We start from the raw sequence: 57671 nt of genomic DNA on the forward strand, positions 1-57671 counted from the left end.
TGCTTTAAAGAAGGTTACACTTGAAACTAATTTTGTAATTGAAACTCCTTTATTTATTAAAGAAGGTGAAAAAGTTTTAGTTTCAACTGAAACTGGTAAATATGTAGGAAGAGCATAATTATGAATAATTCCATTATTGTAAATACCAAACTAAATTTTGATTTTAAAGTTGATATTGATGCTATTTATCAAACTGTAAATGATTTTTTTAGTAAACAAAATTCAATTATTTTAGTTAAAAAACCTGAATTAAATATTAATAAAAATGGTTTAGATTTGATTATTAATTGCACTTTACAAGAAAATGCAAGTCTTTCTTTTGAAACTAACAAGATGATTTTTTTATTAGAACAAAGAATATATTCATTAATCAACAGTAAACCTAACAATATTAAAATAATTTTTGAAAGTATTTAATATGTTTAAAAATCGCCAAATTAATAATATTGCAATTGACAATCTCAAGATTAATTCATTGGCTCAAATCGCAAATGCTAAAACAAGCAACATTCCAATTAATATAAGTGCAGCAAAAATTTTTCATGCACTTTTTGGTTTTCATTACAAATTTGATTTAAAAAATCCAAATTGGATATCGAGAGATAGATTTATTCTAAGTGATGCCGATGCTATTCCTACATATTATTCAATGTTATATTTGCTTGGATTAATTGAAAAAAACGATATTGAAAATATTGGTAAATCAAACTCAAAATTGCAAAACCATCTTGAAAAAACTTCAAATTTAGGAATAGAAACTTCTTCAACAAAACCAGGTTATGGCATTGCAAAAGCAGTCGGAATTGCAATATCTGAAGCCCATTTATCTAAAGAATTTAAAGAAATTTCCCATTATACATATGTTTTTGTTTCTAATAAAGACCTAGACACAGGAATTTCACACGAAGCTTTAAGATATGCAGGAGCTATTAATTTAAATAAATTAATAATTCTTTATGATTCAAACTCATTTTTAAGCAATGGAACAAATAAAAAGAATCTTATTAATACAAAAAAAATGTATCAGTCGTATGGTTTTAAATACTTAAAAATTAATGACGCATCATACAAATCAATAATCAAAGCTATAGCAAAAGCCAAAAGATCATCAAAGCCTACAATCATTGAAATTAAAACTTCTTTGCAAGAGATGGGAATAAACAATTTTGAAAGTTTTCAAGCACCAAATTATGCTTTAACATTTGAACAAATTGATGATATTAGAGATAATACATATTTTAAAAAAAGTGATCCATTTGATACATATTCTGATGTTGTTAATGAGTACAAAAAAGTTTATGAAAAAAACAATCTACTTTTTAAAAAATGAATGCAAACTAATAAATTAAATGATTATTTATCTGAAGAAATTAAAGAAAATGTTAATGATAATTATTTAAAAGACCGCAATGACTTATCATCAAAATTGATGACAATAATTGACAATATTTTAGATAAATACAAAAACACAATTGCCCTATCTTCTTCATTAGATTTACTTAAGAAAATCAAAAATTCAAATGGTGTTTTTGATTATAACAATACAATTGGAAGAAGTTTATTTCTAAATACGAAGAAAATTGCTATGGGTCTAATTGCCAATGGAATTAGTTTACATTCTAACTTAGTTCCAATTGCATTTGATAATCTTTCTGATGCTAACTTTTTCATTCCAAGTATCAGTCAAGCAATTACTTATAACAAAAAGATTTTATATATCTTTAATAACAATTTAAACTCGATAAAAAATTCTCACATTAAATACCAAGAAGAAGAACAAATTGCTCTCCTAAACCAAATTCAAGACCTAAAAATTTTATATCCTGCTGATATAACTGAACTAAAGGGAGCGATTGAATACTTTTTTAACAAAAGTAGTGGACCGGTTGTCATTATTTCAAAATTAGATAGTAATTGAATTTGTGAAGAAACATCCAAATACAATTTTATTTCTGGAGCATATTTCCTTATAAATAACAACACAAGCCACACTTTATTAGCAAGAGGCAATGATTTACAATTAGCACACAAAATTGCCCTAAAGCATAATTTCAATTTAATTTCAATTTCAAATGAAGATAATTTAGAAAAACTAGAATACGATAGAACTAAAGCTACTATATTTGAAAAAGATACAAAAGAATACTATAAAAAATATGCTAAGTTCAATTTAAATATCAATAATTCCAATGATAAATTAAAATCAGATTTTAATTACATCGAAAAAACTATTAAAGAATTTTTTAAAAAACCAAGTTCAAACTAAGAACTTGATTTTTTTATTATTTCTTGAAATTTTGTAACTTCTTCTTCTTTTAAATTCCGAAATTGGCCTACTTCTAAATTACTATCATCTAAAAAACCATATCTTTTGCGATGTAGCTTAACTACATAATTATTAACTAATAAAAACAAATTTTTAATATGATGATTTCTTCCTTCATTTAAAGTTATTGAATATGTTTTATTAGCAATTTTTTTAACAGTTTGTTTGGAGAATTTGCCATTTAATCTCACAAAATTGGAATTAAGGAAACTTAATTCTTTTTGGCTTAATTCTTTTTCTAAAAGCGCTATATATTCCCTTTCAATACCAAAAGAAGGATGCGCTAGAGCATTGGCAAATTCACCATCATTAGTAATAATAATTACCCCTGTTGTATTAAAATCAAGTCTACCAATTGAATAACAAAAACTATCTAGTTGCATCCACTGATAAATAGTTTGGCGTTTCTTAGGATCTTTAAGAGTACAAATTGTATTCTTTGGCTTATTTAAAAGAATATAGAATCTCTTAGTTTCATTATTAATTATTTGATTGTCAATTTTTATTTCATCGTCTATTGTTACTCTTTGACCTATGTATGCAATTTGATTATTAACTAAAACTCTTTTATTAACAATCAAATTTTCAGCTTCTCTTCTTGAACACACTCCCAAACTTGAGATTCTTTTTTGTAGTTTTTCAGTTTCTAGCATACTTTTTAACTTTCTTATTTTAATTTATTTTTTAGTTTTACTTAGCACTAAGAAAAATAATATTTATATTATAAATACTTTTATTCAAAGTTTCATTTTATTAATTTTGCATCCTTTTTCTTTTAGTCTTAAGGTGGAGAAAATAAAAATGTTAGAAAGCAAAATTGAAAGTATTAAAAGCATGAGTTTGCAGAAAAAAAGAGCATTCATTGTTGACTTTTGCTTAAATCAAAAATTAAAGAAATACAAATCAGAAATCAGTTCGCATATTAAAAGCATTTCATTGCTTGATTTCTTTATAAATTCTTTAAGTGAAGATTACAAAAAGATTTTTATTGAAAATTTCATTAAAAAAGAAAGTAATCCTTATTGGTATTTAGATAATTGATCCAAAAACGCATATTATAAAAAACTCAATTATTTAGTTAACTTATTTATTGAATATGTTTATTGCGCATAATCAAATACAAAGGCAACTTGAAGAATCAAATAATGTTTGAACTGAAGAATTTATCATTAATGCTGAGCAAAGTAGCTATTTAAATAATTGATCGAGTTTGAATGAATTAACAAAATTACGAATCAGACGCATTATTCAAAATGACAAATTTATTTTGGCATTTGAACATCATAATAACCTAGAAGAAGTAAAAGAAATCAAAATTGAAGCAACTATTAATAATCAAAAAATTGAAATGACACCCATTTATATAGATTTCAAAAAGCAATTTCTTTTGAAATATAATAGCGACTTAGATACAAAAAGTAAACTGGAGTTTAAGGATATAACAAACATAAATTTTGAAATCTATTACAAGATTGGATGAGAATGATATCAAACTAAAAGGTATACATACTGAATTAAAAGAAATGAAAAATCTAAGAATATTCTTATAAAAAATAAAACAGATATTCAGATTCTTTCAGAAATTGAAGTAGCTTCCAATCCTGATCGCATGCATAAAGAACAAATAAACCACAAGTTCAAAACTAAATATTTAAATTTTGGTTTGAAGCCTAACCCATTAAGGGTTGCTTATTACAATACAAAATTATATGATTTGCATATTTCAAAAATTGGCAAAGAAGATAATTTGCAATACACATTAAATGAATCGGATACATATAATCTTTCTTTTAGTGATGCTCAAATATTTAACCCATATAAAGAAAAATATGAAACAAAGCTAAATTACAAATCATTTAATAATCTAGAAATTAATATTGATTCATATAGTTATTATGACAAACAAACTGAAAGCATAATAGTCGGACAACAAAATCCAGATGCAAAAAACGGACTACTTATTCCTTTAAAACACAGCGGCATCTTTGGATATCAAATTAATTTAGATTTAGGTAAAAACCTTAAAGACTTTAAACTTAATTATTCTCAAGAATTTCCTAAAGCTTTTTTTAATCTTGATGATGGCCTTATAAAAATGTCAACCAAGATAGTAAAAGGTTGACTAACTGATGAAAAATGGCACAAAATAAAATACGAAAACTTTGACAAAGTTATTAAACATGCTGACTCTTTAGATTTTATTGAAAATATAGAAAGGAAATAATGAAAGACAAAACAAAAAAAGCTGTACTTTGAACTAGTATTGTTTTAATTGTAGGAGGTGCAGCTGCCGCAACTGCTACAATGGTGACATTGCAACAAAAAAATAAGAAGCAAAACAATCTAATAACTAATAAAAAACTAGGTTCAAAAAACGAATCTAAAAAAAATGATGCTAAAAAAATTGATATTGAAAATACAAATCCTAAAAAAGATAAAGAAAAAGAAGATGAATTTCATAAGGAAAATACCAAACCAAAAGAAGAAAATAAAAACGAAAATATAGAAGAAAAAAACGAAGAAGAAACAATCATTGAAAAAAATAATGAAGATATCCCAAAAGAAAATAGCCTGCCAAAAAAAGAAGAAATAAAAGATATCCCATGAGAAGAAGTGTTTCCTAAAATTAAAAATGAAGATTATTATGACCAACTAAATTATTCAAATGGTCAAGCAGTTATTGATGATAATATGATTTTATATATTATTAAAGATATTTTAAATCGTATGTTAGTTACAGATGGAGTGGTTGAATATGCACACAAAAAAATCGACGACCAAACCTTAATCATTTCATTCAGATGAAAAAACGAAAAACAAAAAAGTGTAGTAAGTTATAAAATAAGCACAAACAAGTTATAATTAATACATTATGGATTTTAAAGAATTAGTGTTTAAAAAAATTAGAAAACTTACAAAAAAGGATTTTGATATTGATACTCCTATCAGAGGATTAAACATTGATAGTTTAGATCTAGTTATCCTAATCTCAGAATTAGAAACTAATTTCAATATTGAAATAACTGATGATGAGTTAATGAAAATTAAAACTATTGGCGACGTTTTAGAAATTATTGAACAAAAAAAATCCAAGTAATAAAGAAAAATGTAAATGAAATAATGTAAAATGTTATTAAAACATTTTTTATTATTACGGGTATAGTTCAATGGTAGAACAACGGGCTTCAACCCCGTGTGTTGTGAGTTCGAGTCTTGCTACCCGTGCCATATCATTAGTAAATGAAATTATAAAAGCAGTTTTGGCTGCTTTTTTTATTTCTTTTTTTATTCAATAAATAAAAAAATCCTTCAATCCTAATATCAATATAAATTGAATAATTTTTTAATCTTTAAACTTTGTTATTTTTAAGGATTTTTTTAACCAATTTTTATTTATAAAAGATTGAAAAGAGATTGATTATGATTAATTAAAGATTGATTTACTGTTCATTATTAGCTTTTTTTAATTATTATTTTTTTGAATGTTGCTATTGTTGTTATAATAGAATTGTTATTTAAAAATTTTAAGGAGTAAAAATTAATGAACAAAAAGCTTATGTTTTTGAGTGCTCCAGCATTCATGCTAGGTTTTCCATTGATAGCTGCATCATGCAATTTAACTAACAAAACAGAACAAGAAGCTAAATATAACGAAGATAAAACTGAATTACTACAAATTGGTTTCAAAGACGGAAAAATTGAAGCTATTGCAAGTACAGTTAAAAAAGTTCCAACAGTATTACCAAAAGAAATTACTAGTTTAGAAAATGCATTTAAAGATAATACTAATGCAACTATTGAAGGTTTAGACCAATGAGATACAAGTAATATTGAAAATATGAATGCTGTATTCTTTGGAGCTAAAAAATTCAATCAAGATCTTTCTAAATGAACAACTTCTAAAGTAAAAACTATGAAAAGCATGTTTGATACTGCTAATGAATTTAATCAAGATATTTCAGGTTGAGATGTATCACAAGTAGAAAACATGGACTTCTTATTCATTCGTGCTTCAAAATTTGACCAAGATCTTTCAAAATGAAAAACAGATAGCCTAACTTCAATGCGTGGTATCTTCAAAGAAGCTTCTTCATTTAATAAAGATATTTCAGGCTGAAAAGTAGACAAAGTTACAGATATGGCTTCCGCATTCAATGGTGCAAAAAAATTCAACCAAAAAATTGGTAAATGAAATGTTGAAAAAGTCACAGATATGAGCAATATGTTCCAAAACACTGATGTATTTAATGCTGATATTAAAAACTGAAAAGTTACAGCAGTAACAAAAATGAACAATATGTTTGAAAAAGCATTAAAATTCAACCAAGATATTAAGAGTTGAGATACATCAAATGTAACTACAATGAAATCAATGTTTGCAGGTGCAGCTGAATTCAACCAAGATTTAAAAGGCTGAAAAGTTGATAAAGTTACAGATCACAAATACTTCAATAAAAATGGAAAAAGTGAATGATCCCAAATTCCATCTAAATTCCAACCTTCTAAACCTGCTGCTACCCCTAAAGCAAAATAACTTATCTTTTTATACCCATCTTTTAATAAGCCCCCACTTATAATAAACTTATAAAATTCTAAAAACCCCTTAAAACGAATAAATAAAAGCAAACCCTAAAAACTATTAGAAGGTTTGCTTTTATTTTAATTTATTCGGACAAGAATATATGGTGCCGTCAACTGGAATTGAACCAGCGACCCCTTCCTTACCATGGAAGTGCTCTGCCCCTGAGCTATGACGGCTTATATAAAAAATTCAATGATTATTATATAAGAAAATCTTTATTATTTTACTAAATTTATATTATTTAAAATATACTTATAATACTATGGAAAAAACAATGTATGAATCCTTAACTTCGATAAAAAATCAATATCTAGAATTAGAAAAAAAACTCAATACTCCTGAAGTTTATAATGACATTAAAAAATACACCAAACTCTCAAAAGAAAAGGCAGATTTAGAAGATATTTATTTAACTTTCAAGAAATATCAAGATGTGGAAGATCTTTATTTATTATCCAAAGATATTATTGAACATGAAAAAGATGCTGAATTGATTGAGTTAGCAAGACATGATATTGATAATCAACAAGATGAATTGATTAATCTTGAAGAAAAACTAAAAGAACTCCTACTTCCAGTTGATGAAAATGATAAAAGAGATGTTATTGTCGAAATTAGAGGCGCTGCCGGGGGAGATGAGGCAAACATTTTTTCTGGAGATCTATTTAAGATGTACCAAAAATATGCTGAAGAAGTAGATTTTAAAATCAAGATTATTGATTATACATATGGATCTGCTGGGGGATTTAGCCAAATTGTTTTTAGCATTAAGGGAAACAAAGTTTTTTCAAAAATGAAATTTGAACGTGGTGTACATCGTGTTCAAAGAGTACCAGCTACTGAAACGCAAGGAAGAGTTCATACATCGACTGCAACTGTAACTGTTTTACCTGAAGTTGATGATGATGTTAATATTATAATAAAACCTGAAGATATTGAAGTTGATGTATTTAGATCCTCAGGAGCAGGTGGCCAATCTGTTAATACAACTGATTCAGCGGTAAGAATTACCCACAAACCATCAGGCATTGTTGTTACTTCGCAAGATGAAAGAAGCCAAATTCAAAATAAAGAAACAGCTCTAAAAGTTTTAAAAAGTCGCTTATTTGAACTTGAAATGCAAAAACGCGAAGAAGAAGAAAGTGGTCTAAGAAAACTAGCTGGTACAGGTGATAGAAGTGAAAAAATTCGCACCTATAATTATCCTCAAGACCGCGTTACTGATCACCGCATTGGCTTTTCAACTTCCCTAAAAACAGTTATGGAAGGTTCACTAGACAAAATTATTAATGCCTTAATTGCTGATGAAAAAGCAAAGAAAATTAAAGAAGTAGGTTTATAAAAATGATTAAAAAAGAGGTTTTGCTACAAGAAAAAAGAAGGTATGAGCAACCTCTTTTTATTTCAAAAAAAGAAGAAAAACTTCTAAAAAAAGATTATCCAGTTCAAAAAATTATTGGTTATCAAGAAATGCAAAAAGTCCATATTGATATTCGATACAATGTCTTAATTCCAAGATATGAAACTGAAGAAGTAATTATTAGAAGCTATGCTTATTTAAATAAAAATTCAAATGTTTTAGATTTATGTTGTGGCTCGGGTTTTATTGGGTTAGCAATTGCTAAAAATATAGGTTGCAATGTAACTTTAAGTGATATATCATTAGCTGCCATCAAACAAACAAAATTGAACATGAAAATAAATAATTTAAAAAGTTGCAAAGTAATTAAAAGTAACTTATTTAAAAAAATTAAAGAAAAATATGACTTGATTATTTCAAATCCACCTTATTTAAATAAAAAAGATAGCTTTCCTAATTCTTTACGTTTTGAGCCAAAAAAAGCATTATATGCAAAAAATGACGGTTTATTTTTTTACAAAAAAATAATTGCAAATGCAATTAATTTTCTTAATGAAAAGGGGCATTTAATTTTTGAAATTGATTTGAATGCCAAAAATTGGCTTGAAAAAAATTATCCCAATGCAATTTTTGAAAAAGATATTAATAAAAAATACCGAATAGCAATCCTAAGTTACGATGATTTAAAAAAATAGCACTCTAAATAAAAATGTGCTAAAATTTTTTATCATGAAAAATAAAAGAGACTATTATGAAGTATTAGGCATTAGTAAAAATGCATCTGAAAAAGAAATTAAAACTGCATATCGCAAATTAGCTATGCAATATCACCCAGATAAAAATAGTGCTCCTGATGCTGAAGAAAAATTTAAGGAAATTTCTGAGGCATATGAGATCCTATCTGATGCCCAAAAAAGAGCTAAATATGATAAGTTTGGACATAGTGCTTTTGATTCAAACTCATATTCATTTGGTGATTCAGAAGATATCTTTAGCAGTTTTTTCCAAGGCTTTAATTCCAGTTTTTCTGGAGGTAGTTTTTTTGATGACATTTTTTCTTCATTTGGTGGTTTTGATGTTGAAACAAACAAAAGAGGTCAAGATTTACAATTAATTCTTAATATTAGTTTTGAAGATGCTATTTTTGGCAAAGAAGTGGAAGTTGAATTAGATAAATATGACCGCTGTGATTTTTGCAATGGAAGTGGCGCTGAGAGTCCCAATGACATTGTAACTTGTTCTGAGTGTCATGGTAGCGGTCAAATAAAACAAAGAATTGCTATCTTTTCAACCATCAAACCATGTCCAAAATGTAACGGAACTGGTAAAAAAATTAATCATGTTTGTCATAAATGTAAAGGCAAGAAAATCCTAAAAAATACAATTAGACAAAAAATTAAAATTACTCCCGGAGTTGATAATGGCGATTCAATTAGACTAAAAGGTTTAGGTAAGCCATCTGCTAATGGTAGCAATAATGGGGATTTATATGTTGTATTCTCGATTGCTCCAAGCAAAATGTATAAGAAACTAAATAATGATCTTTATTTAACAATGCCACTTTCTATTAAAAGTATTCTAGCTGAAGAAGTAATTATTATTCCAACTCCTTATGGTAAAAAAGAAGTTAAATTAGATACTAAAATTAATTTAAATGAACCAATTAAAATAAAAAATCATGGTTATCCTTATAAAAACTCAAACTCAAAAGGTGATTTATATATTAATTTAGATTTATATATTCCTACCCTTAGTGGCGATGAAAGTAAACAGATTAAAAAAATACTTGAAAACAAAAGTGATACAAAACGTGAAGAATGATTAAAAAAATTCTAAACGTTTTTTTATTTCCAAATTACAAAATTATTTTATGTTAATATTGTGCTATTATTATTCATTGTAACTTCTAACAATAAAGAAAAGAGGATTTATGCCCGAAAAAATAATGATTGTCGAATCGCCAAATAAAGTTAATACAATACAAAAAATTGTTGGAGATGAAATTTCAGTTATAGCCAGTGTTGGACATATTCTTAAATTAGCAACTGGTGGAATTAATAATTTAGGAATTGATTTTGATAATTGAGAACCTAAAATGATTCCTGACCCCTTAAAAAAATCAGTCATTTCAAATCTTAAAAAAGCAACAAAAAATGCACAAGAAGTTTTAATTGCCACTGACCCTGATAGAGAAGGTGAAGCAATTGCAAATAATCTAATTACAACACTGAAATTAGAAAATAAATATAAAAGAATTAAATACAATGAGATAACTGATGAAGCTATTAACTTTGCAATTAAAAACCCGTTAGAAATTGATAAAGACTTAGTTAATGCCCAAAAAGTAAGAAGAATGTTGGATCGAATTATTGGTTTTCGTTTATCTGAATTAATGAAGAAAAAAGTTAGAAACGCTCCAACTAATCCTTCTGCTGGAAGAGTCCAATCAATTGCCCTTAAACTAGTTTGCGATAAAGAAAAAGAAATTGAAACTTTCATTCCCATCGAATATTCAAAAATTAATGCAAAAATCCAAAATGAATTAGAAGCAATCTTATATTTAGAAAACAAAGAATTTGAAGATAACACATGAATTTCTCCTCAAAAAGCTAACGATATTTATAGTGAACTGCTAAATAGCGATTACAAATTAAGTGTTACAGAGATTAATAAATCAAAAAGAACTGAGCCAGCTTATGTTCCTTTTAAACAATCAGTTTTGTATAAGGAAGCAAAATATAGCTCAAAAGTTGTGCAATCTTCTGCCCAAAAACTTTTTGAAACTGGGCTTATTTCATACCCAAGAACTGATTCAACAAGATTAAGTGCAGGCTTTTTAGAAAAAGCTCGTAATTATATTAAAAAACAATTTGGCGATGCATATATAGCTAAAGAAATTAAAGGTTTTTCAGGTGCGCAAGATGCCCACGAGGCAATCAGACCAACTAAAATTGAACTGACTCCAAGTCTGGCAACTGAGCAATACCAATTAAATGAAATTGATGCATATATTTATAAATTAATTTATGATAAAACAATAATTTCTTTAATGGCTCCCCCAAAAAAAGAAATTTATAGATTTAATTTAAAAAATAAAGAAAATAATTTTCGAATGTCATTTTCAAAAGTTATTTTTGATGGTTACTATACTTACTTAGGAAAAGAAAATACTATTGAAATTCCTAGCCTAAAAGTAGGAGATCTTCTCAATGTGAATGAATTTATTAAAGAAGATAAAAAAACAACTCCACCAAGTCGTTATAATGAAGGGTCTTTAATTAAAAAACTTGATGATATAAAAGTAGGGAGACCTTCCACTTTTGCTTCCACAATTTCAGTAATTAAACAAAGATTATTTGTCGAATTAGTTGATGGTTACTTAATTCCTACGGAATTTGGCAAAATTGTTTTAGAAAAACTTTTAAGTAGTTTTCCTAAAACAATTAATGAAACATATACAGCAAAAGTTGAAGCTGAACTGGATTTAATTTCCGAAGGAAAAAAAGACTACAAAGTTTTAATGCAGGATTTCTGAGAAAAATTCAGTGCAAGATATGATGATATCAAAGAAAAGATTGATATTACAACACTTGAGATGAATAAATTAGATGAAAAATGCCCTTTGTGCAACTCTGATTTAGTTTATCGATACACAAAAATAAGAAAACAAAAATTTATTGGTTGTTCTGCATTTCCAAAATGTAACTACATTCGGAACATTGAAGATAATAAAAGAAAATTTTATTTCAAAAAAAAGAGTACCAAATAGCAAAAATTCAAGTTTAATCTTATATAGTTTAAGCTTGAATTTTTTTAAGATATTTTTCTTAGTGAAAATATATTTTTTCCTTTCTTTAAAATACTTTTGTATTTTATGTTTTGTTTATTTTTGTATTTTATTAATTTTGCTATAGTAAAATAGTAGCATGAAATTTCAAAAATCTAAGCTTAGAAAATTTTTCGAAGTCGCAACATGAATTACAATTCCCACTGTAACTGCAGCATCCATTGGTGGGGCAATTTATTATGTTGTAAAAAACAGTCGAAGCATTCAAAAAGAGTTTTTTTCAGTTTCTCAATTTAAAGAAGAAGCTAAAAAAATTAGATTAAATCCCGAAGTTTTTGGTTCTTTAGAAGCTTCGGATTTATACGAAGATTTTAAAAATCGCCAAGCAAAGGCTAAACAAATAGTTGATGATTATATAAAGAAATATCCTCAAATTGACTGAAACAAAATTATTAAACAAAATATTCCAAAACATGCAAGAGTTTTAAACTTTGGAAACAAAAAAGAAAGTCATAAAAAAATCATTAATAATCTTCCTAAGTCTTTTGATACACACGAATATCTCAAATCCAAAATTCAAGTCGAGCTAGATTTTCAAAAAACTAAATACTTAGATTTTCGATTTACAAATATAGAAAAAATAGAAAATGATAAAACGAAGCTTAGAATCGAATACAAAGTTTTCTTAAATTATGAATATGCATCTGGAGATTTTGAACCTAAATCTAAAAGATACACAAAAGCCTCTAAATACTACTATACAAATTCTGAAGTTGTTACTTTTTATTCAAATGATCTAAAAATTTACAATGGTTCAAAATTTGCAACTCAATGACAAGAGAATAAGACTGAAGTTGAAACCATTATAAGAAAATTAAATGAAAATAATAAAAGTATTGATAAACAAATTCAACAACTAGAAGAAAAAATTAAAGAAGAAAATACAAATCAAGAACAACTAAGAAAAAAAATTGAGCAGCTAAAAGAAAACAAGAAAAAAGTATTTATTAGTTCTGATTTCTATAACCAAATTTTTGAATGATTTAAAAAAACAATAGACAAAACTGATGCTTATTCTGATAATTATAAAAAAGAAGATGGTTTTGTTATTGAGCCTTATACTACTACTTATTCAAATAATAATTTGCCATATATTCTATGAAATCCAACAAAAGGCTTAAATGAATTAACAATTAAATTTATTTTTGTTAAAAAAGATGCTCCTAAAAAAGATGAAATTAAAAGTTATCCAAAAGCAATTATTTTTACTTTGGATAATGTTTAATTTAAATTAATTCACTGCTTGTAAAAAATCAATAAATAAAGGATAAAGATATGAAAAAAAATAAGATAAATATTGCAATTGATGGCCCATCTGGTGTGGGCAAAACAATTATGGCTAAAATGTTAGCTAAAGAATTAGGCTATAAATTTATAAGCAGTGGTAACCTATATCGTGCAGTTGCATATAATGCAATCCAAAAAAATATTGATTTGACAAACGAAAAAGAAATTAATGATGCCTGAAATTTTGAACATCTACATATAAGCAATGATGAAAGAGTGTTTTTAGATGACATAGATATTTCTTTAGAAATAAGAAAAGATGAAATTTCCCAAGCTGCTTCTTCTATTGCAAAATTTAATTCCATAAGATTAAAAATTAATGACTATATTCAAAATATAGGTAACAAAGATAAGGGAATTATTGTTGAAGGAAGAGATGCTACATACCGAATTTTACCGGATGCTGAAGTGAAGTTTTTTTTATGAGCTGCTCCTGAAATAAGAGCAAAAAGAAGACATCGCCAAAATATTATTTTAGGAATTGAAAGTAATTTGCAAGAAATTTTAGAATCAATAAAAATAAGAGATTACAATGACATGAATCGTAAGGTTGACCCTTTAAAATATACTGAAGGTAGCATCAGAATTGATTCAACTGATATGAGCATTGAAGAAAATTTTCGAGTTATGCTAAATGAAGTGCTAAAGAGGTTATAACAAAATGAAAAATATTGTTGCATTGATAGGCAAGCCAAATGTTGGCAAGTCAACCTTATTTAATAAAATCATTGACAAAAGAAAATCAATTGTTTATGATACACCTGGCGTAACAAGAGACAGAATTTATGATGATGCTAAATGATCTGGACAAGAATTTAGTGTTATTGATACAGGCGGCATCACAAACGAAAATGATAATTTCAAAGAACAAATTAAAAAGCAAGCTGAAATTGCAATTAATGAAGCTGAAATTATTATTTTTATTGTTGATGGAAGAAACGGTATAACATCAGAAGATTTTTTTATTGCTAGTTTACTAAGAAAAACCAATAAAAAAGTCCTACTGGCAATTAATAAATTAGAATCTAACTTACATTTTTTTGATTCTGAAGTTTATAAACTTGGATTTAATGAAATTTTCCCAATTAGTGCTATTCATGGCGAAGGAGTTGGAAATTTACTTGATGCAGTAATCAACAATTTCAAAACAATAAAAAAAGAAGAAAAAAATAATTTTAAATTAACTATTTTAGGGCCAACTAATGCAGGTAAATCAACTTTACTAAATACTCTAACCAATGAAGATCGTTCCATCGTTTCCAATGTTGCAGGTACAACGCGTGACTCGGTTTCTTCTGTCATTAAAATTAATGATGAATTTTTTGAAATCATTGACACAGCTGGCATTAAAAGAAAAAGTAAACTAACTGATAGCATTGAACACTATGCACTTATTAGAGCAAAGAACTCCATTGAAGAAGCAGATCTTTGTTTACTTATGCTTGATGCACAAGAAGAAGTTAGCCATTTTAGCCAAAATATTATTGGTATAGCTTACGAATTAAAAAAACCTTTAATTGTCATTATTAATAAGTGAGATTTGATTGAAAAAGATACAAATACAATGGCAATCTACAAAAAGAATCTTGAAAAGAAACTTAAGTTTGTTGATTGAGCACCTGTTGTATTTATTTCAGCTAAAAACAAACAAAGAATTAATAAACTAAAAGACGAAATTATTCGTGTAAAAAACAATATAGGCCGCAAAATCAACACCAATCAGCTTAATTCAATCATTATGTCTGCCCAAATTATTAAACCTGCATCACCAATAAAAGGTAAAAGACTTTCTATTACTTTTTCGAAACAAATTGAAGGAAAAATTCCCACATTTCTTCTTTTTGTTAATGATATAAAATGCGCCCACTTTACTTACTTAAGATATATTGAAAATCAAATTCGCCAAAATTATGATTTTTCTGGAACACCAATTAACTTAGTTCTAAAAAATAAAAATAAGGATGACAAATAAAAAATTATGATGAATAAAATTGCAATCTTAGGTAGTGGAGCCATGGGAACCGCATGCGCAAGTGTTCTTGTAGAAAACAAGCAAGATGTAGTTATTTATGGAATAAATAATAATGAACTAAATGATTTAAAATCAGGCTACAATCAAAAATATTTTGGTAATAAGTTTATTTCAAAATTTAAAGTTTCTTTTGATTTAAAAGAAGCCTTAAGAGATGCTAATTTTGTAGTTATAGCAATTCCAACTAAATTCATTGAAGATGTATTTGCTCAAATTGTTTCACTTATTAATAAAAAAGCAATTATTATCAATCTTTCTAAAGGCTTCTGACCAAATTCTCATGAATTTGTACATGAAAGAATGGAAAAAATTGCTGCTTCAAATAAAAAAGTATTAGGTGTAGTTTCTATGATTGGTCCTTCTTTTGCAATTGACATAGTTAACAAAAATATCACTGTTATTAATGCTGTTTCAAAGGATATCAAATTAGCAAAAAAAGTAAAAAATATTTTTGCAAATGATTGGTTTGGCATTTCTATTAATGATGATGTAATTGGTGCAGAAATAGGCTCAACTTTTAAAAATATTTTAGCAATTGGCTCAGGATTGGTTGCTGGAATGGGCTATTCAATTAATACTCAAGCTTCAATGCTTACTTATGGACTTAAAGAAATAAAAAAATATGCCTTATATCGCAAGGCAAAACTTGAAACTATTTATGACCTTTGTAGTTTAGGTGATTTAATTCTAACAGGGCTATCTGAAAAATCAAGAAATTACCAATATGGATTGCATTTTTTCAATGATAAAATCGATGATAGCAAAATAACAGTTGAAGGTTTGTATGCTTTAAAATATATTTATAATGAACTAAAAAATATTAAAGAATTGAAACTTCCTTTGATTGAATCTATTTATGAAATCATATATAATAAAAAAAACCCAGATACAATTATTAAACAATTACTAAAAAAAATATAACTTTAAAATCAAAAAGAGGCTATATAATGACAAAAAAAGAATTGATTAAAGTAACTGCAGAAAAGACTGGTTTTCAAAATGCAATGGTTGAATCAATCATTGATCAAATGATTAGCACTCTAGTTGAAAAAATGTCTAAGGGCGAACAAGTAACAATTTCAGGCTTCGGAGTTTTTTCTTCCAGAATTATTCCACCAAGAATTAAAATGAATAATATCACTAAAGAAAATATTCAAATGCCTGAAAAATTAGATCCAAAATTTAAGTTTTCAAATTCATTAAAAGAAAATATCAATGAATCATTTTTGAAATCTAAAAAGTAAGATTTTCAATAAAATTTAAAATCCCTGGAAAAGATAAAGTTAATTTCTTACCAATTTTTAAAGCCTCATCATAATGCAGGCTTTTTTTATTTTTTAGAGCATTAATTAAATCCTTATGTAACACAAGCAAAAAAACATTTTGAATTTTGAAATATATAATTCAAAATGCAATTCCTTGGTGTTTTTCTACCATATTTAAATATGTAATTTGATGCTCTCTTATATTACTTAGGGGAAGTGTGTTGTCTTCTGTGCTTTTTGCTTCAAAAGCAAGAAATTTACCTTTACAAACTCCATAATAATCAACTGAGCTTTTACCTTTTATGATTGCTTTATCAAGATTCAAATTTTCATTTTCATAAGTTACAGATTTAAACTTTATATCCAAATTCTTTTTATGAATCATGCAAATATTATTTCTTAAATAAAATTCATTAGTTTGATTAATGATTGTTTCAAGTAACATTCCCCGATTTTTAAAAAGATAGCTCATACCAATATTTAAACACATAAAAAAGAAAAGAATTTCCTTATCTTTTCGCTACTTTTTCTAACAATCATATTTATTTCAATTGTTAAAATACTCATCTTTGTTTTGCATTAAATACTTAATTAAATCTGCTGTCATCAGCATAGCCATAACATCATTATGACAATATTTTTTTAACTCAATAGTTTTTTTATTTCATTCATTCTCTCTAATGACATTTAAGGCTCTTGTGGTAGCTATCAAAAGTGCAGCTGCTCCATTTTTAACATCTAATTTCGCATATGGAATAATATTATGCTTTAAAAATTTTCCTAAATTATTTTGTGTTACAAAAAACTCAATTTTTTTAATTGATGAAGCTCCATTAATTTCACCTAAATTAATGATACGATCATGAACAAAATATTTAAGTCCATAACCTTTAAAAAAATTACATAAATCAACTAATCTTTCAACAATGAAATCAATCTTTTTCACATACACAAGATATTCTTCATATGAAAGTTCATTTTTTTTATAGTATAAAAAAAGACTATCTTTGATTTCATTCAATCTCGATCTTTCGTATGAGATATTATAAATAATGTAATATGAAATATTTTCATCATATAAATCATCAACGATTTTTTTATAAGTGTCTAAATTAAAAGTTAAAGGATCATAAACATAATCATTACTTTCATATATTTCATTTCCTTTAGTTTTAATGATTGAAGTTTGTGAAATAATTTGACTTCAATTTGCTACTCCATCAATAATTGGATAAGGTAGTGTTACTCCCTCAAAATCAAATCATGCAATATTTTTTTCCATATCATTGATTACTTTATATTCAAAAATTTCTTCAATTTTAGGATTAATTGCAATTAAATTAAGATCATAAAATTCTTTAATTAAATTTTCCTTAAGACTTCCTAAATTTAAATCAATTCCTGCAATGGCTTTAAGAATCTTTTTGGACCCAAATTGATAATTCGGATATGACTTGGCAAAAATTTTTGGAAAGAATTTGTTTGCGCCAAAATTATCAATAAAATCATCTATTGTAACTTTTCAATCAGTTTCAAGATTTTTATTATTTTCTATTAAGTATAAAAATTCTTTGAAGGAGCAAGTATAAATACTATTTTTACTTTCGAAATTGCCAATTTTTTTATCAATAAAATTATAGTTAGCATAAACCATTTCACTTTTAACATGTTCTAAAAGTGAAAGATTATTTGTTTTAATTCGTGATGAAGAATATGCAAAATTAGGATCTGACACATAAAGGGCATTAATTTCATCTTCAGACAAAGTAGCTCTTTTTTCAGGGGAAATTGCATAGCCACTTTTTGATTGGGAACTATATTTGGTTAAAAGAAATTCTAATTTGCCTTTTTTTTGATTTTTCTTTTTTAGATATTTAGGTTTTAAAATAAATATTTCATTAATATCAAAATAATTTTTAATGATTGAATAATCATAATATGCTTTTAGAATATTTCTTTTTTTAGTTTTATTTGAATAATTTAAATTTCCAAAAAAATTATTTCTTGCATCAAAAAAAAGAACTTTTGTGAAGCAGTTTTGATATTCAAATAAAGGATTTATTATTAATTTATATCCATCCTTTAAAGCTTGGATTGTTTCAGATATTTTATTTTTTGAAGTTTGTTTATTAGAAATAAATTTTATTTGTGAATCATCTAGATTTTCTTTTTCCTTATAAAAATCAATAAGAAAAGAAATTGCTTGTTTTTCTAGTTCATCTAGTCCATTAGAAAACATTTCTAGAGTTTGAAATAATTCAAATAAATACTCAATATTCTTTTTTATATCATTAGTATCGATTGATTTTTTTAAGACTGAATTGCTTTTTATTTCTTCTTTTAGATATTCAATTTTTTCATAAATGGAAAGACTATTTAATTTTTCTTTTTCATTTTTATTCAAATATTTAACTATAAAAGTATTAAAAATCTCATCAATTTGCTCAATCTTAAAATCTAGTAAATCAAAATGTTCTTCTAATAAATTTTCAGCATCAAAACTCTCATCTAACTTGGCATTAAATGAATTTGGATTTTCATCTAATAAAATATCATCTGCATCATTAAAAATGAATCAAGGTCTTGTTGTATTAGCAATTAAGAAATCATTAAAGCTATATAGATCCTTCTTTATTTTCATACTCAGCTATCGCCTTTCCACTTTCTACTCATTTTAAATAAAGACCTTCCCACTCTTCATAATTCGAACATGCCAAATATTCAATTAAATCAGCATCGACACTTTCATTTCAAACTGGACTAATTCCGCTTTTTGTATATCTGTAATATCATTCTTTACACTTATTAATGTCATCTAATACTTGCTCTTCATTGACTTCAAAAAATCAGTTTTTGACAAATCTTTTACTGATATCTACATTTTTAGGATCAATGTAATCTTCATCTTCTAAGAAAGCTGCAACAATAGTAAATCTTTTAACATTCATTAAATAAGAATAAAGCTGCGCTTGTTTAATGTATGCTAAATTAATATTATTGTTATTCCAAGCACTCAGTTTCTTAATTCCAGTAGTTTTAATTTCAATAATTAATTTTTGTTCTTCTAAATAACCATCTGGCAAACCACCAAATAATTCGTTATTAGAAAAATAATCAAAATTATATTTTTTAGCTTCAAATCTTTCAATCTTAAAATTGTATTTTTTTTCAATCATTTCAATGATTTTAGGTTCCAATGCAATCCCAGCATCAACATATTTGCGGTCCAAAATTGGCATTGCAAAACCTGCTATTCTAGCAAAAGCTGCAAATTCACTATTTAAAGAACTTAATTTTAAAATATCCCCAAGTGCACTACCTGTTATTTTTCGAAATCCCCCAAAAGACCCAGGTTTATTAGCAAGTAATTTTGAATGATAATCAGCATCTAAAATTACAACTTTATTAACAAAGTCAACTTTGTATTCATGATTGTTATATTTAAAACGTTGTGGAATTTTAATTATTTTATTTGCAACATTCATGAGTGTATTATCCTTAGTTTACAATTTAATTTTAGTTTAGTATTGTTTCTTAATATTAAACTTAAGACTATATAAAAGTTAATATATTTAATTAATATATTATAAATAATTTAAGTTTCAATACTAAATTTAGTTAAGAGTTTCAAAGCATAATGTTAAATGTGAATTTCTTAACTATATATTTTTCAATTTAAAAGATTAATTTTGTTAATTTTTATATGCCTTAAATTAAACATATTTTTTAAAATGACAAGTTATAAATATTAAAAAATGACAAAAATAATAAAATTATAATATGCTTTTTTTTGCTATAATTTAGCTATCTAAGAAATTAGATAGGAGGAATTTATATGAAAAAAAGTTTAAAATGCGCATTATTTATGATGCCATCATTAGGACTTTTAGGATTACCTTTAGTTGCTGCTTCTTGCAACAAAACTAATAGCAAAATTGATAATAAAGATGCTTTAAAAAATATTAAGGAAGCAAAAAAAGACATCGAAGAAATCATTAAATATGAAAAAGACGCACTTGAAAAAGAAAATGCAACAAAGCTATTAGATCAAATTAAAAATTTAGAAAAAGAAGATAGCAAAAAATTAAGTGATAAAGAACTAAGCGATCTTCTAGAAAAAATTAAAGAAGCTATTGCTGACTTTAATAACCGCAGCTTCTTAGGAAATGAAATTCTAAAAATCAATCGTCTTGTTAAAAATCAAGGAAACACTGAATCAGAGAAAGTTGTTGAAGAACTAAAAAAAACAAGTGATTGAACTAAATTAAAAGAAGTTTTTGCTAAATATTCAATTGAATTTAAACTTCTTGAAGAAGACAAAATTAAAGAAATAAAAGTAGCAGATGAATCTCATTCACACCCACATGAAGGAATTATTCACTTAACAATTGAATTTGGACAAGACAAAACTAAATTTAATTACGAACTAGTTGGATTTAAACTTGAACCAAGTAAAGAAGATAAACATAAACACGAACATGATCATGATCATGAAAATGGAAACAATCATGAAGGAGAACATGGAGAAGGAAATAATGGAACTAGTACAACTACTCCAACAACACCAGCTCCATCTTCTCCAACTACAACACCTACTTCAGGTAAATAATTAAATTGTTATCTACTAATACACCATTAAAAAACTAATTGCAAGACTTAATAATATAATTAAATAAAAATAGAAATATGGAGGGTACAAGGTGCTTATTAATAGAAAATTAAACACTCTTAAAAATGTAGCCTTCTATATTTTTATTTTTTTTATTGCTATAACAATTGTATTTTTTGCAATCAATCTTTTAATTGAACCTCGTATCAAAAAAAATCTTGCTATCTATCAACAAATTTCACCCAATTTATTAATTCGTTTTAAAGTTTTTTTAAAAAACTTATTTACTTTTAATCCTGGACATATCTATTCACATGAACTTGCAAGTGTTGAAAGTAATATTTTAATTCTTTATTTAAAACAACTAAAATGAAGTATTTTAGTAAGTATAGCTATTTTTATTCTTAGTTTTATCTTAGGAAATATTTTAGGAATAATTTCTGCTTATAAATTAAACAAGGCTTTTGATATTGTTATTTCAATCATTGTTTCTTCTTTAGCTGCCATTCCACTTTTAATAATTGCAATTTTATCTTTAAGTAGCTCATCATTTTTTGGTTATCCTTCCCAATTTATTTATGAGCAAAAATTCAGCTTTATTTCTTTATTAATTCCTATTTTAGTTTCTTCATTTCCAACAATTGCCATCTTTTTTTCAAAATCACGTAAAAAAACTCTAGAAATTCTAAAATCTGAATACTACTTATTTGCAAAAACTTATGGTCTAAATCAAAGACAACTTCTAAATAAAGTAGTTTTAAAAAACTTATTTATAAGTGAGCTTAATCTTTTCTTTGTTATTTATATATTACTTTTTACAATCACAATTCTTATTGAGTCTATCTTTTCAATTCCTGGACAGAGTCTATTTATCTCTTTTGCTTTTAAAAAAGGTGAAGTTGACATAATTATGTTTTATTTTATGTTTAATTTAATTTTGCTTTCAATCCTATTTATTCTAAATAATTTCTTAAGCAAAAAATTAAATCCAATTCTTGCATCCAATTCTTTTATAAAAATAAAAAAAATAAAAAGAATGTGTGAGGTAAATAAACATGAATAATCTTTTTTCATTTCACAAACAAAAAGAAAAAAAACTTTCAGATTATGTAATTCACCAAACGTCCACAAAACAATACTGAAAACGTTTCTTTAACAATAAATTAAATTTAACTTGATTTATTTTATTTTTCATCTTACTTTTTTCTTTAGTTCTAGCACTTTTTTTTATAAAAAACTCACCCACAAAATCCATTGATGAAAACACTACATTAGTAAATAATTTGCCATCTTATTTCAGCAAAACAATTATTAAAAACTTCAGTCGTGGTCCTGAACTTGATTTTATTCGCAAAATTGCTTCTATTGATGCCAAAGTTGCTGCTGCAAACAACAAAGAACCTTTATTTATTATCTATTTTGATTCAGCTAAACATATTGGTGGAAACCAAACTATTCATACTGACATTGTAACTTTAATTTATAATCCTTATGACTTGATTAATGCAGTTAATGCCATTAATGAAAATGGATTAAAAATTACTATTCCAAATGGGCTATATCTAGGAACAAATAACCAAGGAATTGATATTTATGCAAGATCAATAACTACCCTTTGGATTACAATACTTACAATCTTTTTAGCAATACTTATCAATCTTTTTATTGGTTTTAATCTTGCTTTACTAGTAAACATTAAAACACATAATCCATTTATTAATTTTATTGATAAATTAATCAATGCAATTGCTGTTATTCCTGAAATTATTTGAGTGTTTTTAGTCTCAATATTTCTTGGCACACAATGGTATGCAATTCTTATTTCTTTATCCTTAGTTTGCTGAATTTCTTACTACAAACTTTCTAAAGAAAAAATTCATGAATTGTTACACAAAGAATTTATTTTAGCTTCAAAAGCAATTGGTTCATCTTATTTACAAATTGCATATAAACATATGTTTAGATATCTATTTGCTGACTTTTTAATTATGTTAATTGAGCGCTTTTCAATTAATATTCTAATTGTTTCATCCCTTGCATTTTTAGATTTCATTACTGAAAGTAATAATTTAAATATGGGTTCAATTTTAAAAGAAGGAATTATTCTATTTTTTGAAAATCCAAGTTACTTATTGCTTAATGCAATTTATTTAATCTTATTTTCTTTAAACTTAAAACTTCTATCATTAAGTTTTGCTAATACGTTTGAACCTAAAAATAAATAAACTAGTTTTAAGATGATATTTTAATGCTTCTTAATGTCAATTTAAGACTAAAATTATTAGGCAATTTTTGCATTTAAACATTTAGTTTTTTTAAATAATATTTTGTTAAAATATATTCATAAATAAAAATTGTTTTTTGTTAAAATTAGTTTTATTAAATTTAGTATTGAAATAAACTTTTTATAAGTTTGGACAGGACATAGCTGAAAGACTATGCTTAGGTGGTTAAACGCGTTTAATCAATATTAGATTTTATTAAATTTACTATATTAAAAAATAGGAAAGGAAAGAAAAATGGCAAAATTAGATTTTGATCGTTCAAAAGCCCATGTTAACATTGGTACAATCGGTCACGTTGACCATGGTAAAACCACTTTAACAGCTGCTATTGCAACAGTGCTATCTAAGAAAGGTTTATCAGAAGCTAGAGACTATGCTTCTATCGATAATGCTCCCGAAGAAAAAGCACGTGGAATTACAATTAACACATCACACATTGAATACCAAACAGAAAAACGTCACTATGCACACGTTGACTGTCCAGGGCACGCTGACTATGTTAAAAACATGATTACTGGTGCTGCACAAATGGATGCTGCGATTCTAGTAGTTGCTGCAACAGATGGTCCAATGCCTCAAACTCGTGAACACATTCTTCTAGCAAAACAAGTTGGTGTTCCTAAGATCGTTGTTTTCTTAAACAAAATTGATATGTTTAAAGATGACGAAAGAGAAGAAATGATTGGTCTAGTTGAAATGGATATCCGTGACTTACTAAACCAATACAAATTCGATGGTGACAACACTCCTGTTATTGCTGGTTCAGCTTTAAAAGCCCTACAAGGAGACCCAGCTTACGAAGCTCAAATTTTAGAACTTATGGACGCTGTTGATACCTATGTTGAAGAACCAACCCGTGAAACTGACAAACCATTCTTAATGGCAGTTGAAGACGTTTTCACAATTACAGGTCGTGGAACAGTTGCAACAGGTAGAGTAGAACGTGGTGTTCTAACACTTAACGAAGAAGTTGAAATCGTTGGTCTAAAACCAACTAAGAAAACAGTTGTTACTGGTATTGAAATGTTTAGAAAGAACCTAAAAGAAGCAAGAGCTGGTGACAATGCTGGTTTATTACTACGTGGTATTGATAGATCAGAAATCGAACGTGGACAAGTTTTAGCAAAACCTAAGACAATCGTTCCTCACACTGAATTCGAAGCTACAGTGTATGTTCTTAAAAAAGAAGAAGGTGGACGTCACACTCCATTCTTCCAAAACTACAAACCACAATTCTACTTCCGTACAACAGACGTTACTGGTGGAATTAAATTCATCGGACAACGTGAAATGGTTATGCCAGGGGACACAGTTGAACTAAAAGTTGAATTAATTGCTCCTATTGCTGTTGAAGAAGGAACAAGATTCTCAATCCGTGAAGGTGGTAGAACTGTTGGTGCTGGAACTGTTACAAAAATCGTTAAATAGTTTCATTATCAAAAAAAATCAATTAAAAATATGTTGCTTTTTAGGGCAACATATTTTTTTCTTGAAACTTTATTTATTCATATAATTCAGTATCTGAATTTTTTTCAATTAGTTTTTTATATTCTACTTTTTCAATATGCAAACTTTCAGCATTTGCATTAATTTTATTCATTACAATATTTGCATTTTTCGTTGCTATTCTAATTGCATCAGATGCTTTATTAACGCCTTTTTGGGATTCAACAAGATGGTCATTTAAAAGTTTGTAGTTCTTTTGAATTTCAATAAATAGATTCTTAACATCTTCTAAGTGTTTAGAGAACATAAAACCTTGATTTTTGATTAGAATATTATAAATAAAAGCCATAATTGTAGATGGGCCTTGAATTAAAATTTGATGCTTATTAAAAATTTCAGAAACCATTTCAAAATTTTCAATCATTTTTAAATAAATTGATTCAGAAGGCAAATATAAAATTCCAAATGGCACAATATTTTTATTTTCTTTAATATATTTTTCACTAATACTTTTTGCCATTTTTTTAATTTCATCAATAACTTCATTATATTTGATTTCGCTATTTATATATTTAGCCCATTTTTCTGCGGGAAATTTACAATCAATTGGTATATAAATTTCTTTTTGCACACCATCTTCTAAATATATTGATTTAATTGCAAAATCAATTTTTTCATCTTTATTTAGATCAATTTTATATTGCTTAAATCAATATTTATTTTCCAATGCAGGAAATTGATTTCTTAGAATTTGTTCTAAGTTAAATTCACCAAAGTTTCCAATTGTTTTGGAATTTGAAAAAAGCTTATTTAGGTTTGTTACAGATTCTTGAATTGTGCCAAATTCAGTCATTCCTTTGGTCATTTTATCCATTGATTCTTTAATATTTTGAAATTGAGTTTCAACTTGTTTATCTAATGTATCTTTAAAATAGCTATCAATATTGTCTTTAATTTTGCCAAATTTCTCATCATTACTTTTACTAATTGCATCAAGTTTAGTATCAATTTTTCCATTAATTTCAGCTTCTAATCTTATAAATGCGTCATTTAAATCTATTTGACCTTTCTTAATTATGTTACTTAATGAAATATCGCTAGTTCCACTAATTGCTTCAAGTAATGTTTTATGCAGCTCAGATTTTATTTCTTTACTTACATCATCACTAATACTTTTAGAATAATTTTTTAATTCATTATTATCTATATTATTCTTTCCTTTGCTTTTCAAAGCAACATAAATCAATAGACCAATTAAAACAATTAAAGTAATGATACTTACTATTAAAATTCCAATAACCATATTTTTATTTTCCTTTTTTAGACATACAAAAAATCCTTATCAAATGCTTTTTTAAACAATAATTAAATTTAAACTATTTTTTATATTAACAAATTTGTTAGAAAGGTATTTTTATTCTTATTTTAAGGCTTTTTTTAGTTTAAAAAGCATCTTTTTTATATTTCTTAATTATATAAGAACTAATCATATAAAATTTAATATACTTATGCAAAAACGAATAAAAAAAATCCTTTTTTCTTCCTTAATTCCAGCGGCGGCTCTTATCCCTATTTCAGTCTCAGTTATTTCTTGTACAGATAAAAATTTAGTAGAATTTAAAAACACAAATAAAGAAATAAAAAAGCAAACTGAGAACATTAAAGCTGAAATTAATAAGTTAACATGAGACGATTTTTATTTATCAAAAAATAGCAACGGACAAAAAATTAATTACAAAAATTTCACTTATGAAGAATTTTTTGAATATCAAGGTTCTTCCAATGAAAAAAAACTGCATAGTCTTAAAGAAATTGAAACTAATAAAGATACAAGCAAACTAGGCATTTCAAAATCTTTAGATATTGATAAAGAAAAAACTATAGATAACTATGTTGCAAATAAAGATCTCATTAAAAACATTTCAGAATTTAATAAAGATAAAAAAGATGAAGAAAAATTAATTGTTATTTTTCGCTCCGTAAAGCTAGCTGCTCCTGAAAATGCAATTTTAGTTTTTTTATGGCTTACTCAAAAAAAATATCTTGAAAAAAATAAAGAAGTTAAAGATATTAAATATCTTGCCAAAAAACAAATTAATTTATATGGACATTGGTTTAGAAATGAAGAAGCAGAAACAATAAAAAAACAAAACCATATTTGAAAAATTGTCAGTTATGTTGTCCCAGCAATTGCTATTGGTGGACTTGCACTATATATAATAATTGCCCTAATAATTCGCAAGAAAAAAACAGCATTCAAAAATAAGAAAGGAGACAAGAAATAATGCTTTCAGTTACTAATAATAAAAAACCTGTTATCTTTTCTGATGTTGATGGGACTATATACCAAGATTTTAATCTCAAAAAAGAAACAGAAATTGATATCAAATTTGCCATTGAAAATGGCGCAGATTTCAATATTTGTACTGGTAATCCAGTTCAAGAAAGAATGATTTATTTAGCAAATAAATTAAATGCTAGATATCTAATTTGTTCATCTGGTGCTGAGATTTATGATGTAAAAAATAAAAAAATCATCCAAAGTTGAAAAATTGATTATGAAATTTTATTGAAATTAATTGAAATTGCAAAAAAACTAAATATTCAGATGTTTTTTTGGGATGAAGAAAATTATTACTACTTAAAGGATGAATTTCCTATCAAAAACGAAATTCTTAAATACCACTTTATTTCAGATGAAAAAAGAAAGCAAGTGCCTAAAAAATGGAATAATGAAGTAATTAATCCAATCAAAATTGAAGTATATTCAAATTTCAATAATCAATTTCCTAATTTGCCCGCTGATGTTTTCCCATATGTGCAAAACATTGAAGGAATTGAAATGGTGCTTACACATTTTAATATTGAAATTAGTCCAAAAAATATAAGTAAAGGTTCCGCTATTAAATGAATAGTAACAAACTTATATAAGAATGAAAATGTCAATCTTGATGATGTAATGACTATTGGGGATAGCAATAATGATGCTTCGATGTTAGAAATTGGAAATTATTCATATGCAATGGCTAACTCAGTTGATAAACCCTTAAAAATTGCAAAATTTTTTACAAGCGATGTAATACAAAATGGATTAGGTGAAGCAATCTTAGATTATTTATATCGACTAAAAAATATAATAAGAAAACATATGCTTCATGAATTTTTGGAGGATAAATAAAATATGAAACTTACAAGAATCGGAACAAACTACGTAATTCAAATTAAAAATACTGAAACACTTTCTCCTTCCATAGAAGAAAAAGGAATAAATAGTGTTAAATTCATTGAAGATAATGGCAAAAAATTAGAATTAGTTATCAGTGATAATCTTTCATATGAAGAATTAGCTGGTGCTATTGCAGGGATGCATGGAATAGTTGGCTATAAATATTTTGCAATGTTTGAAAATGAGCAACACATAGCAAAAAACAAACTTAAAGATTATAATGATTTTGAATTCTATGATATTAATTCTTTTCTTTTCGAAGACATTGCAAGAGTTGTAAAAGCTAAAGAAAAAATTTATCTAACAATTATTCTTTCTGACTTTTCACTAACAACTTTTGAATTAGCATTCAAGAAAACAGCCATTCAACCAAATAATGGTAGCGGTGGTGCAGAATTTTGAAAAGTTAGAAATAAATTCCAAGGTTTTAGTGTAACAAATATCGATACCCAAAAGCAAATTCAAAATCAAAAAGAGACATTTCAAGCTGCTACTTTTTTATCTATAGCATTAATGAATAAAAATCAATATTATTTTCCACTTCCTCTTAAAAAACCAGAGTTTGAATATGAAGATTCAATCATGGCATACAATGCATTATCTTCAAGACAAGAACTTCAAACTGCAACCAAAGCTCTTGGAGCTATTTATGAATGAAGAAAATCATTTAACGATCCTGACTGATTGTCATACTTAACACTTGATATGAATTCATTGGACATAGATGATGCGTTTGATACTGATATGTTAAATGATGCTGATGAATTTGATGAATATAAAAAATATTTAGAAAATAAAAAAGTAATTGAGGATTTAAGAGAAATTGAACAAAAACAAAGAAACAAACACTTTGTTGATGATGAAGAGCTAAATATTCCTTCTGAACCTTTTAGCTTTGAAGATATTAAAAAAATTAAATCTGAATTTTTAGGTCAATTAACTAAGATGATTAGTGATTTAAATTTGGATGAAAATGAAGTAAGAAAAATGCTTGAAGATTTTACTTTTGATGTTGGAAATCCTGCAAGTGATAAAAATAATTCTTTTAATATTACAAAAGAAGAAAAAGAAAGTTTCATTAATGAAGTGTTAGAAAAATACAAAGAATTACAACAAGACGTAATGAATCCAAAAAAGACTTCAAAAAATTCTAATGATTCAAACCATGATGAAATAAACTAATTTAGAAATCCAAGGAATTAAAACCTTGGGTTTTTAAATATATGTTTATTTTTTTTGATTTGACTATAATTTTTAAAATATGAATAATAAAATAATCATCAAAAATGCCAAAGAAAATAATCTTAAAAATATAAGTCTTGAAATTCCAAGAAATCAATTTGTTGTCTTTACAGGAGTATCTGGTTCAGGAAAAAGTTCTCTTGCTTTCAATACAATTTATGAAGAAGGAAGACGTAGATATGTCGATAGTCTTTCTAACTATGCAAGGCAATTTTTAGGTGGAACAAAAAAACCTGACGTTGATAGTATTGAAGGTTTAAGCCCAGCTATTTCTATTGAACAAAAAACAGTCCACAACAACCCAAGAAGTATTGTTGGAACTGTTACTGAGATTTATGATTATTTAAGATTACTTTTTGCAAGAATTGGTAAGCCTTTTTGTCCTAATCATAAAAAAGAAATCACAGCCCAAAAAAGCCGTGATATTCTTAATCATGTTTTAAATCAAAAAGAAGGCTCCAAAATTTTTATTATGTCCCCAATTGTTATTAACCAAAAAGGATCCTTCAGCTCCACACTTTTAAGACTTAAAAAAGAAGGTTTTTTACGTATTAAGGCTAATGATGAAATTTTGGAATTAGAAAATGAAATTAAACTAGACAAAAACAAAAAATGAAACATTGATCTAATTATAGATAGAATAACTTTATCAAATAATCCAGAAATTAAATCACGGATTGCTGAGGCAATTGAAATTGCGCTGCAATATTCCAATGGTCTAGTAACAATCGAAGTAATTGGCCAAAACAAGAATACTTATTCAATTTATCACAGTTGTGAACATGGCGATTTTGATATGCCAAAAATTGAACCAAGACTTTTTTCATTTAACTCCCCTAATGGTATGTGTTTAAAATGTAAAGGACTAGGTTTGCTACAAAAAGCATCCTGAGATTTAATTTGCCCAGATAAAAATCTTTCCATTAACCAAGGAGCCATTTTATTCTATAAAAACTTCATGAATACCCCAAATTTAGAATGACAGGAATTTGATAAATTACTTGCTTATTATGATATTGATAAAAATACTCCAATTAAAGATTTATCAAAAAATGAAATTGAAATTTTAAAATATGGCTCAATTGAAGATATCACATATACCTTAATTGCAGAAAGTGGAAATCGCTATGAAAGATCCAAACACATCGAAGGAGTATGTGAAAAAATCGAGCGCAAATACTTTGATACTTCATCAAATGATGCAAGAATTTATTATTCAAAATATTTATCTGATATTCCTTGTGATGAATGTAAGGGAAAAAGACTGAACAAATATGCACTAGCAACACATATCAATGATTTAGATATCTATGAAATTTGCAACAAATCAATTGATGAACTAAAAGTCTTTATCAATCAAATTGTTTTATCTGAAATTGAAAAAGAAATTACAAATTTAATCTTAATTGAACTAAATCACCGCATTGATTTTTTAATTAATGTCGGACTTGAATATCTTACTCTAAATCGGAAAGCTGAAACTCTTTCAGGAGGCGAAGCGCAAAGAATAAGATTAGCAACCCAAATTGGCGCTAATCTTACAGGTGTTTTATATGTTTTAGATGAACCATCTATAGGTCTTCATCAAAAAGATAATGAAAAACTTCTTAATTCTTTAAGAAAAATGGTGGATTTAGGAAATTCCTTAATTGTTGTTGAGCATGATGAAGAAACAATAAGAGAAGCTGATTTTATTGTTGACATAGGTCCAAAAGCAGGTGAACATGGTGGCGAAGTTGTTTTTGCAGGAACTCTTAACCAAATAATTAAAGAACAAAATAGCATCACTGGCAAATATTTATCTAAAGAATTAGAAATAAAAATTCCAAAGAACCGTCGCTCAGGCAATGGTAAAGTTTTAACTATTAAAAATGCCACAGCTAATAACTTAAAAAATTTAACTGTCAAATTTCCACTTGGGAAATTCATTGCAATAACAGGTGTATCTGGTTCAGGAAAATCTTCCTTAATTAATCATGAATTAGTTAGCGAATTAGAAAGATATTTCAAAAATCCAGTTTATGACCAATCTTTAAAAACCAAGCTTTCAGGGCATTTAGATATTGACAAACTAATTAAAATTGACCAAAGTGCCATTGGGAGAACTCCGCGTTCTAATCCAGCTACATATACAGGTGTTTTTGATGATATTCGTGAAATTTTTGCCAATGTTGAAGAATCAAAAATTCGCGGCTACACACGTTCGAGATTTTCATTTAATGTTCCAGGCGGACGTTGTGATAAATGTGAGGGTGATGGTGTTATAAAAATTGAGATGCATTTTTTACCTGATGTCTATGTTACTTGTGATCACTGTGATGGTCAAAGATACAATTCTGAAACAATTGAAATCAAATACCACGGAAAATCCATTAGTGATGTCCTAAATATGACAGTTGAACAAGCATATTCTTTCTTTTCGCAAAGAAGCAAAATTCAAGATCAACTTAAAACACTTTTAGATGTTGGTCTTGGATATATCAAATTGGGTCAAAATGCAACTACTTTATCTGGTGGAGAAGCTCAAAGAGTAAAACTAGCTACTTATTTACAAAAAAAACCTACCGGAAAATCTTTATATATTTTAGATGAACCAACTACAGGATTGCATCCTTATGATATTCAAAATCTCTTAAATGTTTTAAATCGTATCATTGATAATGGAGATACAGTCATTGTCATCGAACATAATCTTGATGTCATTAAATGTGCTGATTATATTATTGATTTAGGACCAGGGGGAGGAAGATTAGGAGGGCAAGTTATTGCAAGTGGCACTCCTGAACAAGTATCCTTAATTTCTGAATCTTATACTGGACAATATCTAAAAAAAATTCTTAACAATCAATAGACTAAAGTCAGAGTTTTTATAAATTTATAAGATATTTAATTATTAATAATTAAAATATTATAAATATAAATCACTATTTAATAAGGAAGGAAGATAACAATATGACAGATAGGATAGATTGACAAGGTAAAAGTTTACAAATTGGTCCATTTTATGTTTATTCATTAACTATGATGTTAGGGATGTTAACTGCTATTCTTACAGTTTTATATTTTTGAAAAAGAGAAAAATGACCTTTAGATAAATTAGCAATTTTAATTTTTATTGCACTACCAACTGCTATTGCTGGTGCTAGATTATTCTTTGTTATCCAGCAATTAATTGAGCATCATGGATGAGTAAATGGACCATGATATAAAATGTTCTTCATATGAGAAGGGGGACTTTCAATTCATGGGGGAGTAATTGTTTCAACTATTTGTTGCATTATGTATGTTGTTTTTAGCAAAGATGCAAAAATGATTGATTTAAAAAAGGCTATTTCGATTATTTTACCTGCTGTTTTAATTGGACAAACAATTGGACGTTGAGGAAACTTTGCGAACCACGAAGTTTATGGTGGAATTATGTCTGAATCTTCATTAGCATTTAGAATTCTTCCAAAACTAATTAGAGATCATATGTTTATTGGTGGCAAATATCGTTTACCTTTATTCTTATACGAATCAATTGCTAACTTAATTGGATATATTATTTTAGTTTGAATTCTAAATTACTGAAACTGACTAAAACCAGGAACAACAGGAGCTTTATATATTGTTTATTATGGAATTGTACGTTTTGGAATGGAACCACTACGTCAAGATAGTTATAATATCTACAAAGTAATTTCAGCTTTATATATTATTGTTGGATTAGCACTGCTTGTTTTATTTGAATTTGTCATCAAATTAAATTACAACGTTTACAAAGTTTATAGATTCAATAAAGAATGAACTCACAAATTCTTCTATTTCATTGTTTATGAACCAAAAGAATCAAGAGGAAAACTTCTAAAAAGAGAATTTGAAAAATACAAATTTGATGGAAAAACTGAATCTATACAAACTAGCTAAAATTTAAAAAACTTAAAATTAAGAGGAATGATAGAAGCATATGGATAATAAGTTTGATGTTCTTATAATTGGTGCAGGCCCAGCTGGTTTGACTGCTGCTATATATTTAGCAAGAAATGAATACAATGTTGCTTTCATTGAAAATAGTGCGCCAGGTGGCAAAATGACACAACAATCAAAAATTGAAAACTACCCTGGCTTTGATTTAATTAGCGGATTTGAACTTTCTATCAATATGCTAAATCAAGCCCGCAACAACAACGCTAAACAAATTTTTGGTAATGTTGTTGATATTATTAGTGATAGCGATGATGAAAAAAGAGTCATTTTAGAAGATGGACAAACATTTTATGCAAAAGCAGTCGTTATTGCTAGTGGCATGGTAAATTTAGTGCCAACAAAAGTAGAAAACATCAAGAAATTTAATGGTAATGGTGTTTCTTATTGTGCAATTTGCGATGGAGCACTTTTTAAAAATCAACCATGTGCAATTATTGGTGGTGGTAATTCTGCTTTTGAAGAATCAGCATATTTAGCCTCTACTGCTTCTGAGGTACATATTTTTGTAAGAGATGGCATTATTGCAGAAGCTAGATTAGTAAATGATGCCAAAAAACATAAAAATATTTTCATTCATGAAAATTCAGTAATTTTAAAATTGAATGGAGATACAAAACTCGAGAGTATAACTTGTAATATAAACGGAAAAATAATGGATATGGACATTAAAGGTGTCTTTCCTTACATTGGCTTTAAAGCTGCTACTTCTTTTATTAAAAACAAAGATATACTAAACGAAAGAGGATTTGTTATTGTTGATGAAAATATGGAAACCAAAGAAAAAAATATCTTTGCCATTGGTGATGTAATTGCTAAAAGCATCCGCCAAATTACAACAGCAACAAACGACGGAACCATTGTTGCTAAAACCATTTCATCAAGAATAATCAAATAAAAACTAAAATGAATAAAACAAAAATTTTTTCTTTATTAGCAACTTCTATCTTACTGACAACTCCCTCAGTTTTAGCAATTTCATGTCAATTACAAGAAAGAGAGGAAGTTGCTTTATTTGTGCCTTTTAAAGAACAAGGTGAAACTAAATCATATAACACAGTTAAAGAAATTATTAATAGATTTAATGCTACTTTAGTCAATGATAAAGAATATAAAAAAAATAAATTAGTTTTACGCAATGACTTAAATAAAAAAGATGTAAATAACAAAATTAATCTAGAGCTGCAAACAAAAGATTACCGCGCCCCTTCAATTGTTTTAGGTTATCCTTCAGTAGTTCCTAGAATAAAAGAAAACAACCGCCTTGTTGATTTAAGTGAAATTTCTAAAGTAAGTGGTATTTCAAACTATTCCAAAAACATTTTAGATTACAATAATCGACTAGGCTTTAAAAATGATGGTCATATTTATAATCTCCCTATTGGAATTGCTTCTGAATCTTTGATTATAAATGATGTACTTCTTTCATTTTATTTAGATGCATTGTATAAGGTAAATAAAGAAAAAAATATCAATAATCAAAATATTGAAAATATAAAAAAATCTAAAGATTTAAACGCATTTTTAGAAAAAAGCAATCAATTTAAAGATTTAACAAAACAAAAAGAAGTCAAGATTGAATTTGATGAAAAAACACTAAGAAGCTGAGATTTAGATTTAAGTTGGGATATTTTTGCTCACTCTAATTATTTCAATAAATTCTCTAATCTAATTAGAAAAAGCCTTAAGAACTTTAGTATCAAACAAGGAAGATATACTAGTAATATTGATATTTTATATGTAAGACATATTGAAAATTATATTTATGGTGAGTTATTTAAAAAAGCAGAATCAGATTTTAAAAATTATGCAATAAACTACACTGCTGACAATAAGTTCAACTTTGATATCTTTAAAAAAGGTACAAAAGAATATAAAGATTTCTATTCAACTATTAAAGACTTCTATTCCAATCTAAAAAATAATGTTATTAAAGTTGAAAAACTTAAAAATTATGTTCCTGCAAGTTTTGAAACACAATTATTTACAATTGCAACCACAAGACTTTTATATGACAAAGGAGCAATTACATTCTTTAATGCTAATAAGGGCAAATTTTCAATAAAAAATGTTCCTTTTAAAGCTAATGATAAACAAAAAAATGGCTCTTATTTTATTCAAGGTTTATTTTTATCAGCAATTAAATCTGATATTGCAAACAAAAACAAAGTTGTAGAAAAATTCTTAAATTGGTTCTATGATGAAAAAAATTTAATAGAATGAAACTTTTCAAACCATAAGGTTAAATTAAGTCCTGTTGAATATCTAGCTTTAAATTTAGTTTATTTATATCCATCAAATAATTTTGAAAAAACTTATAAAGAACTTAAAGAAATTCAAAATGATTCAAATAATTTAGTAATTGAAAACATTAAAAATCAAAATTTAGTTCCATTAACTGACTTAGTAGACTACCAAGGTAAAAATGAACTAATAAGAATTTTTATTAAAAAATATGTAAATGACTTTTTATTAAAAAAAGCAAAAAATAAAGATACTAATGATGAAAAAGTAGTTAAAGATTTAATTGAAAAAATACATGAAAACATAAAATAGGACTAACATGGCTATAGATACAAATTTCATTGAAAAATTAGAAGAAAAAAACAATCTAAAAAAAATATTTCAAATTAAAGATAATCATATCATTGGCGAAATCAATGATAAGTTTAATTCTTTCAATGAAATGACAATCAAACGCATAGCCCAATCAATTATCAATATTTTAAACAAAGAAAAAAAACATGAAATAAGAATTTTTATAGGTAATGATGGTAGCAATAAAAATTTAAAGATTTTTGAAAAAAATATTGGTGATGTTATTGCATTCCAATATGGCCAAGTTTATAATTTTGAAAATCATCTTCCCATTTCAGAGGCTTTTTTAAAATTTGTTAACCACTCCACTGACGCTTTTTTAATTAGTATTTATTTACATAAATACAATTTAAAAAATAAGTATGCACTTTCAATTTATAATAAAAAAAACGAAGCTGTAAGTACTAAATTTCTTGAATTGGTTTTAGATGAATACCAAGCAATCAAAAATACTCCAATTGAAATGATTCAAAATGAAGTTAAACTACTTGATTTTGATAAATTACTAAAAGAATATTCTGAAATGATTTTGGCTAGAAATTTTACTAACAATGCCAATCATCTTTTAAAAATTGGAATTATAAACACAAGTTTACAAAATACTTTTGTTAAAAGAATTTTAGGCAAAAATGACATCGCTTACCTGGTTTTAAAACCTAAAAATAAAGAAGATAAACCAAAGAAAATTAAATTCAGTGCTTTTAGCTATCATAAACTTAAAAATGTTGAATATATAATTAAGTTTTCATATGATTTTAAAAGATTATATTTATACAAAAGAAATTACAATAAGTATTTATATTTTCAATATGATTTAATTGATATAAGTGACCTTATTTCTTTTTATTTAATGTTCATCCATAATCACAATATCATTCAAAATGAAAAATTTATTCCTATTCAAGATATTTATACTTCCCATTTAATTAAGGAAGATAATCTGTCACATCTATGTTCCCAGTTAAATCTAAGATTAATTACTAACTGAATTACACCAATTGATCAAATACAATCTAATAACGCATTATATTTTGATGAAGAAAGTAATTTTTATTTAGATAATAAAAAAAATTCCGGTTTTGATTGTTTTAGTTTTTTAAGCATTATTGTTGATATGCTTAATTATTACAAAACACAAGCAATGAAATATAGCGATATTTATGACCAAATTAAAAATTTATCAAAACCTTTAAAAATTTCAGAATTCCAATTTGATTGTGATTTAAAGAACTTAAATGATTTTGAAACTAAATTATTTGTTCAAGATAAAATTGGTCAAATCAAAGTTTCTGCCATTGAAAATATTAGTAATCATTGAAAAAACAAAGACCAAAAATACATAGCTAAATTCCATTTTCTAGAAAATGAATGGCTTAGCATTAAATATGATTTTATCAATGAAAAATTGGTATTCAATGTGCAAGAAAACAAAAAAACGAAAGGTAATCTAGCAAAAAAAATAAAAAACTTTATGGCTAAGTTTGTTGCAAAATATCACAAACCCCTAATTAGTTTTAAACTTTTTGAACAGTAATTTCTTATTAAAATAACAAAAGTAATCTCAACCAAAGTTTTTTTCAAGCATGTTTTTATAAAAACTTAAATAAGCATCCAAAAAGTGCTTATTTTTTTATAAAAATAAGATATAATTCTTTTTTGCATAAATACAGCATAATAATATTAATTAAATGTTTTTTCTTTGTTTTTAAATTTGAAAGTAAGTAAGCTGTTATTCCGAAATCATTAGAGAAAAAAATATAGTTAAGAATTATTAATATTGTCTTTTTGCATATTGAAAGGAAAAATATGTCAAGATTTTTAGGATCAATTTTTAAAAAATCAAGAAGATACGGAACTTCTTTATTAGAAAATAACAAAGAATTTACAAAAGGTAAAAAAAGAACAACTGCTCCTGGACAACATGGTGCTAAAAGAGCAAAACCATCTGACTACCAAATACACATGTATGAAAAACAAAAAGTTAGATTCATGTATGGTTTAAATGAAAGACAATTTAAAAACTTATTCAACGTGGCTGCTAGAAAAAGTGGGGTTACAGGTACTAACTTATTACAATTAGTTGAATCAAGATTAGATAACTTAATTTTTAGAGCAGGATATGCGCGCACAAGAGCTCAAGCTAGACAATTTGTAAATCATAACCACGTTACTGTTGATGGTCACAAAGCAAATATTCCATCAATGATTATCAAACCAAATTCAATTATTGAAATTAAACCTTCATTACAAAATAATGCAGAACTAAAGGCTGCTTTAGAAGTAATGCAACCTGCATCTTGATTAAAAGTTGAAAACTTCAAAATTACTTATACAAGATTGCCAGAAAGAAACGAATTTGCAAAAGAAATTGATGAATCTTTAATCGTTGAATACTACAATAGACGTTAATAAAAAAGCAATATTATCAAGATATTTGATAAACATTGCTTTTTTTTATTTTCCAATTTCACAATCAATAATTTCAAATTTAAAAACCACAAGACACTGCACTTCTCGACATGGCTGCTATAATTTCTATCCTGACCAGATTACAAGGTTGCTGTTCTTATGGCATTAATTATTATACATGAAATTGCTTTCTTTTTTAATCATTAAAATCAATAAAAAATATGCATTTCCTAAAGAAGAATTGCATATTTATTTTATTATTGTTAACTATTGAAATTTATTTTTGTTTATTCAAATCAAAGAATTCTTCAATACCAAATGACACTGTTTTATCATCTCTTAAATCATAAACAACATTTGGATTTAAATAACCTTTTTTGATTTCGTATTCAGTGATACTTAACTTGCTCTTGTATAAACCAATTTCATCAGCAATTTTTTCAGGTACCATTTTACCAGTTGAATCCTTAACCTTAATTTCTTCACCGGTTTTTGGGTTAATCTTATTAACTATTGCATTACTTGGACCAATACCAGAAACACCAATATTTCCTATTTGAGTATAAGTCATTTTCTTTTCGTCATAATATTTATCAATTCTGCTGTCATCCAAATCTGGTCTTTGTGGAGTTGAAAAGTAATTAGGAGATAAATAATTTTTTCTATTTGAATATAGATTAACGTGAGCATGTGACATTCATCCGCCATTGGTTGCTTCTGTACCTAGATATCCAATTATTTGTCCTTTTTTAACGACTTTAGGTTTCTTTGGAGTTATTCCATCTGCAACAGTAACATCTCTATTGGTACCTATAATTGCTTTTTTAGATGAGATTCCAATTATTGGATTATTCAATGTCTTTTGTGCATCTAAATGTAAAAATGACATGTAAATATGTTGTTTATTATCATTCAAATATAACTCTTTTTCTTTAGGACTTCAATCAGTAAGATTTTGCACTGGGATTTTTATTACTACAACAGTTCCCACCCCTGTTCATGCAGCTTTAACAGGTAAATCATATGCAGCAATAATTTCTCCATCATATGGCATTAAAATCGCTTGGTGATCTGGTGCTAAATAATCTTCTCCAAAGTGTAGGTATGAAGGAGTTTTAATAGTATCATTCCCATAAAAACCTCTAGAAATTCCATATCCACCAGAAAAAATGTATGAATTATAAGTAGCAAAGAAATCTTTTTTAATACTTGCTAAGTTTGTGGTTGTAATTCTATCCGTAGCAAAGTTAGGAGCAATGATATTTTTCTTTGTAAATTCAGATTCATATAATAAAGCATCTTTTTTAGAACCAATTATTTTTTCAATTACAACTGGATCTTTTTTATCTTTTAGATAGACGTTTAATTTAACTTTTGAACTTCTAAAACCATTTGATTTTAATTCAACTACTTCAATCTTTTTAATATCTTTGTTTAGTGATTTAACAATTAAATTTGATGCATCAAAAATTTCATGGTCGGAGTTAATTTCATTTTGGAAAATTGTATTTACTTTTATTGATTCACTTACTCTTAAATTCTTTAGAAATTCATTATCAAATTTGAATTTAACTCTAAAAGTGACTCCTGCTTCTGGTGTTTTTAATGACTTATCATTCTTCTTTTTATCATCATTTATTACACCAACTCTAATCTTTAAAAAACCTTCATTAGATGCTAAGTTTTTATCACTTAAATCAAAATCAAATGCAGTCATTTTTAGTTGAAGATTTTTAGCTTCTTTATCTTTTTTTAGTTTATCAAAAGCTTCATTTTTTACTTCAAAAATCTTGCTTAATTGCATGGAATCTAACTGAGTAATTCCTCATTTATTAATTAAATCTTGAATTTCTTTTTGATTAATAGAATCATTTAGTTTAATTTGAAAATCAGTGTCTTTAATTTTTTTAATTTCATTATAAGTTTCAAAAATATCTTTGTTTTTTTCTTGATTTTTATCCTTAATATTTGGAAGCCTGAATTTAATAGGCTGACTGACAAACATTCCTTTGATATATTCAGCCTTATTGTGATTTTTTAAGTATAACTTAACATTTACAGGTATTAATACATCAAAATAATTTCCTGGATCATAATAAACATTATTGTAATCAATATGGAAATCTAGTCTATTTAAAAATTCATCACTAAGTTTGAATTCATTTCTTATGATGGATTTGAATTTGTCTTTATCAAATTCCATATATTTGACCATGAAGTTGTTTTTCATCATGTTATCAAAAGTAACATTTTTAGCTTCAGCACCTTCTTTAAAAATAAAAAGATCATCATGATTTGTATTTTTAAAATATTCATTAATTTCACTTAAGATATGAATTTGGTTGTATTTTTCATATCGTTCTAGGTCAATTGGATTTGTTTTGAAATCGTAATTTAATAATATTTCTGAATTTTTTGTTTCGATTGGTTTTGGATTACCACATGAAATAGCAATTGCAATTGGCGAAGTTGCAATAATACTACCCAAACCAAATAGCAACATTTTTTTTAAACTAATGTTTTTCTTATGCATTTTTATTTACTTATTTTTCCTTTAGATTTATAAGAATTATGAAATTGAAATAACTCCTTTTGTTTGAATCTTGATTGCAACTGTTGTAAGTGCAATTAAGATTGGAATTATGATTGTTAAACAAACAACAATAAGGAATTTAATTCATTGCATCAAATAATTTTTCGTTTGATTTTTTCTTTCTTTTTTTTCTAATTTAGAATATCCAATTGTTCTTATAATAAGTTCAATGATTGGGAAAGCTAGATGAAATGAGAAAAAATCAAAGAATGAAGAAATTAAAATAACAATCCCAATAACTACTAGTTGTACTAGATGAATTTGAAAGTGGTTACTTGAATAAGTAGCTGTATTAATCATTCCTGCAAATGGAAATAAAACCATAAGCAAAGTAATAAAGAAACTTTCCTTAATTACAAATTTGCCAAGTGTCAAATTTGTTTTACTTTCAAATATAAATAAGAAACTTAAAGCTTGAATATCTTCTTTATTTGTATTATTTTTATTTACAAATTTATACATTTTAAAAAACATATAGAAAAATATCAAACCCAATAATCCGCCCAAAATTTGAGCACCAATTAAATAAGGAATTCCCTTTAAAATTGGACTTCCAATTCAACCATTTTTAAGTGGTGTTTGTCCTGAAGCTCCATAACCTAATAAAAATGAATTAAAGATTACTACCAAAGGATTAATGGAAACATGAACTGGATTTCTAGAACCAATTGTACTAAAGCCAATTGGTAGCATAATTGCAATAAAAGTAGCAAGCACAAATCCCACTGTTAAAAAGATTTTGTTTTCATTTTTCTCTAAAATAATTGCGATTAGTTTTCAACTTAAAACAAAGAAAACTAATAAAAATACCGCAAGAATTTCAAAGAAAAAAACAGTAGCATTGAAATATGTATTTAATACTTTTGCAGGTGTATTTATTTGCATTAGTATTCCTTTTTTTATTATTTTTTATTGATATTTGAATTTGAATATTCTTATATGAATAAATTAGGTGAATAAATTTCAATAGTTGTCAAAGAAATTAAAAAATGAACTTTGCAAAATTATTTTATGTTTATTCTTTTATATTTTACTATTATAAAAAAATCAGTCTCAATTTATGATTTTCAATTACAAATAAAAAGTAATCTAAGCAATCTTAATTTGAATAAAAATTCTATTTTTAATTCATTTATTGATAAAAACTTTCTTTCTAAATGTTTTAAGTATTTTTTTATCTATTAAAGATAAATAAAAATAAGAATAAAATTATAGATAGAATGTTTTTAAATAAATATATTTTATTTAAAGTTAAATTTCAAAAAATAAGTATAAAAATGAGGTTAATATGAAAGTTATTGTATTAGGTACAAACCATGCTGGTACAACAACTGTTAGAACACTTAAAAGACTTGATCCTAACTGTGAAGTAACCACTTATGATAAAAATGATGCGATTTCATTTTTAGGTTGTGGGATTGCTTTATGAGTTAAGGGCGAAGTTAAAGACTCTAACATGTTATTCTATGCATCACCTGAAATTCTAAGATCTGAAGGTATTAATGTTTTCATGAATCATGAGGTTCTTTCAATCAATGATAAAGAAAAAACAATTTTAGTCAAGGATTTAAAAACTGGCGATATTAAAAAAGATAACTATGATAAATTAGTTATGGCTACTGGCACTTGACCAATTATTCCTCCAATTCCGGGCATTGATTTAGAAGGCGTTCAAATTGTTAAAAACTATCATCATGCAAAAACAATTTTGGAACACAATCTAGATAAACACTATAAAAAAATTGCAGTTGTTGGTGCTGGATATATTGGCGTTGAATTAGTAGAAGCCTTTAATGCATATGGCAAAGATGTAACTTTGATTGACGTAGCTAATCGGATTATGCCAATGTATTATGACAAAGAATTTACTGATTTAATGGAAGAAAAAATGCGCTCTTCTGGCATTAAATTAGAACTAAATTCCAAAGTTGTTGAATTCAAAGGTGAAAATGGCAAAGTTACACAAGTTATTACTAACAATGGTGCAATTGATGTTGACTATGTTATTTTTTCAGTTGGTGTTAGACCACAATCAACTATTGTTGAAGGAATTTGTGAATTAGATGCAACAAAAGCTATTGTTACAAATGATTATATGCAAACTACAAATCCTGATATTTATGCAGTGGGAGACTGTGCACAAGTTTATAACAAAGCAACTGGCAGACGTGCGCCAATTCAATTAGCCACCACAGCTGTAAGAACTGGAATTACAGCAGCAACTAACATTATTAAAGGAAATACTTTAAAATCCCCAGGTTATACAGGAGCTAATGGAATTTCTGTTTTTGGCTTAAATATGGCTAGCGTTGGAATTAGTGTCGAAGCTGCAGGTAGAATGGGAATTGAAGTTGATTCAATTAATTTTAAGGATTTAGATCGTCCAGAATTTATGTCATCAGCTAATGAAGTTTCTTTCAAAGTTGTTTGAGATAAAAAAACAAGAAGAATTCTTGGTGCCCAAGTTGCCAGTGAAAAAAATCATACTGAAACTATGTATATGATGGCGCTTGCAATTCAAAGAGACCTAACAATTGATGAACTTCCTTTAGTAGATATTTTCTTCCTACCACACTTTAATAAACCATTTAACTTTATTTGTTTAGCTGGTCTTGAAGTTTTAGGACTAAACTACTTTAAAAAAGAGGATAAAAAATAAAAATGATTCATTTATTAATTTCAAAACATAATAATCCAGCTATGAATTTAGCGACCGAAGAATATCTAACATACCACTACAAAACAAAAGATCCAATTGTTTTCTTTTGACAAAATGCCAACACAATAGTAGTTGGAAGAAATCAAAATGCTTTTGCTGAAATTAATCTTCCTGAAGCCCAAAAAGATGACGTAAGAATCATAAAAAGAAACACAGGAGGAGGCACTGTTTACCAAGATTTAGGTAATGTTTGTTATTCTTTAATTGTGGATAATTCCGTTGCGGAAGTTGATTACCAAAAAGCTTTACAACCAATCATTACTTATTTAAATGAAAATGGCATTAATGCGGCTTTTTCAGGACGAAATGATATGGCAATTGATGGTTATAAAGTTTCTGGAAATGCCCAATTGAAAACTAATGAAAAAACTTTAATTCATGGAACACTTTTATTTGATGTTGATTTAACAAAAATTGCTAAATATTTAGTTGTTGATCCTGAAAAACTTAAACACCAACAAATTAAATCAAAACCAGCAAAAGTAAGAAATATCAAAGCATTTTTTAATGATATTAATAAGCAAATAGATCTACAAACTTTTATTAATGATGTTGTCAATTCCTATATCAAAAATGAACAAATTAAATGAATTGATTTTAGTGAACAAGAAAATAAATGAATTGAAGATCGAAAACTAAACAAATATGACCAATGAGATTGAACTTTTGGAAAAAATACCAAATTCTCAATGGTTAAAAAAGAATATTTAGAAAGCAAAGGTTTCATTAATATTAATCTTGATGTTAATGATGGAAAAATCTCAGCAATTAAAATTTATGGTGATTTCTTGGGTACACAAGGAACTGAAAAACTTGAAGAAAAATTAATTGACATTAAATTTGAAAAAGAAGAAATCTCAAAAATACTAAGCCAATTTGATTTGGAAGCTATATTTGCAAAAAACTTTAATAAAGATGATTTCTTAAATCTTCTATTCAAATAAATTAAGAAAGGAGCTTAAATTGAAATACTTAGGAAAATTTAGTCCAATAAAAGATGAAAAAGTTTGTGTTATGGACAAAGATGGCAAAATCATTAATCCTAAATTAATGCCCCAAATTTCAGATGAAGAACTTATTGATGCATATAAAATGATGAATTTGTCAAGAAGACAAGATATCTACCAAAATACAATGCAACGTCAAGGAAGACTTTTATCATTTTTATCTTCAACTGGTCAAGAAGCTTGTGAAGTTGCATATATCAATGCCCTAAACAAAAAATTAGATTTTTTTGCTAGTGGTTATAGAAATAGTGCAGCTTGGTTAGCTATGGGACAACTGCCAAGAAACATTATGCTATATTGAGTTGGTAATGAAATGGGAGGCAAAGCTCCAGATGGTATCAATTGCTTGCCACCAAACATTGTAATTGGCTCCCAATACTCCCAAGCAGCCGGAATTGCTTTTGGTGAAAAGCATAAAAAAACTGGTGGTGTTGCCCTAACTACTACTGGGGATGGGGGAACTAGTGAAGGTGAAACATACGAAGCTATGAATTTCGCTAAAATTCATGAACTTCCTTGCATTTTTGTTGTCGAAAACAACAAATGGGCAATTTCAACTTCCTTAAGTGAACAAACAAAATCTTTAAACTTTGCAATCAAAGCCCTAGCAACTGGTATGCCTTCTATCAAAGTTGATGGTAATGATTATTTAGCATGTATTGGTGTTTTTAAAGAAGTAATTGAATATGCAAGAAGTGGCAATGGTCCTGTTTTAGTTGAATGTGATACATACCGTCTAGGAGCTCACTCTTCTTCAGATAACCCTGATGCATATCGTCCAAAAGGCGAATTTGAGGAAATGAAGCTATATGATCCTTTAATAAGAATGAAAAATTACTTAATTGATAAACAAATTTGGTCGGAAGAAAAACAAACACAATTAGACGCAGAACAAGATGAATTTATAGCTTCAGAATTTGCTTGAGTAGAAAAAAATAAAGACTATGGACTTGAAGATATTTTTAAATATCAATATGACAAATTCGATTTATTTTTAGAAGAACAATACAAAGAAGCTAAAGAATTTTTTGATAAAAATCCTGATGCAAAAGGAGGACACCACTAATGGCAATTATTAATAATATAAAAGCTGTAACTGATGCACTAGAATTAGCAATGACAAAAGATAATAATGTTATTGTTTTTGGAGAAGATGTTGGTACAGAAGGTGGTGTTTTTAGAGCCACACAAGGCTTGCAAGCAAAATTTGGCAATAATAGATGCTTCAATGCGCCAATTAGTGAAGCAATGTTTGCTGGTGTTGGTCTTGGAATGGCGATGAATGGACTAAAACCAGTTGTTGAATTACAATTCGAAGGTTTAGGTTTAGCTTCGCTGCAAAATATCATTACTAATATTTCAAGAATAAGAAATAGATCTAGAAATAAATACAGCGCCCCTATGGTCATAAGAATGCCAATGGGTGGTGGCATTAGAGCATTAGAACATCACAGCGAAGCCTTAGAAGCTATTTATGCACATATTCCTGGTATCCAAGTTGTTTGTCCTTCTACTCCATATGATACAAAAGGACTACTTTTAGCAGCAATTGCTTCCCCAGATCCTGTAATTGTTTTAGAACCAACAAAACTATATAGAGCATTCAAACAAGAAGTTCCAGATGATTTTTATACAATTCCAATTGGTGAAGCTTATAAAATTCAAGAAGGTAACGATTTAACAGTTGTAACTTACGGAGCCCAAACAGTTGATTGTCAAAAAGCAATTGCAATGCTAAAAGAAAGTCATCCAAATGCCACAATTGAATTAATTGACCTACGTTCAATCAAACCATGAGATAAAAAAATGGTTATTGAATCAGTGAAAAAAACTGGTCGACTTTTAGTTGTTCATGAAGCTGTCAGATCATTTTCTGTTTCTTCTGAAATTATTGCTACAGTTAATGAAGAGTGTTTTGAATATCTAAGAGCACCACTTAGCAGATGCACAGGTTATGATGTCATTATTCCATATGACCGAGGCGAAGGTTATTTCCAAATTAGTCCTAAAAAAGTTTTAGTAAAAATGCAAGAAGTTTTAGACTTCAAATTCTAACAACTACCTCAACAAATAAAGGAGAAATATAAAATATGTTTCAAGTAAAATTTGCGGATATTGGTGAAGGACTAACCGAAGGAGTTGTTGCTGAAGTCTTAGTTAAAGTAGGAGACTTAGTAAAAGAAGGACAACCTTTATACTTTGTTGAAACTGATAAAGTAAATAGTGAAATCCCATCTCCTATTTCTGGCAAAATTGCAGTAATTAATATTACTATTGGTCAAGAAATTAAGGTTGGTGACATTGTTATTGAAATTGATGATGGCAAAGATAGCGCGATTGCATCAGCAACTGCTGCAACTAAACAAGAAGAAAATAAAGAAGTAAAAAAAGAAGAAGTGCAAATGAAACCAATTGAAGAAAATGCAAGCGTTGTGGGAGCGACTCCTGTTTCCAATGAAGTAATTCAAAGAAATACCATGCAATCAACAAGCAAAAATACCCAAATTAAAGCAACTCCGCTAGCTAGAAAAGTAGCCGCAGATTTAAAAGTAGATTTAGCTACATTATTAGGTAGTGGACCAAATGGAAGAATCTTAGTTGCTGATGTTAAAAATGCCGCTAATGTAGCAACTAAAAATGCAGATACATCACAAAAACAAACTTCACCTGAACCACAAGCTCAAAGCTCAACCCCAACTCCACAAGCACAAAAAACCATTGATCCAGCAGCTCCTCTTTCATGAGAAACTGTGAATATGAATGGAATTAGAAAAGCAACAGTGAAAGCAATGACAAAGTCACACACTGAAATTGCTTCATTCACAGGAATGAAAAACATTGATATCACTGAAACTCATAAACTAAGAGCTGAACTAAAAGACCACGCTGCTTCTTCTGGCATTAAGTTAACTTATTTAGCTTTCATTATCAAAGCAGCTGCTAAAAGCTTACGTGACATGCCAAATATCAATGTTCGTGGTGATTTTGAAAACAATAAAATTCTATTCATGAATAATATTAATATTGGCATTGCCGTTGATACACCAAACGGCCTTATGGTACCTGTTATTAAGGGAGCAGATCAACTAAGTATTTTTGAAATTGCCAATAAAATTACTGATTTAGCAAAAAAAGCAAGAGATGGTAAACTAAGTCGGAATGAAATGACAGAAGCTACTTTTACAGTTTCTAACTTTGGTTCAGTTGGTTTAGATTATGCAACCCCAATAATTAATTCACCAGAATCGGCAATTTTAGGTGTTGGAACTATGACACAAATGCCTTTGTATGTTAATGATGAAATTCAAAAAAGATACATTATGCCATTTTCAATGACCTGTGACCACAGAATTATTGATGGTGCTGATGCCGGAAGATTCCTAATTAAAATCCAAGAATATCTATCAAAACCAATATTGTTATTTTTATAAAAAATAAGGAAGGATAATAAAAATATGTTTAAAGTAAAATTTGCAGATATTGGTGAAGGATTAACCGAGGGAGTTGTTGCTGAAGTCTTAGTTAAAGTTGGTGACACAGTAAAAGAAGGACAACCTTTATATTTTGTTGAAACAGATAAAGTAAATAGTGAAATACCATCTCCTACTTCTGGAAAAATTGCAGTAATTAATATTACTACTGGTCAAGAAATTAAAGTTGGTGATGTTGTTATTGAAATTGATGATGGAAAAGATAGTTCAACTACATCAGCACCTGCTGCAGATAAAAAAGAAGAAAAAGCATCTGAAGAAAATGCTAGCGTTGTTGGTTCTACTCCTGTTTCAAATGATGTGCTTCCAAGTAGAGGTCCAATTAATAAACCAGCTACAAATGAAGTTGCTTCTGCATCTTCAATTAGTGATCTAAAAATCGAAGATACTTTTGATGTTGCTGTCATTGGAGCTGGAATTGGTGGATATGTTTCTGCAATTAAGTCAGCACAACTTGGTTTAAAAACTCTAATTGTTGAAAAAGAATACTATGGCGGAGTTTGTTTAAATGTTGGATGTATTCCAACCAAATCCCTTCTAAAAACAAGTCATGTTTACCATGATATTATGCACAAGGCTAAAGATCTTGGTATTACAATTAAAAATACTGAAGAAATTGTGCTTGATTGAGACCAAGCTCTAAAAAGAAAAGGTGCTATTGTTAAGAAATTAACTGGTGGTGTTAAATATCTTCTTGATAAAAATAAAGTAACTCAAATTATGGGAGTTGCACATGCAATCAATAAAAACACAATCTCAGTTAATGAAAAAAACTACCATGTAAATAATTTAATTATAGCTACTGGTTCACTTCCAAACAAACTACCTCTTCCGGGTTTTGATGAAGGAAGAAAAAATGGAATTGTTTTAGATTCAACAGGAATTCTTTCAATTCCAAAAATTCCAGAAAGCCTTGTTGTTATTGGAGGTGGGGTAATTGGAGTTGAATTTGGTTGTCTATTTGCTGATTTAGGATCAAATGTTACAATCTTGCAAGGTTCATCTTCAATTTTAGAAATGCTAGACCAAGATGTTATTGATTTAGTAACTAAAGAACTAAAGACAACATACAAAATCAATATCATTACCAATGCCTCAGTAAAATCATTACAAGGCAATGAAGTTAGCTACGAAGTAGATGGAGTATTGCAAACTATTAAAGGTGAATTTATTCTAGAGTCAATTGGAAGAAAAACCTCCTTTGAAGGATTTGAAAACTTAGGTCTTGAATTAAGTCCTAGAAAAGGAATTGTTGTTAACCAATACCATGAAACAAATCTTGATTCAGTATATGCAATTGGTGATGTTACTGGTATTGCAATGCTAGCACATTCTGCTGTTAAAGCAGGAGTTGTTGTAGCAAATCGTATTGCTAAAAAAGCAAACAAAGAACATGCTGAGGATATCACAATGGACTTTAACCGTGTGCCATCATGTATTTATATAAGTCCAGAAATTGCTATGATTGGGAAAACAGAACAACAACTAAAGAAAGAAAATATCGAATACAAAACCTTCAAATTCCCATTTTCAGCAATTGGAAAAGCATTGGCTGATGATTCACCTACTGGTTTTGTAAAAGTTATAGTTGAACCTAAATATAAATCAATTTTAGGAGCTCATATAGTTGGAAATCGTGCCACTGATTTAATTGCTGAAATTGCTGCTGTTATTGAATCTGAAGGAACAATAACAGAAATTGCTAACACAATTCATCCTCACCCAACAATGAGTGAGGCGATTGGGGAAGTTGCAGAAGCTTTAGAAACTGGAAAACCAATTCATTTCTAATCAAATTAATTTAGTATTTAAATAAATAACTTCCAAAAAACAAGAAAAGAGATATAAATGTTTACTATTGAAGAAATTAAGAAAAAACTTGCAACAAACCCAATTAAAAAGCACATTGTTTTTCCTGAAGGAGAAGAAACAATTATTCAAGATGTCGCCAAAACTTTGGTTGAAAAAAATCTTGGTCTTCCAATTTTGTTATTTAAAAATACAGCAGACATTCCAAATGCTTTAAAAGATTACAAAAATATACAAATAATTGCCCTTGATCAGTTTGATACAGCTGCATTTGAAGAGTTATTTGTTCAAATAAGAAAAGGTAAAACAACGGCTGAACAAGCAGCATCTTTACTTAAATTGCCTAATTATGTAGGATGCATGCTTGTTAAAACAAACAAAGCAAGTTGCATGCTTTCAGGACTAAATAATACCACTGCTGACACTATTAGACCTGCTTTACAAATCATTGGAGTAAAACCTCAATATAGTCTTGCTAGTTCAGCATTCATTATGGCTAAGGATAACCAAAGATATATCTTTAGTGATTGTGCTTTAAATATTAAACCAACTTCTGAACAATTAGCTGACATTACACAAATGGCTGCAGAATTTGGAAGCCTTTTAAACTTTCAAGACATTGAAGCTACTCTATTAAGCTATTCAACAAATGGTTCAGGTAAAGGTGAAGATGTTGATCGTGTTAAAAAAGCACTTGAAATTCTTAAAGAAAAAAATCTTCCTTACAAAATTGAAGGTGAAATTCAATTTGATGCAGCTTTTGATAAGCTAGTTAGAGATAAAAAATTTAAAAATAATACTTTAACTAAACAAACGCCAGATATCTTTATTTTCCCAGAAATTCATTCAGGGAATATTGGATATAAAATTGCCCAAAGAATGGGTGGCTATGAAGCTATTGGACCATTTGTTTTAGGATTAAATCAACCAGTTAATGACTTAAGTCGGGGTGCTACTTTTATTGATGTTTTAAATACAGCAATCATTACACTTCTTTTAGCATAACAAAAATGCAAATTAAAAAATAAGCGAAACTTTTTTAAAAAAGGTTAATCGCTTATTTTTTTAGGCTTTTTTTTAGTTTCGGAAGTCAATAACTGCTCTACCGATGAAATCACCTTTTTCAAGTTTTTCAAAAATATCAGCAACTTCTTCTAATTTAACAACCTTGGTTACTTCGGATTTTACAAGTCCTCTAGCAGCGTAGTCTAAAGCTTCTTGTAAATCTTTTCTTGTTCCAACAATTGATCCAGCTAATTCACGTTCTAATAAAACAGTTCAGAATACAGAAACTCCAAATTCGTCCTTGCCTAATTTATCTTTAGCAGGAAGTCCAACTAAAACTTGACGACCTCCCCGACGTAGCATTTCCATTCCTTGTTGTGCTGCTGCTGTTGCTACTGAAGTATTAATTACCCCATGAGCTCCACCATTAGTTGCTTTAATTACTTCTTCAACAACATTTACTTTTTTGCTATTGAATGCAAATTCAGCTCCTGATTTAAGTGCTAACTCCACTTTTTCATCACTTAAATCAATACCAATTGGTCTATATCCCATAGCTTTTGCATATTGGATTGCCATCTGTCCTAGCCCTCCAACTCCAATAACAGCAACAAATTCACCTGGTTTTAATTTGGCTTGTTTAACTGCCTTATAAGTTGTAACTCCAGCACATACCACAGGAGCTCCGCTTACAATGTCAAGCCCATCTGGAACAATACCAACAAAGTCTTCATGTCCAATTGCATATTCAGCATATGAACCATCTTTAGTATATGCTGACATATTTTGATTTGGACATAGAGTTTCTTTACCAGTTAAACAATATTCACAGTGTCCACAAGCATCGTGTAATCAAGCTAAACAAACACGATCACCAACTTTTAGATGCGTGCAGCCAGGTCCTAATTTTTCAACAATTCCAATTCCTTCGTGTCCTGGAATTAATGGATATTTAGGAGTAACTAATCAATCAAAGTTAGCAGCATGTAAGTCAGTGTGACAAATACCGCTTGTTTCCATTTTAATTAAGACTTCTTTTTCTTTTGGTTCAGGAATATCCACCATTTCAACGCTTCATTTACGTGGTTCACGAACCACAAAAGCCTTCATTTTTGCCATTTTTCCTCGTTTTAATTATTATTTACTAATTGCAATTTTTCGTATAATTTATACTCCTTAATTATAATCATATTTAATGCTGAAAAACATTTTTTTAAAGGGAACAAATTAAGTTAGTTAATTCCTTAATTTCAATTGAGAATTTAAAAAAATCTTTTGAAAAAAATTAAGAAAATAAGGATAATAAATATAATTATATTAATATTGCTTAAGCCACTAAATATGGAGATTTTATGAACAAAAAAAACACAATATATCTATTTTCATACGGAACTATCCAAGATGAATTATTTTACAAAAATTTACTTAGTGAAAATGTTGTAAGACGTCCAGCTATTTTAAATGGATATGCAAAATGTATTGATGATTCAGAATACTTTTTATTAAAAAAAGATATCTCACACCAAGTTAAAGGAACATTGTTTGAAATAACTGAGGAAGAGTTATTTATGATTGATCGTTGAGAGATGTTTCCTCAATACCAAAGATTTCAAGCTAATATTATTGCTACTGATACAAATGAAATCATTGAAGATGTTTATGTTTATACTAGACTTGAATATGGTAAATACTATTTAGCTCCTGAAGAAATGCAATTTTCTAAGTCACCAAATGAAAATGAACAAAACTTAAAAGCTTTTATTGCTTTAGAAAAAGAAAGCAAAGATTTTCCACTTCTTGATAATGCTATTCTTTTTGAAGTTTCCGATGAAGAACTTGAAAAATTAAATACCTTAACACATCCATATTTAGCCTTGATTTTAGATGATCAGATCAATAAAAATTATTTAGTTGAACCATATTCAGTTTTTGCTTTAAAAATTAAAAACAAAAGTTATGCACTTTTAATTTCCTTTGGAAGAAAAAATAATCTAAATAGCATCTTTTATTACCAAGCTTTTGAATCTAAAATTAATGGCGTTGAAGTACAAAGAACTCTTAAACCTCTATATGAATTTAATCTTGATTTTCTAGCTGATAGAAAACCTTTTAAATACATAAGTTTAAGAAGGGATTTTAATGAAGAAAACCCAAAACTTGGTGAATATGAAAACAAAGCTTATGAAATTGTTCTAAAGGATTTTGATATTGATCCATTCAAGAGACTTGATTTAATTATTAGAACTCTTGAAGAAAATATTGAATAACAAAACAAATCTTATGATTAACAAAGAATTAATCAAAAACATCTCAAAAAAACCTGGTGTATATTTTTGAAAAGATAGCAATAATAACATCATATACATTGGCAAAGCAAAAAATCTTAAGTCAAGAATGACCCAATATTTTGATATAAATATGCAAAATTCATTCAAGACTAATAAAATGCGCAGCGAAATTGCAGCATTTGAAACTTATGTTTTTGAAACAGAAGCTGAAGCTTTAATTTTTGAACGTCGTTCTATTCTAAAATACAAACCAAAATTCAATGTTGCCATTCCAACTCAGGCAACTTTTCCTTATATTGCAATAAAAAAGCAAAAAAGCATTCTTAAAATTGAATTAAGCAATCATTACAAAAGAAAAAATGACATCCTATATTATGGGCCTTTAGTTAAGGGAAAACAATACCAATCTCTAATTAAATATCTTAAGCATCTTTTAATTTCTAAAGATGGCCAAATTCAAAAGAAAATGTCAGAAGAAGCAATTAATGAAGCTTTTGAAAAAGCTAAAAGAATCATTAAATTTGGAAAAGATTTTAAAACTGAACTAATTGAAAAAAGAAATGAAGCTTCTGAAAATGAGGATTATTTATTAGCCAAGTATTACCAAAATGTCTATGAATTAATTTATTCAAAAGATAGCAAACAAAATCTTGTTTTTAAAACTAAAAAAGACTTAGATGCCTTTGGTTTTTTTATCGCTAATAATGTAATTTCGATTTCTATTTTGCATTATCGCTCAGCAATAATGTTAAATAAGACTGACTTTATTTTTAATATCAATACATCCCTTAAAGACTTTATTAGTAATTTTTTGGAAGAATATTATGCTAAAAACCAAATTCCTAACTATATATTACTAGACTTAGACTATTTGGATTTATTCATTGATGAAGAAATCAAATCGCATTTTTTATCAAATCAAACACATATTTATAACCAAATTCTAGGAATGGCATATGAAAATGCCAAAAATGACATTGATAATAAAATAAAGAAGTTTAAAAAAACAAACAATTTAGATTTGATTCTTTCTGATTTATTTATTCTTCTAAAGCAAAAAACTAACAAATTTGTCATATTTGATAATTCATTTATGTCACATACTAAAGAAGTAGTAGGTGCTTGTTTTGTTTATCAAAATGGCATCATTGATCCATCTAAAAAAAGAGCTTATATTCTAACTAGAAATAAGAATTCTAATTCTGATTTTAATTATATGTACCAAAATGTTGATAAATTCCTAAAATCAAATAATGAAGATATTGATTTTATTTTAGTTGATGGCAGCATTATTCAAATTAAAGCAGCAAAAAAAGCAATGCATGATAATCAAACTACGCTTCCAATATTTGGATTAAGAAAAGACATCTTGCATACTTTTGAAGCTTTAGTAGATGAAAATGATAAAGAAATTCCAATTGAAAATAAAGATACATTTAATTATTTACTTAGAATCGACAATGAAATTGATGCTTATGCCAAAAGATGATTCAACCAAAGACACAAAAAGAATATGATTGAAACACCACTTGAAAAAATTCTAGGAATAGGAGAAAAAACAAAAAAATTATTGCTTGAAAAATTTGGCACGTATGATGCAATATACAACTCTTCCATTGAACAATTAGAAGAAATTGTGCCAAAAAAAATAGCAATTAAAATCAAAGAAGCATCTAATTCAAATAAATAAAATAATTTTTAAAAAAAATGCATTAAAAAATAATTAATATTATAAAATAATATGTGTGACGGTCGTGTAGCTCAGGGGATAGAGTACGTGCCTTCTAAGCATGTGGTCGCAGGTTCGAATCCTGCCACGATCGCCATTTTTTTTATGCTTTTTTTTAAAAGATTTTTTTCAAATTTGCAAACAAATTAAAAATTAGTTTATAATTTTTTTACGTTATATTAGCGAGTGTAGTTTAATGGTAGAACTTTAGCCTTCCAAGCTAACTACGTGGGTTCGATTCCCATCACTTGCACCATTTTGCGGATGTAGTTCAATGGTAGAACATCAGGTTGCCAATCTGAATACGAGGGTCCGATTCCCTTCATCCGCACCATATGAGGGAAACTTGGTAACCCCAAGTTTTTTTATACATTTTTTATTCTTAAAAAATAAAAAATGATCTTAATTTTTCTCTAAGAAAACTAAGATCATTTTGAAGTAGTTATTTTATTGTCTTTTAGCTTTTAAGAATACTACAACACTTAAAATTGTAGCAGCAACTGAAAATACAAAACCTGCGGCAGCCGTTCCTTTAATCAAGGCTTCAAGTTGGTCTGAGAACAAGTCTAAAAGTTTAGGATTTGTATTTTTAGAGATTGAAACTGAAACTAAAATTAAAGCTAGTAAGCTAACTCCATAATCACAATTACTAATATAAGGTTAACTTTATTTTCCTTGATTGTTTTTAGTTTAACTAAAAATAGAGTAGTTAATAAAATTATGTTTATTAATGTAATTGTTAATGCAATTGCAGCAAGTGGTAGCATTCCTTTAACAAGAATTCTTGTGTTAAATTAACGATAATCCGAAACGTTATTCATTGCCAATAAAAAAGTTCCTTTCTTTTTTATTCTATCCTACTTAAAATACATTTTTCAATTCTAAAAAATTAAGAACAAATTCATTATTAGATAATCTAAAAATATGTAAATTTTCTTCTTAATTTAAGGATATTTTTGCTAAATTCCAATCAAATTTTAGATAAACAAATTAACCTAATTAAAAACAAACAAAGAAATCTTATACTAGCTATTTCAATATCATATTTTATAGCATTAAATATCAATAAAAACTAACCATTTATCCTAATAAATATTTAATATACAAAAAACTTAAATTAAATCAATTTCATTAGCAAAAAAACTAAATAAGTAATTAAAATATCTTGCCTTATAAACTACAAAATAAGAAAGTCAACTATAATTTAAATTATGTTATATCTATAATATAGATATTAAATAAATTTGAAAGGAAAAAGGCAATGGCAAAAGTTTTAGTATTATATTCTTCACCTCTTAATAATATGAAATCAATTTCAACTTTATCAGCAAAGAAATTCATTGAAGAATATAAAAAAATCAATCCAAATGATGAAATCATTGAATTTGATTTAAATAATCTTGAAATGGCACAATGTGGCATGAATTCCAATAATTTTGGCAATTTCTTTAACGAAGATTTATCAAATAAATACATTGAACTTCTAAAAGAAGTAAATAAAGTAGTTATATCTTCTCCAATGATTAATTTCAATGTTCCAACTGTACTAAAAACATTTATTGACAGGATAGCAGTAGCAAACAAGACATTCTCATATAAATATTCTAAAAAAGGCGCATCAATTGGACTTCTATCAAATCTTAAAGTCCAAATTATAGCTACACAAGGTGCTCCTTATGGTTGATATTTATGAGCAAATCATATTTCATATCTAGAAGGAATTTGAAACTTCTTAGGTGCAGAAGTAGCTAAAAGTATTCGCATTGATGGCACAAAAGTTGAACCTTATGTAAGTATGGATCCATCTGATGTAATTAAGGACAAAGAAAAAGAAATTAAAGAAGCAGCAGAAGCCTTCTAATAAGAAATTCATCAAGAAAATAAAAATCAAAAAACATAGGTTATGTGTCCTATGTTTTTTTAAGTAAAATTTGCATAAATCCAGACTTATTTTAAGCGAATTTTTGCATTCTTTTAGGATACTTAAAACGCAACATTTAAACCAATTTTTTTGGTCTAATATTTCAATATTTGTTTTTTATTAATAAAAAACTATATTTTGTTATAATTGCATTTGCAATATAAAAATTGCCAAAAAAAGTGGAAGAATTAAATAAATTCGCTATAAACCACAATTATCGAAAGGATTTTAATTAAAATGGCAAAGGAAATCGTAAAAAAGGCCAAATTACAATTTATTGCTGGCCAAGCTAAACCAGGGCCTGCTCTTGCTGGAGTTGGAATTAACATGCCTGAATTTACAAAGGCATTTAATGATAAAACAAGAGAAAGAGGACAAGAACCTGTTCCTGTATTAATTACAGTTTACAAAGACAAATCATTTGATTTTAAATTATTTACCTCACCAACATCATACAAATTAATTGAAGCTTCAAAAGCAAAAAAAGGTAGTGGTGTTCCTAACAAAGAAAAAGTTGGATCAATTACACTAGAACAATTAAAAGAAATTGCAGCTTACAAAATGCCAGATATGAATGCTAACACAATTGAAGCAGCAATGCGTCAAGTTGCAGGAACTGCAACAAATATGGG

General features: G+C 27.3%; 50 protein-coding genes and 5 tRNA genes (2 of these 55 cut by a window edge). 45 read left to right on the forward strand and 10 right to left on the reverse strand.

Going from position 1 to position 57671, the window contains the following annotated elements; translation table 4 throughout:
- The 3 genes in view from efp to MAU_RS02430 are tightly spaced (at most 2 nt apart) and all read left to right on the forward strand, a layout consistent with a single transcriptional unit that may run on beyond the window.
- Positions 1 to 118: the final stretch of an elongation factor P gene (gene efp, locus MAU_RS02420; RefSeq protein ID WP_004424899.1), read on the forward strand. Its footprint begins 440 nt before the window's first position; 118 of the gene's 558 nt are visible here — the last part of the coding sequence; its start codon lies off the left edge, out of view; its stop codon occupies positions 116 to 118.
- Positions 119 to 120: 2 nt separating this feature from the next.
- Entirely contained in the window at positions 121 to 417 is a 297-nt protein-coding gene (locus MAU_RS02425) for an MMB_0454 family protein (RefSeq protein ID WP_004424901.1), read from the forward strand.
- 1 nt (position 418) lies between these two features.
- Positions 419 to 2266, forward strand: a complete 1848-nt coding sequence (locus MAU_RS02430) for a hypothetical protein (protein WP_004424905.1) — start codon at positions 419 to 421, stop codon at positions 2264 to 2266.
- On the opposite strand, the gene MAU_RS02435 is transcribed toward MAU_RS02430, so the two are convergent.
- A complete protein-coding gene (locus MAU_RS02435) occupies positions 2263 to 2979 on the reverse strand; it encodes a pseudouridine synthase (protein ID WP_004424907.1) in 717 nt (238 codons plus the stop codon). The genes MAU_RS02430 and MAU_RS02435 overlap by 4 nt on opposite strands.
- Before the next feature lie 148 nt (positions 2980 to 3127).
- On the opposite strand from MAU_RS02435, the gene MAU_RS02440 reads away from it, so the two are divergent.
- From MAU_RS02440 to MAU_RS02465, 6 genes are all read left to right on the forward strand, one after another.
- Complete coding sequence (locus MAU_RS02440) at positions 3128 to 3439, forward strand: hypothetical protein (protein WP_004424911.1); 312 nt, start codon at positions 3128 to 3130, stop codon at positions 3437 to 3439.
- A complete protein-coding gene (locus MAU_RS02445; RefSeq protein WP_004424914.1) occupies positions 3423 to 4550 on the forward strand; it encodes an MHO_1580 family protein in 1128 nt (375 codons plus the stop codon). The genes MAU_RS02440 and MAU_RS02445 overlap by 17 nt, the downstream gene beginning before the upstream one ends.
- A complete protein-coding gene (locus MAU_RS03565; protein WP_004424917.1) occupies positions 4550 to 5188 on the forward strand; it encodes an MHO_1590 family protein in 639 nt (212 codons plus the stop codon). The genes MAU_RS02445 and MAU_RS03565 overlap by 1 nt, the downstream gene beginning before the upstream one ends.
- Before the next feature lie 10 nt (positions 5189 to 5198).
- Entirely contained in the window at positions 5199 to 5423 is a 225-nt protein-coding gene (locus MAU_RS02455; RefSeq protein ID WP_004424919.1) for an acyl carrier protein, read from the forward strand.
- A 56-nt stretch (positions 5424 to 5479) separates the two neighbouring features.
- Positions 5480 to 5554, forward strand: a tRNA-Trp gene (locus MAU_RS02460).
- A 313-nt stretch (positions 5555 to 5867) separates the two neighbouring features.
- Complete coding sequence (locus tag MAU_RS02465) at positions 5868 to 6860, forward strand: BspA family leucine-rich repeat surface protein (RefSeq protein ID WP_004424922.1); 993 nt, start codon at positions 5868 to 5870, stop codon at positions 6858 to 6860.
- A 149-nt stretch (positions 6861 to 7009) separates the two neighbouring features.
- Here MAU_RS02465 and MAU_RS02470 read toward each other — a convergent pair.
- Positions 7010 to 7084, reverse strand: a tRNA-Thr gene (locus MAU_RS02470).
- Positions 7085 to 7170: 86 nt separating this feature from the next.
- Between MAU_RS02470 and prfA the strand changes: the two genes are divergently transcribed.
- The 9 genes from prfA to MAU_RS02515 all read left to right on the forward strand — a co-directional run bounded on the left by prfA (position 7171) and on the right by MAU_RS02515 (position 16678).
- Positions 7171 to 8250: a peptide chain release factor 1 gene (gene prfA / locus MAU_RS02475; protein ID WP_004424924.1), complete on the forward strand. Its 1080-nt coding sequence runs from the start codon at positions 7171 to 7173 to the stop codon at positions 8248 to 8250.
- A gap of 2 nt (positions 8251 to 8252) precedes the next feature.
- On the forward strand, positions 8253 to 8963 hold the full coding sequence (locus MAU_RS02480) for a peptide chain release factor N(5)-glutamine methyltransferase (protein ID WP_004424926.1): 711 nt from the start codon (positions 8253 to 8255) through the stop codon (positions 8961 to 8963).
- 34 nt (positions 8964 to 8997) lie between these two features.
- Positions 8998 to 10104 (forward strand): molecular chaperone DnaJ, encoded by a 1107-nt coding sequence (gene dnaJ / locus MAU_RS02485; protein ID WP_004424928.1) that lies wholly within the window; start codon positions 8998 to 9000, stop codon positions 10102 to 10104.
- Between the two features lie 94 nt (positions 10105 to 10198).
- Positions 10199 to 12037: a type I DNA topoisomerase gene (gene topA / locus MAU_RS02490; protein WP_004424930.1), complete on the forward strand. Its 1839-nt coding sequence runs from the start codon at positions 10199 to 10201 to the stop codon at positions 12035 to 12037.
- A 157-nt stretch (positions 12038 to 12194) separates the two neighbouring features.
- Positions 12195 to 13340 (forward strand): hypothetical protein, encoded by a 1146-nt coding sequence (locus MAU_RS02495; RefSeq protein WP_004424933.1) that lies wholly within the window; start codon positions 12195 to 12197, stop codon positions 13338 to 13340.
- A gap of 50 nt (positions 13341 to 13390) precedes the next feature.
- Positions 13391 to 14059, forward strand: coding sequence for a (d)CMP kinase (cmk, locus tag MAU_RS02500; RefSeq protein ID WP_004424934.1), 669 nt, complete (start codon positions 13391 to 13393; stop codon positions 14057 to 14059).
- A 4-nt stretch (positions 14060 to 14063) separates the two neighbouring features.
- Positions 14064 to 15374: a ribosome biogenesis GTPase Der gene (gene der, locus MAU_RS02505; protein ID WP_004424937.1), complete on the forward strand. Its 1311-nt coding sequence runs from the start codon at positions 14064 to 14066 to the stop codon at positions 15372 to 15374.
- Positions 15375 to 15380: 6 nt separating this feature from the next.
- Positions 15381 to 16355 carry an NAD(P)H-dependent glycerol-3-phosphate dehydrogenase gene (locus MAU_RS02510; RefSeq protein WP_193741208.1) on the forward strand — a complete coding sequence of 325 codons (975 nt, stop codon included), beginning with the start codon at positions 15381 to 15383 and terminating at the stop codon, positions 16353 to 16355.
- Positions 16356 to 16381: 26 nt separating this feature from the next.
- Entirely contained in the window at positions 16382 to 16678 is a 297-nt protein-coding gene (locus MAU_RS02515) for an HU family DNA-binding protein (RefSeq protein WP_004424943.1), read from the forward strand.
- Here the strand turns inward: MAU_RS02515 and recU are convergent.
- The 3 genes from recU to MAU_RS02530 are packed head-to-tail and all read right to left on the reverse strand — an operon-like array spanning position 16668 to position 20184.
- Positions 16668 to 17189: a Holliday junction resolvase RecU gene (gene recU, locus MAU_RS02520; RefSeq protein ID WP_004424946.1), complete on the reverse strand. Its 522-nt coding sequence runs from the start codon at positions 17187 to 17189 to the stop codon at positions 16668 to 16670. The genes MAU_RS02515 and recU overlap by 11 nt on opposite strands.
- A 39-nt stretch (positions 17190 to 17228) precedes the next feature.
- Positions 17229 to 19340 (reverse strand): UU173 family protein, encoded by a 2112-nt coding sequence (locus MAU_RS02525; RefSeq protein WP_004424949.1) that lies wholly within the window; start codon positions 19338 to 19340, stop codon positions 17229 to 17231.
- Entirely contained in the window at positions 19315 to 20184 is an 870-nt protein-coding gene (locus MAU_RS02530; RefSeq protein WP_004424952.1) for an MAGa7180 family putative nuclease, read from the reverse strand. The genes MAU_RS02525 and MAU_RS02530 overlap by 26 nt, the downstream gene beginning before the upstream one ends.
- 350 nt (positions 20185 to 20534) lie before the next feature.
- Here MAU_RS02530 and MAU_RS02535 point away from each other — a divergent pair, with 350 nt between their 5' ends.
- The 4 genes from MAU_RS02535 (at position 20535) to tuf (ending at position 25021) form a co-directional block, all read left to right on the forward strand.
- Complete coding sequence (locus MAU_RS02535) at positions 20535 to 21308, forward strand: hypothetical protein (protein WP_004424956.1); 774 nt, start codon at positions 20535 to 20537, stop codon at positions 21306 to 21308.
- A gap of 91 nt (positions 21309 to 21399) precedes the next feature.
- Positions 21400 to 22371 carry an ABC transporter permease subunit gene (locus MAU_RS02540; protein WP_004424959.1) on the forward strand — a complete coding sequence of 324 codons (972 nt, stop codon included), beginning with the start codon at positions 21400 to 21402 and terminating at the stop codon, positions 22369 to 22371.
- Complete coding sequence (locus tag MAU_RS02545; RefSeq protein WP_004424962.1) at positions 22364 to 23533, forward strand: hypothetical protein; 1170 nt, start codon at positions 22364 to 22366, stop codon at positions 23531 to 23533. The genes MAU_RS02540 and MAU_RS02545 overlap by 8 nt, the downstream gene beginning before the upstream one ends.
- Positions 23534 to 23827: 294 nt before the next feature.
- Complete coding sequence (gene tuf, locus MAU_RS02550; protein WP_004424965.1) at positions 23828 to 25021, forward strand: elongation factor Tu; 1194 nt, start codon at positions 23828 to 23830, stop codon at positions 25019 to 25021.
- A 73-nt stretch (positions 25022 to 25094) separates the two neighbouring features.
- Here tuf and rmuC read toward each other — a convergent pair whose 3' ends face one another.
- Entirely contained in the window at positions 25095 to 26342 is a 1248-nt protein-coding gene (rmuC, locus tag MAU_RS02555; protein ID WP_004424970.1) for a DNA recombination protein RmuC, read from the reverse strand.
- Between the two features lie 205 nt (positions 26343 to 26547).
- Between rmuC and MAU_RS02560 the strand changes: the two genes are divergently transcribed.
- The 9 genes from MAU_RS02560 (at position 26548) to rpsD (ending at position 38477) form a co-directional block, all read left to right on the forward strand.
- Entirely contained in the window at positions 26548 to 27324 is a 777-nt protein-coding gene (locus MAU_RS02560) for a hypothetical protein (RefSeq protein WP_004424972.1), read from the forward strand.
- Positions 27324 to 28217 (forward strand): HAD-IIB family hydrolase, encoded by an 894-nt coding sequence (locus MAU_RS02565; protein WP_004424975.1) that lies wholly within the window; start codon positions 27324 to 27326, stop codon positions 28215 to 28217. Before MAU_RS02560 ends, MAU_RS02565 begins: the two co-directional genes overlap by 1 nt.
- 3 nt (positions 28218 to 28220) lie before the next feature.
- Positions 28221 to 29447, forward strand: a complete 1227-nt coding sequence (locus tag MAU_RS02570; protein ID WP_004424979.1) for a hypothetical protein — start codon at positions 28221 to 28223, stop codon at positions 29445 to 29447.
- A gap of 79 nt (positions 29448 to 29526) precedes the next feature.
- Positions 29527 to 32358 (forward strand): excinuclease ABC subunit UvrA, encoded by a 2832-nt coding sequence (uvrA, locus tag MAU_RS02575; protein ID WP_004424981.1) that lies wholly within the window; start codon positions 29527 to 29529, stop codon positions 32356 to 32358.
- 101 nt (positions 32359 to 32459) lie between these two features.
- Positions 32460 to 33413 carry a prolipoprotein diacylglyceryl transferase gene (lgt, locus tag MAU_RS02580; RefSeq protein ID WP_004424985.1) on the forward strand — a complete coding sequence of 318 codons (954 nt, stop codon included), beginning with the start codon at positions 32460 to 32462 and terminating at the stop codon, positions 33411 to 33413.
- Between the two features lie 40 nt (positions 33414 to 33453).
- Positions 33454 to 34368, forward strand: a complete 915-nt coding sequence (locus MAU_RS02585) for an NAD(P)/FAD-dependent oxidoreductase (RefSeq protein ID WP_004424988.1) — start codon at positions 33454 to 33456, stop codon at positions 34366 to 34368.
- 8 nt (positions 34369 to 34376) lie between these two features.
- Positions 34377 to 36026: a hypothetical protein gene (locus tag MAU_RS02590; protein ID WP_004424991.1), complete on the forward strand. Its 1650-nt coding sequence runs from the start codon at positions 34377 to 34379 to the stop codon at positions 36024 to 36026.
- A gap of 7 nt (positions 36027 to 36033) precedes the next feature.
- The gene (locus tag MAU_RS02595; protein WP_004424993.1) at positions 36034 to 37602 is read left to right on the forward strand and encodes a hypothetical protein; all 1569 of its coding nucleotides are present in this window, start codon (positions 36034 to 36036) and stop codon (positions 37600 to 37602) included.
- 272 nt (positions 37603 to 37874) lie between these two features.
- Positions 37875 to 38477, forward strand: a complete 603-nt coding sequence (gene rpsD / locus MAU_RS02600) for a 30S ribosomal protein S4 (protein WP_004424996.1) — start codon at positions 37875 to 37877, stop codon at positions 38475 to 38477.
- 277 nt (positions 38478 to 38754) lie between these two features.
- Here the strand turns inward: rpsD and MAU_RS02605 are convergent, their stop codons facing one another.
- Positions 38755 to 41010: an MSC_0775 family lipoprotein gene (locus tag MAU_RS02605; RefSeq protein ID WP_004424999.1), complete on the reverse strand. Its 2256-nt coding sequence runs from the start codon at positions 41008 to 41010 to the stop codon at positions 38755 to 38757.
- A 36-nt stretch (positions 41011 to 41046) separates the two neighbouring features.
- Positions 41047 to 41955 (reverse strand): MAG4940 family membrane protein, encoded by a 909-nt coding sequence (locus tag MAU_RS02610; protein WP_004425001.1) that lies wholly within the window; start codon positions 41953 to 41955, stop codon positions 41047 to 41049.
- A 403-nt stretch (positions 41956 to 42358) separates the two neighbouring features.
- Between MAU_RS02610 and MAU_RS02615 the strand changes: the two genes are divergently transcribed.
- The 7 genes from MAU_RS02615 to MAU_RS02645 are packed head-to-tail and all read left to right on the forward strand — an operon-like array spanning position 42359 to position 51101.
- Positions 42359 to 43729: an FAD-dependent oxidoreductase gene (locus MAU_RS02615; protein WP_004425005.1), complete on the forward strand. Its 1371-nt coding sequence runs from the start codon at positions 42359 to 42361 to the stop codon at positions 43727 to 43729.
- 2 nt (positions 43730 to 43731) lie between these two features.
- Positions 43732 to 44733 (forward strand): lipoate--protein ligase, encoded by a 1002-nt coding sequence (locus MAU_RS02620; RefSeq protein WP_004425007.1) that lies wholly within the window; start codon positions 43732 to 43734, stop codon positions 44731 to 44733.
- A gap of 19 nt (positions 44734 to 44752) precedes the next feature.
- On the forward strand, positions 44753 to 45862 hold the full coding sequence (pdhA, locus tag MAU_RS02625) for a pyruvate dehydrogenase (acetyl-transferring) E1 component subunit alpha (protein ID WP_004425009.1): 1110 nt from the start codon (positions 44753 to 44755) through the stop codon (positions 45860 to 45862).
- Entirely contained in the window at positions 45862 to 46851 is a 990-nt protein-coding gene (locus tag MAU_RS02630; protein WP_004425011.1) for an alpha-ketoacid dehydrogenase subunit beta, read from the forward strand. Before pdhA ends, MAU_RS02630 begins: the two co-directional genes overlap by 1 nt.
- Before the next feature lie 35 nt (positions 46852 to 46886).
- The gene (locus MAU_RS02635; RefSeq protein WP_004425013.1) at positions 46887 to 48227 is read left to right on the forward strand and encodes a dihydrolipoamide acetyltransferase family protein; all 1341 of its coding nucleotides are present in this window, start codon (positions 46887 to 46889) and stop codon (positions 48225 to 48227) included.
- 24 nt (positions 48228 to 48251) lie between these two features.
- Positions 48252 to 50078 carry a dihydrolipoyl dehydrogenase gene (gene lpdA, locus MAU_RS02640; protein ID WP_004425014.1) on the forward strand — a complete coding sequence of 609 codons (1827 nt, stop codon included), beginning with the start codon at positions 48252 to 48254 and terminating at the stop codon, positions 50076 to 50078.
- Positions 50079 to 50135: 57 nt separating this feature from the next.
- Positions 50136 to 51101, forward strand: coding sequence for a phosphotransacetylase (locus tag MAU_RS02645; protein WP_004425017.1), 966 nt, complete (start codon positions 50136 to 50138; stop codon positions 51099 to 51101).
- Positions 51102 to 51173: 72 nt separating this feature from the next.
- Here MAU_RS02645 and adhP read toward each other — a convergent pair whose 3' ends face one another.
- Positions 51174 to 52211: an alcohol dehydrogenase AdhP gene (adhP, locus tag MAU_RS02650; protein ID WP_004425019.1), complete on the reverse strand. Its 1038-nt coding sequence runs from the start codon at positions 52209 to 52211 to the stop codon at positions 51174 to 51176.
- A gap of 242 nt (positions 52212 to 52453) precedes the next feature.
- Here adhP and MAU_RS02655 point away from each other — a divergent pair, with 242 nt between their 5' ends.
- The 5 genes from MAU_RS02655 to MAU_RS02675 all read left to right on the forward strand — a co-directional run bounded on the left by MAU_RS02655 (position 52454) and on the right by MAU_RS02675 (position 55452).
- Complete coding sequence (locus tag MAU_RS02655; protein WP_004425022.1) at positions 52454 to 53368, forward strand: gamma-glutamylcyclotransferase family protein; 915 nt, start codon at positions 52454 to 52456, stop codon at positions 53366 to 53368.
- Entirely contained in the window at positions 53361 to 55079 is a 1719-nt protein-coding gene (locus MAU_RS02660) for a GIY-YIG nuclease family protein (RefSeq protein ID WP_238543395.1), read from the forward strand. The genes MAU_RS02655 and MAU_RS02660 overlap by 8 nt, the downstream gene beginning before the upstream one ends.
- A gap of 60 nt (positions 55080 to 55139) precedes the next feature.
- Positions 55140 to 55215, forward strand: a tRNA-Arg gene (locus MAU_RS02665).
- A gap of 85 nt (positions 55216 to 55300) precedes the next feature.
- Positions 55301 to 55374: transfer RNA gene (locus tag MAU_RS02670), tRNA-Gly, on the forward strand.
- A 4-nt stretch (positions 55375 to 55378) separates the two neighbouring features.
- Positions 55379 to 55452: transfer RNA gene (locus MAU_RS02675), tRNA-Gly, on the forward strand.
- A gap of 113 nt (positions 55453 to 55565) precedes the next feature.
- Here the strand turns inward: MAU_RS02675 and MAU_RS03525 are convergent.
- On the reverse strand, positions 55566 to 55772 hold the full coding sequence (locus MAU_RS03525; protein WP_083861582.1) for a TIGR04554 family membrane protein: 207 nt from the start codon (positions 55770 to 55772) through the stop codon (positions 55566 to 55568).
- 607 nt (positions 55773 to 56379) lie between these two features.
- On the opposite strand from MAU_RS03525, the gene MAU_RS02680 reads away from it, so the two are divergent.
- Positions 56380 to 56979, forward strand: coding sequence for an FMN-dependent NADH-azoreductase (locus MAU_RS02680; RefSeq protein WP_004425030.1), 600 nt, complete (start codon positions 56380 to 56382; stop codon positions 56977 to 56979).
- Positions 56980 to 57276: 297 nt separating this feature from the next.
- Positions 57277 to 57671 carry the 5' portion of a 50S ribosomal protein L11 gene (gene rplK / locus MAU_RS02685; protein WP_004425033.1) on the forward strand. 49 nt of this gene lie beyond the right edge of the window, so 395 of the gene's 444 nt are visible here — the first part of the coding sequence; it begins with the start codon at positions 57277 to 57279; the stop codon falls past the right edge of the window.

Source organism: Metamycoplasma auris 15026, assembly GCF_000367765.1.
GTDB classification, from domain to species: Bacteria; Bacillota_I; Bacilli_A; order Mycoplasmatales; family Metamycoplasmataceae; genus Metamycoplasma; species Metamycoplasma auris_A.